Consider the following 57,671-nt stretch of genomic DNA (forward strand, 5'->3'; position numbering starts at 1 on the left):
AGGAACGGACGCTTCCTTCGAGCCGCCTTCCAGCAGGCCCTCCGGGCTTCGTTCTTTCGTGTTTCCAGCTTATCAGACGTTTTCCGCTCCGTTTTCCGGAGTTTCAATTCATCCGATTTACTTTCGCCTTTCGGCGCTCCCGAACTCTAGCAGAGTTCTTCGGTCCGTTTTCCCCGGTCGTTCTCGAATTCGGATTCGAGCCCGTTTCCGAGGGGCCGTCCCGTGGGGCAACCCGGAGAACACTACGCACCGGGTCGCCCCACGTCAAACCGGCCTCAGCCGGTCTCGGGCGAGCGTCAGACCTCGACCACGACCGGCAGGATCATCGGCCGGCGGCGGTAGTTGTCCGCGACCCACTTGCCGATGGTCCGGCGGACCAGCTGCTGCACCTGACGGGGGTCCAGCACGCCGTCGCTCGCCGAGCGGTCCAGTGCCTCCTGGAGCCTGGCGACCACCGGGGCGAACGCGTGGTCGTCGATGCCGGAGCCACGGGCCTGGATGGTCGGACCGCCGACGATCTTGCCGTTGGCGGAGTCGACCGCGACGAAGACCGAGATGAAGCCCTCCTCGCCGAGGATCCTGCGGTCCTTGAGCGAGGCCTCGCTGATGTCGCCGACCGAGGAGCCGTCCACGTAGACGTACCCGGCCTGCACCTTGCCGACGATCCGGGCGACGCCGCCCTCCAGGTCGACGCAGACGCCGTCCTCGGCGATGACCACGCGGTTGCGCGGCACCCCGGTGGCGACGCCCAGCTCGGCGGCCGCGCGCAGGTGGCGCCACTCGCCGTGGACCGGCATCAGGTTGCGCGGCTTGCAGATGTTGAAGAAGTACAGCAGCTCGCCGGCCGAGGCGTGGCCGGAGACGTGCACCTTGGCGTTGCCCTTGTGCACGACCTTGGCGCCCCAGCGGGTCAGGCCGTTGATCACCCGGTAGACGGCGTTCTCGTTGCCCGGGATGAGCGAGGAGGCCAGGACGACGGTGTCGCCCTCGACGATGCGGATCTGGTGGTCGCGGTTGGCCATCCGGGACAGCGCCGCCATCGGCTCGCCCTGCGAACCGGTGCAGATCAGCACGACCTCCTTGTCCGGCAGGTCGTCCAGCTGCTTGACGTCCACGACCATGTTGCCGGGGACCTTCAGATACCCGAGGTCGCGGGCGATGCCCATGTTGCGGACCATCGAGCGGCCGACGAAGGCGACCTTCCGGCCGTACTCGTGGGCGGCGTCCAGCACCTGCTGGATGCGGTGCACGTGGCTCGCGAACGAGGCCACGATGATCCGCCGGTCGGCGTTCGCGAAGACGTTCCGCAGCGCCGCCGAGATGTCCCGCTCGTGCGGGATGAAGCCGGGGACCTCGGCGTTGGTGGAGTCCACCAGCAGCAGGTCCATGCCCTCCTCCGCCAGCTTGGCGAAGGTCGGCAGGTCGGTCAGGCGGCCGTCCAGCGGCAGCTGGTCCATCTTGAAGTCGCCGGTGGCCACGACCATGCCGGCGGGGGTTCGGACCGCCACGGCCAGGGCGTCCGGGATGGAGTGGTTGACCGCGATGAACTCGCAGTCGAAGGGGCCGATGCGCTCGCGCTCCCCCTCCTTGACCTCCAGGACGTACGGCCGGATGCGGTGCTCGGCGAGCTTGGCCTCGATCAGCGCCAGGGTCAGCTTGGAGCCGATCAGCGGGATGTCCGGGTTCTCCCGCAGCAGGAACGGGACGGCGCCGATGTGGTCCTCGTGCCCGTGGGTGAGGACGATGCCGTCGACCTTGTCGAGGCGGTCCCGGATGTAGCTGAAATCCGGGAGGATCAGGTCCACGCCGGGCTGCTCGTCCTCGGGGAAGAGGACGCCGCAGTCGATGATCAGGATGCGGTCGCCGTACTCGAGGACCGTCATGTTGCGGCCGATCTCGCCGAGGCCGCCGAGCGGAGTGATGCGGAGGGCGCCCTCCTTCAGTGCCGGGGGCGCGCCGAGCTCGGGGTGCGGGTGGCTCAAAAGACTCTCCTCACGACGCACGCCATATGCCCGGGGTCCTCCCCCTGGAGACATATGGCGTGCGTACTCAGTGTCGTTTTCCTACTGGGTCTGTGCTCTCGCGCCTTCGATCCGGTCCAGCGGCGGACCCTGGGAGGATCCGGCGAGCCGGGGCGCGCACGTCCGTGTCTGTTAGAGGTGTACCCCGCCGGAGGCGAGATCCTGCCTCAGTCGCCCGATCTCCTCGGGCGTCGCTCCCACCAGCGGCAGCCGCAGCGGGCCGGCCGGCAGTCCCTGGAGCTCCAGTGCCGCCTTGCTCAGGATCACGCCCTGGGTGCGGAACATACCGCTGAACACCGGCAGCAGGCGCTGGTGGATGCTCGTGGCCTTGACCACATCACCCGCCAGGAAGGCCTCGATCATCGCCCGCAGGTCCGCCGCCACCACGTGCCCGACGACACTGACCACGCCGACGGCCCCGACGGACAGCAGCGGCAGGTTGAGGATGTCGTCGCCGGAGTACCAGGCGAGGTCGGCGCGGGCGATCGCCCAGGCCGCGGCGCCGAGGTCGCCCTTGGCGTCCTTGTTGGCGACGATCCGCGGGTGCTCGCCGAGGCGGACCAGCGTCTCGTGGCTCAGCGCGACCCCGCTGCGGCCCGGGATGTCGTACAGCATGACCGGCAGCCCGGTCGCGTCGGCGACGGCGACGTTGTGCCGGTACAGGCCCTCCTGCGGGGGCTTGCTGTAGTACGGCGTGACCACCAGCAGGCCGTGCGCTCCGGCGGCCTCCGCCTGCCGGGCCAGCTCGACGCTGTGGTGGGTGTCGTTGGTCCCGACGCCGGCCACCACGTGGGCGCGGTCCCCGACCGCCTCGACCACGGCGCGGACCAGCTGGGCCTTCTCGGCGTCGCTGGTGGTCGGGGACTCACCGGTGGTGCCGTTGACGACGAGGCCGTCGTTGCCGGAGTCCACGAGGTGCGTGGCGAGGCGCTGGGCGCCGTCGAGGTCGAGCGCGCCGTCGGCGGTGAACGGGGTGACCATCGCGGTCAGGACCCGGCCGAACGGCGTCTGGGGGGTGGAGGTCGGAGCCATGCGTCCAAAGCTACTCGTAGGCGGTGGGGCGTTACCCATGCCGGTCCGGTGTTCGGACAGGTGTAGCGCGTCGGTGGCGCGGACGTGGGATCCCGGTGCTGCCCGCTCGGGGGTTCGGGCAGCACCGGAATCCGTGTTCACGAATGTAGGGAGCGGCTAGAAAAGCCGCAATCCAGACATGCCAGACACTCTGCCCATATGCCTGTCGTCCCAGGTCAGGGGGCGACTCGGCCGTGCTTCTCGAAGGCCGCATGGGTGAGCGGCATGAGCCGGGCCCACTGCTCCTCCATCTGCTCGGCGACCATCTCGATCTCGCGCTGCGGGAAGGACGGCACCGCCGAGTTCTCCCGCCGGGTGCGCAGCGACAGGAAGTGCATCAGCGAGCGCGAGTTGCAGGTCGCGTACATCGAGGAGAACAGGCCCACCGGCAGCACCGCGCGGGCCACCTCGCGGGCCACCCCGGCGGCCAGCATCTCCTGGTAGCGGGCGTAGGACTCGCGGTACGCGGCCTCCATCGCCCCGGTGGTGGTCCGGTGCTGCTCGGGCGTGCCCTCGTGGAACTCGTACTTGCCGGGGCGGCCCTGCTGGACCAGCTTGCGCTCCTCGCCCGGGACGTAGAAGACCGGCTGGAGCTCGCGGTAGCGGCCGGACTCCTCGTTGTACGACCAGCCGCTGCGGTGCCGGTGGAACTCCCGGAACACGAAGATCGGCGCGCTGATGAAGAAGGTCATCGAGTTGTGCTCGAAGGGCGTGCCGTGCCGGTCGCGCATCAGGAAGTTGATCAGGCCCTTGGACTTCTCCGGGTCCTGCTGGAGGGCCTCCAGGGACTGCTCGCCCGCGGTCGAGACCCGGGCCGCCCAGATGACGTCCGAGTCGGCGGCGGCGCTGCGGACCAGCTCCACCGTCACGTCGCTGCGGAAGCTGGGGGCCGTCGGTTCGTCGCTCACGCGTTACTCCTTGCGGGTTCGGTGCTGTGCAGCCTGATGGCGTGCTGCATGGTCTTGCGGGCGCGCGGGGTGTCGCCGGCGTCGGCGTAGGCCACGGCGAGGCAGAACCAGACCCGCCAGTCGCCCGGCGCGTCCTGTGCCTCGGCCTGGCGGCGGGCGAACACCGCGTCGGCCGAGGCCCGGTCGATCCGCCCGCCCTTGCTGCGCTTCAGCTCGTCCACCGGCAGGCCGCCCTCGGCCTCCAGTTCGCGGGCCAACCGCTCGCTGTCCCGGCCGAAGCGGACGGTCTGGCGCAGGAACCAGACGCCGATCACCGGGATCACGAAGGCGCAGACCCCGATGCCGATGCCGAGCGGCTTGCCGGTCGCGATCAGCTGGACGCCCTCGCCCACGCAGACCAGGGCGACCAGCAGCAGCACGCCGGACAGGACGAAGAATCCGGTACGGGAGGTCATGACGCGCTCCTGGGGATCGACACGGTCACAGGTCCAGGAAGTGTTCGAGGCCGAAGGTCAGCCCCGGCGTGCCGACCACCTTGCGCACGCCCAGCAGGATGCCCGGCATGAAGCTGCTGTGGTGCAGCGAGTCGTGCCGGATGGTGAGCGTCTCGCCGGTGTCGCCGAACATCACCTGCTGGTGGGCGAGCAGGCCGCGCAGCCGCACCGCGTGCACCGGCACCCCGTCCACGTCGGCGCCGCGCGCGCCGGGCAGGCTGTGGGTGGTCGGGTCCTGCTGCGGCGGGCGGCCGGCCTCGGCCCGGGCCGCGGCGATCAGCTGGGCGGTGCGGGTGGCGGTGCCGCTGGGGGCGTCCGCCTTGCGGTCGTGGTGCAGCTCGACCACCTCGACCGACTCGAAGTACCGGGCGGCGACCTGCGAGAACTTCATGCCGAGGATGGCGCCGATGGAGAAGTTCGGCGCGATCAGCAGGCCGAGCTCCGGGGCCTCGTCCAGCCAGCCGCGGACGGTGGCGAGCCGCTCGTCCGTCCAACCGGTGGTGCCGGTGACCACGTGGATGCCGTGGTGCAGGCAGTAGTCCAGGTTCCCCATCACCGAGTCCGGGTGGGTCAGCTCGACCGCGACCTGCGCCCCGGCCTCGGTCAGCTCCCGCGGCTCGGACCCGCGGCCGAGGGTGGCGACCAGCTCCAGGTCCGGCGCGGCCTCGACGGCCTTGACCGCCTCGGAGCCGATCCGTCCCCTGGCGCCGATCACGGCGACACGCAGCGTCATAGCAAAATTCCTCTCACCCAAAAACCGGCGGATCAGTCCAGCAGATCGGCGAGCTTGGCGGCCCGCTTGTCGTTGACCGGGCCGATCAGGGCGAGCGACGGCCGGTACGCGCCCAGCACATCACGGGCCACCGCGTGGACGTCCTCCAGGGTCACCGACGCGATCCGCTCCAGCATGTCGTCCACCGACAGGTGGTGCCCGTAGCTCAGCTCGGCCTTGCCGATCCGGTTCATCAGCGAGCCGGTGTCCTCCATGCCGAGCACGGTGGAGCCGGAGATCTGGCCGATCGCCCGCTGCAGCTCCTCCTCGGTGATGCCCTCCTCGACCACCTTGGCCAGCTCGGCGCGGCAGATCCGCAGCACCTCCTCGACCCGCTTGGGCTGGCAGCCGGCGTAGATGCCGAACAGGCCGCTGTCCGCGTAGGACGAGGAGTACGAGTAGACCGAGTACGCCAGGCCGCGCTTCTCGCGGACCTCCTGGAACAGCCGGGAGCTCATCCCGCCGCCGAGGGCCGCGTTGAGCACGCCCATCGCCCAGCGGCGCTCGTCGTGCCGCGGCACGCCGGGCACGCCCAGCACCAGGTGGGCCTGCTCGGTGGAGCGGTTGAGCACCTCGACCCGGCCGGCCGTGCGCAGCGCCTTCACGCCGCGGCGGGCCTCGGCGGGGGCGGCGGTGGAGGCCGCCAGCACCGGCGCGAAGGCCTGCTCGACCTGCTTGACCACCTTCCGGTGGTCGAGGTTGCCGGCCGCGGCGACGACCAGGTGCTCGGGCCGGTAGCGGCGGCGGTAGAAGCCGGCGATCTGGTCCCGGGTGAGCGTCCTGATGGTCTCCTGGGTGCCGAGGATCGGGCGGCCGAGCGGGCCGCTGCCGAAGATCACCTTGGCGAACAGGTCGTGCACCACGTCGCCCGGGTCGTCCTCGGCCATCGCCATCTCCTCGAGGATGACGCCGCGCTCGGCCTCCACGTCCTCGGGGCGGATCAGCGAACCGGTGAGCATGTCGCAGACCACGTCGATGGCCAGCGGCAGGTCGGTGTCCAGGACCCGGGCGTAGTAGCAGGTGTTCTCCTTCGCGGTGAAGGCGTTCATCTCGCCGCCGACCGCGTCCAGGGCGGCCGAGATGTCCAGCGCGCTGCGCCGCTCGGTGCCCTTGAAGAGCAGGTGCTCCAGGTAGTGGGTGGCGCCGTTGAGCTGCGGGGTCTCGTCCCGCGAGCCGACGCCGACCCAGATGCCGAAGGTCGCGGAGCGCACCGTCGGCAGGGTTTCGGTGACGACCCGAAGGCCGCCGGGGAGCACGGTGCGGCGCACCGTGCCGGCGCCGTCGACGCCCTTGAGCAGGGTCCGGGTGGTGCCGGGACGCTGCTTTACCGCCGGGGCCTGCGCCACGGGGGGTACCTCCAGAGGGAACGCACGCGCGGGGGGCACGTGCGGACGAACGCGTGGACAACGGGGTGCGGCCCGCACGCCGGGAGGCGTACGGGCCGCGGGGGTCAGCTAGCGGCGCTTCACTCGGAAGCGGCCTCGCCGCCCTCCTCGCCCTCGATGACCGGGATCAGGGAGAGCTTGCCGCGGGGGTCGATCTCGGCGATCTCGACCTGGACCTTGGCGCCGACGCCGAGGACGTCCTCGACGTTCTCCACGCGCTTGCCGCCGGCCAGCTTGCGGATCTGCGAGATGTGCAGCAGGCCGTCCTTGCCCGGCATCAGCGACACGAACGCGCCGAACGTCGTGGTCTTGACCACGGTGCCCAGGTAGCGCTCGCCGACCTCCGGCATGGTCGGGTTGGCGATCTGGTTGATCGTGGTGCGGGCGGCCTCGGCGGCCGGGCCGTCGGCGGCACCGATGTAGATGGTGCCGTCGTCCTCGATCGTGATCTCGGCGCCGGTGTCCTCCTGGATCTGGTTGATCATCTTGCCCTTGGGGCCGATGACCTCACCGATCTTGTCCACCGGGATCTTGATGGTGATGATGCGCGGCGCGTTCGGGGACATCTCGTCGGGCGAGTCGATGGCCTCGTTCATCACGTCGAGGATGTGCAGGCGGGCGTCCTTGGCCTGCTTCAGCGCGGCGGCGAGCACCGACGCCGGAATGCCGTTCAGCTTGGTGTCCAGCTGGAGGGCGGTGATGAAGTTGCGGGTACCGGCGACCTTGAAGTCCATGTCGCCGTACGCGTCCTCGGCGCCGAGGATGTCGGTCAGCGTGACGTAGTGGGTCTCGCCGTCGATCTCCTGGGAGATCAGGCCCATGGCGATGCCGGCGACGGCGGCCTTCAGCGGCACACCGGCGTTCAGCAGCGACATGGTCGAGGCGCAGACCGAGCCCATCGAGGTGGAGCCGTTGGAGCTCAGCGCCTCGGAGACCTGGCGGATGGCGTAGGGGAACTCCTCGCGGGTCGGCAGCACGGGCAGGATCGCCCGCTCGGCCAGCGCGCCGTGGCCGATCTCGCGGCGCTTGGGCGAGCCCACGCGGCCGGTCTCACCGACGGAGTACGGCGGGAAGTTGTAGTTGTGCATGTAGCGGCGGCGCGTCTCCGGGGAGAGCGTGTCCAGCTGCTGCTCCATGCGCAGCATGTTCAGCGTGGTGACGCCCAGGATCTGGGTCTCGCCGCGCTCGAACAGGGCCGAGCCGTGCACCCGCGGGATGGCCTCGACCTCGGCGGCCAGGGTGCGGATGTCGGTGACGCCGCGGCCGTCGATGCGGACCTTGTCCGTGATGACGCGCTCGCGGACGATCTTCTTGGTCAGCGCGTTGTAGGCGGCGCTGATCTCCTTCTCGCGGCCCTCGAACTCGGGCAGCAGCTTCTCGGCGGCCAGCGCCTTGACGCGGTCCAGCTCGTTGTTGCGCTCCTGCTTGCCCGCGATGGTCAGGGCCTGGGCGAGCTCGTCCTTGACGGCGGCGGTCAGCGCGGCGAGGACGTCGTCCTGGTAGTCCAGGAAGACCGGGAACTCGCCGGTCGGCTTGGCGGCCTGGGCGGCCAGCTGGGACTGCGCGGCGCACAGGACCTTGATGAACGGCTTCGCGGCCTCCAGGCCGGAGGCGACGACCTCCTCGGTCGGCGCCTCGGCGCCGCCCTCGACCAGCTTGACGGTCTTGTCGGTGGCCTCGGCCTCGACCATCATGATCGCGACGTCGCCGTCCGGCAGGACGCGACCGGCGACGACCATGTCGAAGACGGCCGACTCCAGCTCGCTGTGGGTCGGGAAGGCGACCCACTGGCCGTTGATCAGCGCGACGCGCACGCCGCCGATCGGGCCGGAGAACGGCAGGCCCGCCAGCTGGGTGGAGGCGGAGGCGGCGTTGATGGCGACCACGTCGTACAGGTGGTCGGGGTTGAGCGCCATCACGGTGACGACGACCTGGACCTCGTTGCGCAGGCCCTTGACGAAGGACGGGCGCAGCGGGCGGTCGATCAGGCGGCAGGTGAGGATCGCGTCCTCGGACGGCCGGCCCTCGCGACGGAAGAACGAGCCGGGGATGCGGCCCGCGGCGTACATCCGCTCCTCGACGTCCACGGTCAGCGGGAAGAAGTCGAAGTGCTCCTTCGGCTGCTTGGACGCGCTGGTGGCCGACAGCACCATGGTGTCGTCGTCCAGGTAGGCCACGGCGGAGCCGGCGGCCTGACGGGCCAGGCGGCCGGTCTCGAAGCGGATGGTACGGGTGCCGAAGGAACCGTTGTCGATCACGGCCTCGGCGTAGAACACGTTCTCTTCCACCTGGAAGATCTCCTCTTTCGTACGTTCTCCGGGAGAGCGTCCCCGCGCACTGCTGCGGTGGGCCCCGGGCCCTCCTCGGGGAGGGCGGCAGTCGGGCCGGTCTTCGATCGAAGCCTCCGGAATGCCCCGCTCGGTCTGCGGGGGTTCCGACGGCCACTACCGAGGACCGGCGCCTCACGGCTGCCGGTCCGGGAAGGGCGGTCCGCGTCTGGACGCTCTCTCGGATGCGGGCGGCTTCCGTTTGAAGCCTTCGTCCCGCGGGGGGTTCGGGTCCTGCTGCCCGGGTGGCGCGCTGGTGCGCCATCACCCGGCATGCCCACAACCCTACGGTGCAATCCTCGGCCACCTGGGGAGGTGCGCGCGAGTTGTTATCTCCGGGCGCCGCGGTTCAACCACCGCGGCATACGCGCGAGGGGCGGCTCCCCGGTGTGGGGAGCCGCCCCGAGCGGCGGTCTTAGCGGGCGCCGCCGGCGGCACCGCGGCGGATGCCCAGGCGGTCGACGAGCGTACGGAAGCGCTCGATGTCCTTCTTGGCCAGGTACTGGAGCAGGCGACGGCGCTGGCCGACCAGGATCAGCAGGCCACGACGCGAGTGGTGGTCGTGCTTGTGGGCCTTGAGGTGCTCGGTCAGGTCCGAGATGCGACGGGAGAGCATGGCCACCTGGACCTCGGGGGAGCCGGTGTCGCCCTCCTTCTGGCCGAACTCGGCGATGATCTGCTTCTTGACGTCAGAGGCGAGAGCCACTGCAACTCCTTCGGGGTCTACCGAGCGGTCCTGGTCGACAACACAGGACTCATCGAGAACTCGGTGTCGCGAGCGCGGCCCGCACTCCGCGGCCCACGGAGGGGCGGCGGACAGACGGCTGCGCTCGGAGGCCAAGCGTACCAGTGCCGCCCACCCGGCCGTTCGGCGGGCCGGGCGGGCGGCACGGGGGCGGGCCGTCCGGGTCAGCTGGTGGCGCCGCGGACCAGCCGGTAGATGTCCAGCACGGCGAGCGCCAGCGGGACCAGCGAGATCAGGGTGAGGCTGTCCACCAGGTCCAGGATGCGCCCCCAGAACGGGGAGACCCCGAGCCGCGGCACCACCAGGGCGATCGCGGTGAGCAGCGCGGCGCCGAAGGCGATCGAGCCGGTCAGCCAGATCGTCCGCAGGTCGAGCTCGGTGGTGGAGCCGGCCGCCCGCAGGAAGAACTGCGGGGTGTGCAGGGAGAGCCCGACGATCAGCAGGCTCAGGCCGAGCAGGCCGGCCACGGTGAGGCTGAGCACCTGCGCGGTGTAGCGGAACAGCCGGGCGCGCAGCATGGTGGTCAGGCCCAGGGCGAGCGCGAGCAGCTCGGGGAAGGTCTCGTCGGTGAAGCCGAGGACGGCGCAGGCGCCGACCACGACCGCGGCGCAGCCGCCGACCAGGCCGACCAGCACCTCGTGGCCGCGGCGGGCCTGGTGCGCGATCTTCTCGTACTGGACGGCCTCGGCGCGCTCGGCCTCCTCGTCGTAGTCGCGGCTGCGGGTGCGGGTCTGGCCGGGGGCGCTGAAGCCGACCGGCAGCCGGGCGAAGCGGGCGGAGAGGCTGGGCAGGAAGCCGATCACGGCGACGGCGGCGACCCCGGTGACGGCGGCGATGTGCCCGGCCGGGGTCTCCGGCAGCAGGACGGCCGCGAAGGTGGCGAGCGCGCCGGCGGTGGAGACCAGGGCGGCGGCGACGAACACCGCGTCCCGCTCCGGCAGCAGGCCGGCCAGCAGCACGGCGACCACCAGGACGGCGACGCAGCCGGCCAGGAACTGGAGCCGGCCGGGGCCGTCCCACGGGTGGGCGACGGCGATCAGGCCGCTGCCGCCGATCATGGCGTGCGGCAGCGCGCCGAGGCCGAGCGCGACGGCCGCGTGGGCGTCCTGGTAGACCCGGGCGCGCACCCCGGCGAGCGCGGTCAGCACGACGGCGGTGACGCCGGCCAGGACGCCCGGCAGGCCGTGCATGTCGTGGCGCAGGTCGGAGAACCAGAGCGCGAAGCCGAGCAGGGTGAGCAGCACCCCGGCGCCGATCAGGCCGAAGCCGCGCATCAGCTCGGCGGTCCAGAACCGGCGGTCGGCCTCGACGGCGCTGGCGATCGCGTCGGCGACGTCGTCGTAGACGGCCGGCGGCAGCGACTCGGCGAAGGGGCGCAGCGCCAGCAGGTCGCCGTCGCGGACCTGCTGGGCGGCCAGCGGCAGCCCGCTGTCGAGCACCGTGCCGTCGCGGCGGACCAGGTGGAAGCCGGTGGGGGTACCGTCGGGCTGGCTCTGGTTGGCCAGCCGCAGCACCTCGGGATAGACGTCCGCGAGCGGGACGTCCTCGGGCAGGGCGACGTCGATCCGGCGGTCCGGGGCGACGACGGTCACCCGGCAGTAGCCCGTCGCGGCGGCGCTCATGCGCCCACCTCGCAGCGCTCGCCCATGAGGGCCCCCACCTCGATCCTTCGACGCACTTGGCGCTCCCCCTTGTTGACGGTGCCGAGGCACGGCGGCGCTCGGTGTTGCTGTGGAACCGGCCCGACCGGGCCGCGAGTTGGCGCGGCGTTACCCTACCCGTTCGGTTCGTGTCCGGTGCCGGTGCGTACCGGGCCCTGGCAGGCGGTGCGGGAGCGACCGTTAGGATCGGCGCCTGCGCAAAGGTACGGGGGCTGCGCTGGGTGGGGCGTCCTCAGCCACCGGATTCCCGTACGGACCGTACGCATATCGCAGAGGGCTGATGCCGAAGTGATCGATCGACGCCACGGGGTGGATGACACATGGGTGTGATCACGGTCAAGCGACCGGCCAGGGCGTACCCGCCCACCGTGCCGGACGAACCGGTGGAGCTGGTGAGCCCGCCCGAACTGCCCCGGCAGGGCGGCGAGGACTGGCTGATGAGCCTCCTGCCCATGATGGGCATGGGCGGCTCGGCGGTCTTCTTCTTCTCGCCGGGCGCCGCGGCGCCGATGAAGATCATGGGCGGTCTGATGATCGCCTCGACGCTCGGCATGGCGCTGGCGCAGATCGTCCGGGCCCGCAAGGGCGGTTCGACCGCGATGGCCGACGAGCGGCGCGACTACCTGAAGTACCTCCAGCAGACCCGCCGCCAGGTGCGCCGCACGGCCGAGCGCCAGCGCGGTGCGCTGCTGTTCCTGAACCCGGCGCCGGACCAGCTCTGGTCGATCGTCGAGGACGGCCGGCGGCTGTGGGAACGGCGCACCGGGGACGGCGACTTCGCCCAGATCCGGGTGGGCCTCGGGCCGGTGCAGCTGTCCACGCCGCTGGTGGCGCCGCAGACCGCGCCGATGGACGAGCTGGAGCCGCTGTCGGCGGCCGCGATGCACTCCTTCCTGAAGGCGCACGGCACCCTCCAGGACCTGCCGCTGGCGGTCTCGCTGCGGGCCTTCTACCACATCACGGTGTGCGGGGACCCGGACTCGGTGTACGGGAACGTGCGCGCGATGATCGCCCAGCTGACCACCCTGCACTCGCCGGACGACCTGATGGTGGCGGTCGCGGCCGCGCCCGGTGCGGCCGAGGAGTGGGAGTGGACCAAGTGGCTCCCGCACAACCAGCACCGCAAGGAGGCCGACGGCGCGGGCTCGCGCCGGCTGTTCGCGAGCGACCTGGGCGACCTGGAGTACCTGCTCCAGGACGAACTGGCCGGCCGCCAGCGCTTCGTGCGGGAGGTGGCCCCGCCGGCCGACCAGCCGCACCTGGTGGTCGTCATGGACGGCGCCGGGGTGCCCCACGACTCGCTGCTGGCGAGCCCGGAGGGCGTGCAGGGCGTGACGGTCATCGAGGTGGTCCCGGGGGAGGTCGACGAGCCCAGCGGGCACCTGATGATCACGGTCGGCGCCGAGGAGCTGGTGCTGCGCTCGGCCTCCGGCGCGACGTACACCGGCAAGCCGGACCTGCTCTCGGTGTGGCAGTCCGAGGCGCTGGCGCGGCAGTTGGCGCCGTACCGGATCTCGGCCGGCGGCGACGACGAACCGCTGCTGTCCAACCTCGACTTCACCGACATGATGGGCTCGGGCGACCCGGGCTCCTTCGACGTGGCCCGCAGCTGGCGCCCGCGCGCCCAGCACGAGCGGATGCGGGTGCCGATCGGCGTCGGCGCCAACGGCGAGCACGTCTACCTGGACATCAAGGAGGCCGCGCTGGAGGGCATGGGCCCGCACGGCCTGTGCGTGGGCGCGACCGGTTCCGGCAAGTCGGAGCTGCTGCGCACGCTGGTGCTGGCGCTGGCGATGACCCACTCCTCGGAGATCCTGAACTTCGTCCTCGCCGACTTCAAGGGCGGCGCGACCTTCTCCGGCATGGCGGACATGCCGCACACCTCCGCGGTGATCACCAACCTGGAGGGCGAGCTCACCCTGGTCGACCGCATGCGCGACGCGATCGAGGGCGAGCTGCACCGCCGCCAGGAGCTGCTGCGCTCGGCGGGCAACTACGCCAACATCCACGAGTACGAGCGGGCCCGGGCGGCCGGCGCGGCGCTGGACCCGCTGCCGTCGCTGGTGCTGATCATCGACGAGTTCTCCGAGCTCCTCACCGCCAAGCCCGACTTCATCGAGATGTTCATCCAGATCGGCCGGATCGGCCGTTCGCTGGGCGTTCACCTGTTGCTGGCCTCGCAGCGCCTGGAGGAGGGCAAGCTGCGCGGCCTGGACACCTACCTGTCGTACCGGATCGGTCTGCGCACCTTCTCGGCCGCGGAGTCCCGGGCCGCGATCGGCGTGCCGGACGCCTACCACCTGCCGCCGGTGCCGGGTGTCGGCTACCTCAAGTTCGGCGAGGACGTGATGGACCGGTTCAAGGCCGCCTACGTCTCGGGGCCCTACCGGGCGCCGGGGCAGCAGCGGTCGACCGGCGGGCGACGGGTCAACGCGCGCCCGGTGGAGTTCACCGCGGCCTTCGTGGACCTGCCGGACCCGGTGGAGGAGGAGGTCGCGCCGCAGGCCCCGGAGCAGGACGACGCGCTGGTGGACACCGTGCTGGACGTGTTCGTCCAGCGGATGTCCGGCCAGGGCCCGGCCGCGCACCAGGTGTGGCTGCCGCCGCTGGAGGAGGCGCCGACCATGGACCACCTGCTGCCGCCGCTGCAGGTCGTGCCGGAGCGCGGGCTGACCGCGCCCGGCTACCCGGCGGGCCGGCTGCGGGTGCCGATCGGCATCGTGGACAAGCCGCGCGAGCAGAAGACGGACATCCTGGAGGTCGACTACGCGGGGGCGGCCGGCCACGGCCTGATCGTGGGCGGCCCGCGCTCCGGCAAGTCGACCGTGGTGCGCACCACGGTGGCCTCGTTCGGCCTCACCCACACCCCGCTGGAGGTGCAGTTCTACCTGCTCGACTTCGGTGCGGGCAGCTTCCAGTCGCTGGCCGGGCTGCCGCACGTCGGCGGGGTGGCCGGGCGCCTGGACGTGGACAAGGTCCGCCGGATGGTCTCCGAGGTGCACGGCGTGCTCAACCGGCGCGAGGAGCTGTTCCGGGTCGCCGGGATCGACACCATCGCCACCTACCGGGCCCGCCGGGCGGCCGGCCAGCTGCCGGACGAGGCCTTCGGCGACGTCTTCCTGGTGATCGACGGCTGGAACACCTTCAAGCAGGAGTTCGAGGGCCTGGAGCCGGTCATCGGCGACATCGCCCAGCGCGGCCTCGGCTACGGCGTGCACCTGGTCATCACCGCGGCCCGGTACGCCGAGGTGCGCCCGGCGCTGAAGGACCTGCTGCAGAACCGGACCGAGCTGAAGCTCGGTGACGCGATGGAGTCCGAGGTCGACCGCCGGGTGGCGCAGAACGTCCCGCCGCTGGCCGGGCGCGGCATCACCCCGGAGCGGCTGCACTTCCTGTCCGGCCTGCCCCGGCTGGACGGCTCCTCCACGGTGGACGACCTCCAGAACGGCGTGGCCGGCCTGGTCAGCGCCATCGACGGGGCCTGGAGCGGCCCGCGCGCCCCGCAGGTCCGGATGCTGCCGGCCGTCCTGGACGGCCACTCGCTGCCGAAGGGCTTCGAGCACCCCGAGCGCGGCGTCGCCTTCGGCGTGGACGAGGCGGAGCTGGCACCGGTCTTCGTCAACTTCGAGACCGACCCGCTGTTCATCGTCTTCGGCGACACCGAGTCCGGGAAGTCGGCGGTGCTGCGGATGCTGATCAAGCAGATCACCGAGCGCTACACCCCGGACCAGGCGGGCATCGTGGTCGGCGACTACCGGCGCGCGCTGCTCGGCACCGTGCCGCCGGAGTACCTGGTGGAGTACGCGGCCGCGCAGCCGGCCATGGCGGCCATCGTCGACATGCTGCGCGGCGCCTGCTCGCGCCGTCTGCCGGGCCCGGACGTGACCGCCGAGCAGCTGCGCAACCGCAGCTGGTACAGCGGCAAGGACATGTTCGTGATCGTCGACGACTACGAGCTGGTCTCGACGAGCTCGGGCAATCCGCTGGCCCCGCTGGCCGAGTTCCTGCCGTTCGCCCGCGACATCGGCCTGCGGGTGATCGTGGCCCGCAGCGCGGGCGGCGCCGGCCGCTCGCTGTACGAGCCGGTGCTGCAGCGGATGCGCGAGCTCGGCGGCCAGGGCGTGATCCTCTCCGGCAACCGGGACGAGGGCGCGCTGCTGGGAGCGGTCAAGCCGCAGGCGCTGCCGCCGGGCCGGGGGATCTTCGTGTCACGCCGCGTGACCAGCGGGCAGATGGTCCAGACGGGCTGGCTGCCGGTGGCGTGACCGCGCCGGCCGTCACGGACGGTGGTCGAAGGGGTCGGACTCACGGAGTCCGACCCCTTCGGCGTCCCAGGTTCCGAAACGTTACCTAGATCTTTCCGGACGGGGGCTGCGGTTCCCGTACCCGGCCAGGGAGTTCTCGGGCGTTTCGGGGGCGCCTGGCGTGTCACCGTCCACCTGGAGCACCACCTTTGAATCCCCGACCCTTCCCGTTTGTTCACCTTCGATTCATTCGCCATGTGGCCCAGGTAACAAGTCGGACAAAGCTCGCAATGACCGAACGTGATCATCGGATCGCATGCTTATGCGGTTTTCCGCAACGGATTCCGAAGCACTTCCGGCGTTGACTCGATCAATACGCCCACGGTTCCATTGCGGCCCGGGAGCGACTGGAACCGGACACCGAGCAACCAGCCAGCGGAGGCGATACCGCTCCCACTCCAGCACCGCACAGAGCCGATCGGAAGCCACATGACCGACACGCTTCGTCCGCCACAGAACGTAGCCGCCCCGGCGGCCGAGGCGGCCGCGTCCCAACAGCTCAAGCGCTCGATCGGCGTGGTGGGCGGCACCCTGCTCACGCTGTCCTGCGTCACCCCCGCCTCGACGCTCTTCGTGATCGTGCCGGAGCTGTTCTCCAGCATCGGCAGCGCCACCGCCCTGGCCATCGCGATCGGCACCGTGCTCTGCGTCGCGGTCGCGTTCTGCTACTCCGAGCTCGGCACCCTGATCCCCAGCGCCGGCGGCGAGTACGCGATGGTCGGCACCCTCGCCGGACGGCTGATGGGCTGGCTCGTCTTCGTGCTCTCGCTGATCGTGGTGATGATCGTCCCCTCGGTCATCGCCCTCGGCACCGCCGACTACCTCGCCCCCGTCCTGCACCTGGACAAGGCCATGACCGGCGCCGCCGTGATGCTGGCCGCCACCCTGGCCGGCCTGCTCGACCTGCGCGCCAACGCCTGGATCACCGGCGTCTTCCTGGTCCTGGAGGTGGTCGCGGCCGGCGTGGTGTCGGTGCTCGGCTTCGCCCACGCCAACAGCGACGCCCCCAGCCTGCTGCACGGCGTGGTCGCCGGGGACGGCGGCACCACCACCACGGTGAGCGTGGGCGCCATCGTCGGCGCGCTCGGCATCGCCCTGTTCATCACCCAGGGCTTCTCCACCGCCGTCTACCTCTCCGAGGAGCTGGAGAACCCCCGCCGCACCGTCTCGCGCACCGTGCTGTGGACGCTCGGCATCTCCTCCGCCGTCATCCTGGTCCCGGTCGTCGCCATCACGATGGGCGCCCCCGACCTCCAGACCCTGGCCTCCGGCGACATCTCCGGCATGGTCACCGCCTGGAGCAACTCCGCGGTCGGCACCTTCATCAGCCTCTGCGTCGCGCTGGCCATCATCAACGCCGGCATCGTCATGGTCATCCAGAACTCCCGGGTGCTGTTCGCCTCCGCCCGTGACAAGGCCTGGCCGGAGCCGGTCAACAAGGCCTTCGGCACCCTCGGCCGGTTCGGCTCACCGTGGGTCGCCACCCTGGCGGTCGGCCTGCCCGGCGCCGCGCTCTGCTTCGTCAAGGGCGAGCTGCTGAGCAACATCACCGGCGTCGCCGTCACCGGGATGTACCTGCTGGTCGCGATCGCCGCGCTGCTCTCCCGCCGCGCCCACCACAAGCACGCCGCCGCCTGGCGGATGCCGCTGTGGCCCGCCGTCCCGGTCGTGCTGATCGCCGTCCTGGTCTACGTGATCACCCAGCTGGACACCGAGCCCCTGCTGTGGACCGGCGGCATCACCGCCGCCGGCACCCTCTACTGGCTGTTCTACCTGCGCCCCCGGCAGGACACCCACTGGGTGATCAGCCTCCCCGAGGACCAGCAGGACTGACCCCCACCCTCCCCCACACCTCCCCCACACAGCGGTGCCCCGGGCCTCCCCAGCCCGGGGCACCGCCATGTGCGCCTGCTACTTCGCCGTCTTCCAGACCGGGTCGGCGGCGATCGCCCTCAGCTGGTCCGGGGTGAGCAGCTGCTCACCCGGGCCCTGGGAGACCATGACCGCCATGCCGTCGGGGCGCAGGACGTTCACCACCGGCGGCTTGCCCTTGCCGTCCGGGGCGCCGCCGGTGCCGCCGGTGCCGCTGGTGAGCACCCGGCTCCCGTCCGGCAGGGTGACCGCGTCCTTGAACGCCCGCTCAGCCGGGTTGTCCCCGGACTTCGCCCAGTTCTCCACCCGCAGCACCACCGAGCCGGTGGTCCCGCCCCGGGCCAGCTGGAAGGTGGCCGCCAGCGGACCGCCGGTGCGGCCGGTCACCGTCACCCCCGGGGGCAGCAGCCGTGCCAGGGCGGCCTCCCGGTCCGCCAGGGACAGGCCGGGGTCGACCGCTTCGACGTCGACGCCGTCGAACCCGACCGCCGCGACGACCCGGTCCCAGGACCTGTCGGTGACGACCACCCTCAGCTGGTCGAGGGTGAGCGGCGGGTTGGGGCGGCTGTCCGGCGCGCCCTTCTCCTGGGGCGCGTTCCACTCGCTCAGGGAGATGCTCCGGCCGTCCGGGCCGTTCAGCGTGGCGTGCCACTCCTTGGTGTCGGCCCGGCCGTCCGGGTACTCGTGGCCCTGCTGCAGCAGGAGCTCGGAGCCGTCCGGCAGCGTGGTGACGGCACAGGAGTCGACCCGGGCGAGCTTCGGGTCCGGCGGGCAGCCGGGGGCCTGCGCCTGCCGGGGCCGGTGCTTCTGGACGCCGATCTGGATCAGCGACTTGCCCTGGCCGTCGTCGAAGACCAGGTCCGCCCCGGCGAAGGTGCCGTTCATCCGCTCGTCGTCGGTGCCGCGGCCCCTGGCCTCGGTGATCTCGCCCTTGGGGAGCAGGGCCCGGAAGGTCGCCAGGACCTCCTCGCCGGTGACCACGGCCGCGGTCGGGGCCGAGGACCGCGCCGCCGTCGGCGTGGCCGCGGGGCTGCCGCCACCGCCGGCCGCCGCCGGGGCGGAGGCCGCGCGCACCGTGCCCGTGTCCTTCGCCCCCGGCGCGCTCAGGTACACCGCTCCGGTGCCCACCAGGGCCAGCGCGGCCGCGCCGCCCACCACCGCGGCGGCCGAGCGGCGGCGCCAGCGGCTCCGGCCGCGCCGGTAGCCGCCCGCGGCCAGGTCCGCCTGTGCGGTCTGCTCGGTGCGGAAGCCCTCGCCCGTACGAGTGAGGGCATAGAGAAGATCGTCCTCGAACTTGTCCGGTTCGGACATGGGTGTTCACCGTCTCCTTGCGTCGGGGGTTGCGGGAAGTGCCGTACGGGCGGGGCGGCGCGCCGGCCTCAGCGGGCGGCGAGCTCGGTCAGCGAGTCGCCGAGCAGGGTGCGCAGCCGGGCCAGGGCCCGGGTGGTGCGGGTGCGGACGGCGCCGGAGGAGACCCGCATGGCCTCGGCGGTCTCCTCGACGCTGCGGTCCTCCCAGTAGCGCAGCACCAGGACCGCGCGGTCCTTGGGCGGCATCCGGCCGAGCGCGTCGAGGAGGGTCAGCCGCAGGGTGCTGTCGGACTCCCGCCCCTCCGGCTCCGGCAGGGCGTCGCTGGGGCGCTCGCCGCTGGAGCGGCGGCGCTGCTGGGCGAGGAAGGTGCGCACCATGACGGTGTGGGTGTAGGCCGCCGGGTTGTCGATCCGGCCGCGGCCCGTGAAGGCGCTGCGCCGCCACAGCACGTACATCCGGCTGAGGGCCTCCTGGACGAGGTCCTCGGCGTAGTGGGTGTCGCCGCTGGTGAGCAGGCAGGCCGACCGGTACAGGTGGCCGGTCCGGCCGGAGACGAGTTCCAGGAACTCCGCGTCCTTGGCCTCCCGGCCCGCCCCGTTCCACCTCATGCGCCCTGCTCCCCCGCGGTCCGCCCACCCTGACACCTCATCGATGCGGCGGGCGGGCGGCGGTGTTACAGGGTTCCAGCGGATCCCCGGGTGAGCCGGTCTCCGCCGGGCGGACGACGGGCGAACGCCGAACGGTCTCCGGACGGGCGACGGGCGACGGGCGACGCACCGTGGACCGGACGTCGGCCGGGCGTCGGCCGGGTGTCGGGCCCGCGGGTCAGCCGGCGGACTTGCGCCGGTGGTCGCGCAGCACCACGCCGCCGCCGATCAGCAGGGCGACCAGCAACGCGCCGATGCCGACGACGTACGTCGCGGTGCGGCCGTCGCGGTCGGCCTGGGTCTCGCCGAGGCCCACCGGGCGCGGCACGATCGGCGCGGCGGCGAGCTGCACCGGGGCGTCCGGGGTGGGCGCGAGGGGCGCGTCGACGGGGGCCTTGGTGACGGCCTTGACCGGGTCCACCACGCCCCAGCCGATGAAGGTGTCCGGGTCCCGCTGGGTGCGCTGCGCGGTCTGCTCGATCCAGGCCCGCACCTGGGCCGCCTTCCAGTCCGGATGGGCGCCGACCAGCAGCGCGGCGAGCCCGGAGACGTACGGGGCGGCGAAGCTGGTGCCGTTGTCCACGCACTGGCCGCTCCCGGGCACAGTGGACAGCATGTCGACACCGGGCGCGGCGACCTTCACGAACGCGCCGTACTGGGAGAACGGCGCGCGCTCGTTGTTGCGGTCGGAGGCGCCGACGGCCAGCACGGTCGGGAAGGCGCCCGGATAGGTGTCGCCCTCCTTGCCGTCGTTCCCGGTGGAGGCCACGACGACGGCCTTGTTCTCCTCGGCGTACTCGACGGCGGCCTTCAGCTCCGCGTAGCCGCCGAAGCGGGCGTCGCCCGCGCCGCGCACGTCCTGGGAGATGTTGATGACCCGGGCGCCGGCCTTGACCGCCTCCCTGATCGCCACGGCGAGGGTGGAGACGTCGCCGTTGCCGTCGCTGTCGTTCTGCCGGATCGCCAGGATCCTGGCGTCGGGGGCCAGGCCGACGAAGCCGGTCTGCTTGCTGACGCGGGCGGCGATGATGCCGGCCACCTTGGTGCCGTGGCCGACCGGGTCCTCGACGGACCTGCCCTTGACCGGCTCCTTGGTCTCCCGGTTGACCAGCAGGTTGGGACCCTCGATCACCTTGCCGTCGGCCAGCTGCGGGTTCCGGTCGTCCACCCCGGTGTCGATGACCGCGACCGTCACGCCCGCGCCGGTGGTCCTCCCGTCCTGCCACAGCTCGTTCAGCAGCAGGCGCTGCAGCGACCACGGCACGGTCTTCACGTCGGGAGCGTTCTTGGGGCAGTCGCCGGCCGCGGCCAGCCCGGTCCCGTCGCCGGCGTACGCCGGGGCGGCGAGCGGTCCGCCCAGCACCGCGAGCGCGGCCAGCGCCGCGGCCGCCTTCCGGTACCCGTGTCGGGACACCCTGCCACCCCTCATGTCGTCCACCCGTGCCGCGCGTCGGGGGCGGGTGCCCGGAATCCGGGTACCCGCCCCCTTGTCGTTCCTCAAGGAACCCGAACGTCAGCCCCAGAGCTTGGCGTTGGCGTCCTCGGTCGTCTTGTAGCTCTGCGCGGCGTTGTCCAGCGAGGTCGCGATCTGCGAGCAGACCTGCTGGAGGTCGGCGGCGCGGGAGTCCCACTGGGCCTGGTGGGCCTGGTAGCCCTGCTGGGCGGCACCCTGCCAGCTGGCGGCGATGCGGGTGACCTGGGACTTGAGGTCGTTCAGCAGGTGGTCGATGCGGCCCGCCGAGGCGCGCACCTCCTCGGCCGCGTGGTGAACGGTCTGGAAATTGACGAGGATGTGGTCGGTCACGTTGTCTCCCTAGGCGAGGGTGCGGAGCGCCGCGCGGTCAGCGGCGGGCGCCCCGCAGAGCGGTGGATCGGACAGAACGGCGGTCGGCGCGGGTGCGGCGATCAGCGCGGGTGCGGTGATCAGCCCTGGGCCGAGGAGAACATCGCCTTCTGCTCCTCTTCGGTGCTCGCGTAGTGCTTGGTGGTCAGCTCGATCGCGTGCTTGATCGCGGTCAGCGACTCCTTGAGCTTCGCGATGTCCTCGTTGACCTTGTTCTGCAGGTTCGTGTAGGCCGTCGCGGCCTGGCCCTGCCAGCCGCTGGTGATGCCGGACACCGTGCTGATCAGCTTGGTCCGCTCGGCCTCGATCTTGCCGATGGCCTCTTCGATCTGCTTGGCGAAAGCCAGCATCTCCTGCGCGGTCATCGTGAACTGACCCTGAGCCATGCTCCACCGTCCCCCATGAGACAACATTCGCGTGCACGGACGGCCCTGCGGGCCGGCCGCCACATCACCGGTGTGATGTCCAGCAGCACTGTAGTCGGCACACGCAGCTCGCCCAACACCGATCACCGACTAGTTACCAGACCATGACACTGGTGCCAATTCGGTTACGGCGCTTGGCCCGTCAGGCGTTCTGCGGCTGGACGGCGCTCTTCGCCGTCAACGGCGGTCCGGCCGGAACCAGGTTCGACCACTCCTTCGGGACCGGCAGCGGCTGGACGCCCTGGTAACCCAACCGGGCCTGGTTGGCGCCGGGTTCCTCCTGCTGCTGACCGGGCTCCTGGGACGCCCCGGGGGCCGGCGTCGCACCGGGCTGCGGGGCCGACGGCTTCGGGGTGCCGCTCTGGCCGGGCTGCGGCGTGGCGGCGGGCCGCCGACCGCCGTCACCGTTGGACGGGACGGAGTAGCGCAACCCGGTCTCGGTGATCAGGAAGTCGGTTCCGGAGCCGGCCGCCGAGTTGTCGAGCGAGCGGTAGAACAGTCCGTGACCGGGGGTCACGTACGCGGCCCCGGCGCCGTTGTTGTACGGCGCGGGGTACGTGGTCCCGGCCCACACGCTCCGCTTGGCCGTGGCACCGTCCTCGGCGACACCGTCGTAGGTGCTGCACACGACCATCCGCGCGTCCTGGCGGTCCTGCCAGTTGTTCACCGGCGCACCGGCCTTCAGCGGCCAGTCCGGCGCGGTGCCCTTCAGCCGGACGTCGCCGCCCCACTGGGCGTTGTCGGCCGGGTTCATCTCGTCGCTGCGCGGCTTCTTGTCCTGGTCGTACTTGTAGAGCATCTGGTACGCCGGGTTCTGCCGGATCAGCTCCGCCTGGAACGGGGTGACCAGGAAGAGCTGGTCCCTGCCGACCACGTAGTGGCGGTCCTGGTAGTGCACCAGGCGGCCGATCCGGCGGTCGGCCGGATTGCTCAGCTCCACCTTTGAGTTGGCGCCCTGGCTGTCGGCGACCCCCTCGACCTGCGGGAAGGTGATCGGGGTGGCGGTCACCAGGGTCTCCAGCCAGTCCCGCTTGACCCGCTGCGGCACCGCGTTGGGCCCGAACACCGCGGTGATCAGCGCCTTGCGCTCCTTGTCGTCCGACTGCGGGGTGCCGATCTGGTGCTTGCGGCCCTGCGCGTCGACCAGGTACACCGCCGCGGCCGCGACGGCCGGCTGACCCGGCGCCGGCGCGGCCGAGACCTGCTGCTCGTCGGCCTGCTGCACCAGCATCAGCTGGTCCGGCCCGAGCATCCGGTCCTTCGCCGCCAGCGCCGCCGCGTCCGCGCCGGCCGCCACGAACACCGCCTGGTTGACGGTCTCCTGCTTGTCGTCCGAGCCCGGGCGGTCGCACACCGCCCACTTCATCGGCTTGCTCGCGTTGTCCGTGGTCGGCAGCTTGTCCGGCGCGTACGGGATGCCGATCGTCGGCCCGTGGTTGGGGTACCGGTCGAGCACCCCGTCGTCCACCACCACGACCTTGGCGCCCGCGGGCAGCACCAGCCGCGCCGAGGACATGTTGAGCACCTGGTGCAGCCGCTTGGTCTTGTTGTCCTGGTCGAGGAGCACCACGTAACGGGTGGTCGACTGCTTGCCCTGGATGATGTTCTTGCCGTCGTCCCACTTCACCGGCGCGCTCGGCTTGAAGACCCCCCAGAGCCCGAACCCGGCCACGACCACCGCCCCGGCCAGCACACTCGGCAGCACCGCCTTCACCGGACGCGGCGCGTCCTCGTCGCTGCCGCCACCGGCGGGCAGCAGGAAGGCTCCCACCGTGCGCTTGCGGGCGAAGGTGTACGCGTTCAGCTCGTCCCGGCGCGATGCCATACCTCGTCGTCCCCCTTGTCAGACGTCGTCGGGCGTTGTCAGACCGACCGTCCCCGTGGTCACCCGCCGGGCACGAACCGGCGCGAACCCTCTACGATGCGGCAGCAGACGGTGAGTACGGTACGGGTACGGTCCGCGACACAGCCAGCCGGGCCGCGACAACGGATCAGAGAGGGCCACCGGGGGATGCCAAGCCAGACCGCTCCAGGACGCCGCCGCAGCGCGGGCGGCGGGAGGTCGCGACGGGCCGGCCGGGCTCAGCGCGGCGCGCCGACGACCGAGACCGGCACCGGGACCGCCCGGCCGGAGCCCACCGGCGGCGGGGGCGGCGAAGCCGTCCAGGTCCGGGTCAACCCCCGACCGGGGCTGCTCGGCGGGCGGCTGAAGCTCCAGCAGCTCGTCCTGGTCGAGGTCGCGGCGGCCCTGGTCGCCGTCGGCTGGACGATCAGCCGCCCGGTCGCGGCCGGATTCGGCGCGGTCGCGCTGGTGCTGCTCGTGCTCGCGCTCGTCCCGGTGCGCGGCCGCACCGTCCCGGAGCTGCTGCGGGTCCGCGCCGCCCTCAGGTCCCGCCGCAAGCAGGCCAGGACGCTGCTGCCGCCGGCCGGCACCGACCCGGCGCTGGCGCCGGCGCTGGAGCTCGAACCGGGGCTGCGCACCTGCACCCACGCCACCGAGGCCGAGTTCGGCGGCCGCCCGGTCCGCCGGGAGACCGGCATGGTCGGCGACGGCACCTTCCTCAGCTCGGTGCTGCTCGTCCAGGCCAAGGACCAGCCGCTGCGCCCCGTGCGCACCGCGCTGCCGCTGCCGCTGGACGTGATCTGCTCGGCGCTCACGGTGGACGACATCACCCTGGAGTCGGTGCAGCTGGTCCAGCACACCCAGCCCGCCCCGGCCCCGCACCTGCCCGAGCAGTCGCTGGCCGCCCGCGCCTACCGCGAGCTGCCGGACGGCACCTCCACCCCCGGGCTGCGGCTGACCTGGATCGCGCTCAAGCTCGACCCGGAGCGCGCCGCGACCGCCGTCCGGGCCCGCGGCGGCGGCGAGGAGGGCGCCCGCAAGGCGCTGCAGCGGGTCACCGACCAGCTGGCCGGCCGGCTCAACAGCGCCGGCTTCAACGCGACCGTGCTGGACGAGCGCGAGCTGATCGCCGCGCTGGCCATCTCCACCTGCGCCAACCCGATCGCGGTGGCCGGCCGGCAGGGCACCGGCAGCGGCGGCGGCACCACCCGCCGCACCCAGGAGGGCAACCGGTTCTGGCGGATCGACGACCGCTGGCACACCACGTACGGGATCTCCCGCTGGCCGCAGCTGAGCCGCCCCGGCGGCGCCCCCGGCCGGATCGCCGCGCCGGACCTGGTCAACCTGATCACCGGCTCCCCGGCCCTCGCCAGCACCTTCAGCCTGACCGCCGGGCGCGGCACCGGCGGCTCGGTGACGGTCAGCGGGCACCTGCGGGTGACCGGCCGCAGCGAGAGCGAGGTCGGCCAGGTCGGCCGCCAGGTGGAGACCCGGGCCCAGAGCACCGGGCTCGGCCTCGTCCGGCTCGACCTGGAGCAGGCCCCCGGCATGCTCGCCACCCTGCCGCTCGGAGGGGCTTCCTGATGGCGTACCAGACCTACCCCACCGTCGGCCCGCAGCCCGGCGCCGAGCAGCGCCGGGCCCGGCCGCGGATCCTGCCCGGCTTCGGCCTGCGCGGCCCGCGCCGGGAGAAGCACGTGCTGGAGCCGGCCGACCTCGCCGCCCTGGCCTTCCCGGTCGGCGACGACGGCGTGGTGATCGGCGTCGACCCGCAGGGGCTGCCCGCGGTGCTCGGCCTGTTCCGCCCGACCTCGTACGACCTGGTCCTCGTCGGCGGCATGTGGACGGCGCAGGTCATCGCCCTGCGGGCGGCCGCGATCGGCGCCCGGGTCGCGGTGGAGACCGCCCGCGGACAGCTGTGGGGCCCGATGGCCCAGGCGGCCGGCGGCGGGCAGCCCTGCGTGACGATCCACCAGGTCGGCCGGCTCGGGCCGCAGGGCGCCTCGGTGGCCTCGCCGGTGCTGGTGGTGCGCGACCTCGGCGCCCGCCCGCCGCGCAGCCGGCTGTCCGCCGCGCCCTGGCAGACCACCCTGACGCTGCTGCCGTACCTGGGCCCGAACGCCTCCCGGGTGCTGAACGCCGCCGACCTGGTCGGCGTGCAGCGGATCTCGCCGCAGGAGGCCGAGCTGACCGGCCGGGTGCTGTCGCTGCCGCCGGAGGACGTGGCCGCGCTGCCCACCCTCGGCGACGACCTCACCCTGTGGGCGACCCGGATGCGGCGCCAGTACGTACGGGCCGTGGCGGGGCAGGCCGAACAGCAGGTGCTCGGCGGGCCGCGCCGGATGGACTGAGCGTCGGCTCGCCGCACCGGGCGGGCCGACGGGGATCCGTAGCCGCCTTCAACGGGGGTTGCCGTAGCGCCTAGTCTTTGATGCGGCAACGGCACCGCTGAACAAGCGGCGGCGAACACGAGGGAGCCAGAGTGAGCAGCGATCGGGACGGCGTCTACGTCGGCGACAACGCGGCGGAGGACGACGACGACTGGTCGGACGCGCCTGACTACACTCCCCCGTCCTGGTACGTGCAGACCGAGCCGGCGGCTCCGGGCGCGGCCGGTGCGGCCGGTGCGGCTCCGGGCGCGGCCGCGGCTCCGGCGCAGGCCCAGCAGGCTCCGGCCCAGCAGCCCGCCGCCGGGGCCGCACCGGCGCAGCAGCAGGGCCCGGCCCAGGCTCCGGCCCCGACCGCGGCCCAGGCTCCGGTGCCCGCCCAGGGCGCGGCACCGGCGGCCGAGGCCGTGCCGGGCGCCGCCCCTGCTCCGGCGCCTGCTCCCGCGCCCGCCGCGCCGGTCCCGCCGGTGCAGGCCGAGGCGCAGCACGTCCCGTTCCCGGCGGCCTCCGCGACCCCGCCGGCCGCCGAGCAGCCGCAGGCCGGTGCCCCGGCCTGGGCGGCGCCGGAGGCCGCGGCGCAGCAGCAGCCCGGACAGCCCCAGGCCGTCCAGCCGTACCCGGCGCCGGCGCCCGCCCCGACCGCCGCGGCCGCGCAGCCCGGGCCGGCCGCCCAGGCGGTCCAGCCGGGGCAGCCGGTCCAGCCCCAGAACTTCGCGCAGCCGCCGGTGCAGCAGGCACCGCCGCAGCACCCCCAGGACCCGCAGGGCCCGTCGGCGGCCTGGGACCCGCAGGCCGCGTGGGCGGCCCAGCAGGCCCAGCAAGCCCAGGCCCAGCAAGCCCAGGCCCAACAAGCCCAGGCCCAGCAGGCCGCCGCCCCGCAGCAGACCGGCCCGGTGCCGCAGCCCGGCCCGGTGGACCCGCGCCAGGGCGGCTGGCCGCAGCCCGCCGCCTACCAGCAGCCGCCCCAGCCGCAGCCCGGCCCGCAGGCCCAGCCGCCCCAGCCGCAGCCCGGCCCGCAGGCCCAGCCGGCGCAGCCCCAGCCCGGTCCGCCGCAGCCGGGGCCAGGACAGCCGTGGCAGCAGCCGCAGTCCCCGCAGCCCAGCGCGTTCCAGCAGGCCGCCGCCCCGCAGCAGACCGCGCACGGCGCGCCGCTCGGCTACACCGCCGCCGTCGAGCTGTCCTCGGACCGGCTGCTGCGCAGCCAGCCCAAGCAGCAGCGCCAGCAGCCGCGCTTCCAGTTCGGCGGCAAGGCCGCGGCGGCCGAGAAGGCCCGCAAGCTGGAGATCATCCGCACCCCGGTGCTGAGCTGCTACCGGATCGCGGTGATCAGCCTCAAGGGCGGCGTCGGCAAGACCACGACCACCACCGCGCTCGGCGCGACCCTGGCCAGCGAGCGCCAGGACAAGGTGATCGCGATCGACGCCAACCCGGACGCCGGCACCCTGGGCCGCCGGGTCAAGCGCCAGACCGGCGCGACCATCCGCGACCTGGTGACGGCCATCCCGCACCTGCGCAGCTACATGGACATCCGTCAGTTCACCTCGCAGGACCTGAACTCGGGCCTGGAGATCCTGGCGAACGACGTCGACCCGGCGGTCTCGACCACCTTCAACGACTCGGACTACCGCCAGGTGATCGACGTGCTGGGCCGCCAGTACCCGATCATCCTGACCGACTCCGGCACCGGCCTGCTGTACAGCGCGATGCGCGGGGTGCTGGACCTGGCCGACCAGCTGATCATCGTCTCCACCCCCAGCGTGGACGGCGCCTCCAGCGCCTCGACCACCCTGGACTGGCTCTCCGCGCACGGTTACGCGGACCTGGTGCAGCGCAGCATCACGGTGGTCTCCGGGGTCCGCGAGACCAGCAAGATGATCAAGATCGAGGACATCGTCGCGCACTTCCAGACCCGCTGCCGCGGCGTGATCGTGGTGCCGTTCGACGAGAGCCTGGCGGCCGGCGCCGAGGTCAACCTCGACATGATGCGGCCCAAGGTCCGGGAGGCCTACTTCGAGCTGGCCACCCTGGTCGGCGAGGACATCGTCCGGGCCCAGCAGGCCGCCGCCCAGCAGGCCGGCTGGCAGCAGCAGGCCCAGGCGCAGCCGGGCTACCCCGGCGGCCGGCCGCAGCCGTACGCCGACCCGCAGCAGCAGTCCTACCCGCAGCAGGCCGGCCAGCCCGCCCCCGGGGCGCCGTGGGCCCCGCAGCCCGGCCAGGCCCCGCCGCCCCCGCCCGGCTACGGCTACCCCCAGCAGCCCGCTCCCGGGGCGCCCTGGCCGCAGCAGCCGGGGCCGGGCTACGGCTACCCGCCGCAGGCCCCCCAGCAGTGAGACGACGGAAGGGGCCCACCGACCTGGTGTCGGTGGGCCCCTTCCGTCGTCCCGGCGCCCGGAACCCGTCGGTCGGCCGCCGCCGGTCGGACCCGGTCGCTCAGACGCCGTCGGTCAGACCCCGTCGGTCAGCTCGCGGGCCCGCTTGACGTCGTCGGCCATCCGGTCCAGCAGCGCGTCGATGGAGTCGAACTTCTCCATCCCGCGCAGGTAGGCCAGGAAGTCCACGGCCACGTGCAGCCCGTACAGGTCCAGGCCGACCCGGTCGATGGCGTACGCCTCCACGGTGCGGGCGGTGCCGTCGAAGGTCGGGTTGGTGCCGACCGAGATCGCCGCCGGCATCCGCTCGCCGTCCGCGGTCAGCCAGCCCGCGTACACGCCGTCGGCCGGGACCGCGCTGTGCGGCACGGTCTCGACGTTGGCGGTCGGGTAGCCCAGCTCGCGGCCGCGCTGCGCGCCGCGCACCACCACGCCCTCGACCCGGTGCGGGCGGCCCAGCACCTCGTTGGCGCCGGCCATGTCCCCGGTCTCCACCAGCCGGCGGGTCAGGCTGGAGGAGAACGGCTGGCCGTCCCCGGCCGTGCCGCACACCTGGAGGTCGACGACCTCGACCTCGAAGTCGTCCGCCCGGCCCAGCTCGCCGAGCAGCGCGACGTCCCCCGCGGCCCGGTGCCCGAAGCGGAAGTTGGGGCCCTCGATGACGACCCGCGCGTGCAGCGCGTCCACCAGCACCTGCCGCACGAAGGTCTCCGGGGACTCCTTGGAGAACTCGGTGGTGAACGGCAGCACCAGCACCGCGTCCACGCCCAGCTCCGCGATCAGCTCGGCGCGGCGCGGGTGCGGCGCGAGCAGCGGCGGGTGGCTTCCCGGGCGGATGACCTCGCGCGGGTGCGGGTCGAAGGTCACCACGACCGACGGGATGCCGAGTTCGCGGGCCCGCTCGACCGCCCGCCCGATGATCAGCTGATGCCCGCGGTGCACCCCGTCGAACGAGCCGATGGTGACGACGCTGCGTCCCCAGTCACCGGGGATCTCCTCCAGGCCACGCCAGCGCTGCACCTGACCGCTCCTTGTTCCGTACGGCGCGTACCCTCTGTACGCTCAAACGCTCAAAACCCGAACCCCTATAGCGTGCCATGCGCCTGCCCCGGCTCAGGCACCGGAATGCGGGTTGAGCGCACCGAGGCCCCCGCGGGCCGCCCGGACACCGTCCGATCGGCCTCGGCGGCGGCGTACCGCGGATCCCGTCCGGCCGCCGCCAGGGCCCGCATCCGGGCCGGCCGGGAGCCGTCCGGAGCGGTCGGCGCGGCCCCGGACGGCCACCGGGCGAGCAGCCGGGCGAAGGCCGCCGACCGTCCGGCGAAGCGCACCAGCAGCTCGTCCGCGTCCGGCAGTCCCGGGGTGGCCCGGGCCAGCACCGCCCGGGCCCGGGCCGGGTTCTCGGCCGCGCAGTGCTCGGCCAGCCGCTCCACCACGGCGGTCAGCACCACCGGGTCGGCCTCGGCGGCGAGCAGGGCGTCCAGCAGCTCGCAGCGCAGCGCGTCCGCCGCCGGGTGGGCCACCGGGACGGACAGCACCTCGGCGAACGGCCGCCGGACGGCCGCGCTGCGGGTGGCCAGCGCGGCGTCGAGCAGCGCCCGCAGCTCCGTCCGGTCGGCCGGGTGGACGCCGGCGGCGCGGCCCAGCCGGCGGCCGAGGTAGTCGACGGCGACCGGACCGGCCGGCACCGGGTGGCTGCGCAGCAGCCGGGCGGCCAGCTCGGCGCCCCGCCGGACGGCCACCGGGGCGGTGGCGTCGGCGAGCACCCGCAGCGTCTCGGCGGGGGCCGCGCCGGGGGCGGCCGACCGGTCGGCGAGCGCGGCCAGGACGGCCTCCGGGTCGCTCTCCAGGGCCGGGGCGAGCGCCCGCGGGGTGAGGAAGGCGTCGCCGCCCGCCCGGAGCCGGGCGAGCGCGGCCGGCAGGTGCTCGGCCCTGGTCTCCGGATCGGCGACCAGCAGCGCCAGCGCGGCCCCGTGCAGGCCGGGCTCGTCCTCGCGGGCGAGCAGGGTCAGCGCGGTGTACCGCAGCAGCTCGGCCCCGGCACCGGAGGCGTACGGGGCGGTCCGCAGCGCGTGCACGGCGGCCGCGACGTGCCGTTCGGGCCGCCGGTCGTGGCTCCAGCGGTCCACCGCCCGGCAGAGCGCGGACGGCTCCTCGGCGGCGAGCACGGTGAGCAGCGCGTCCGCCGCCGGGTGCGCGGCGGCGGCCAGCGCGTCGGCCAACTCGTCCAGGGCGAGCCGCCGGTGGGCGTACAGCAGGTCGTGGGCGAGGCCGGCCACGGTGCGTCCGGGGCGGCCCGGCAGGCCGCGCGGGTCCTCGAACCAGGCGCAGAGCAGCGGGAAGACCGCGACGGGGTCGGCGCGCAGCCGCTCGGCCACCACGGCGAGGAAGCGCTGCCCCGGGCCGTCGGCGACCACCAGGCGGCGCAGCAGGGCGAGTTCGGCCTCGACGGGCAGGCCCAGGCCGGTCCAGAAGGCCGGGCCGAAGCGGCCGAGCCCGACCGCCGGAAGCGCCACCGCGCCCGCCGCGCCGGCCCGTTCGGCGATCCGGTCGGCCAACTGGTCGAGCAGCGCCAGGTGTTCGGCCGGGTCCGGGCTGGCGGTGAGGCCCGCGGCGAGCAGCCGGGCCGCCCACCAGGCGGGTTCGCTGCCCGGCGGGCGCAGGTCCAGGGCGCGCCGGATCCGGTGCAGCCACGGGTCCAGGGCGCCGGCGCCACAGGTCTCGGCCACCCGGCGCAGCGCGGCGGCGACCGGGCCGACCCGGTGCCGGGCGACGGCGTTCGCTCCGGCGGCCGGCTCCCCCGCCCGATGGCCGCCCGGCTCCTCGACCTCGTCGGCGGGCCGGGGCGGGGTGTCCTCGGCCTCGCCGAGCAGCTGCCGCAGCGCCGCGTCCAGGTCCAGGTGCCGGCCCTGCAGCCAGTCCGCGAACTCCCCGTGCGCGAAGCGGAATCCGGGCCCGGCCGGGACGAACAGGCCCTCGGCGAGCACCGCCGCGGCCCAGCCGCCCCCGGCCGGGAACAGCTCCTCGAAGACCGTCCGGTCCAGCCCGCCGCCCGACGGGCCGCCGAGCATCCGCCGGGCCGCCTCGTGCACCCGCCCGGCGACCGCCGCCGCGAGCCGGCGCACCCGCCGGTGCTCGGGCCCGCCCGGCCGCGCCGCGCCCCTCCGGTGGGCACCGGGCCGGCGCGGCCGGGCGTCCTCCAGTCGCTGGGCCACCCGCAGGCAGCGCAGGTCCAGGAAGGCCTCGAACAGGTCGCCCCGGCGCACCTGCCCGTCGTGCGGCCCCCCGGCCCACAGCCCCTCCACCCACAGCTCCCCGGCCAGCCGGACGGCCAGCGGGTGCCGGGCGTCCTCGGCGGCGAGCGGGCGCCCCGGGGGCAGGCCGTACCGGCGGCACACCCGCTCGGCCGCCTCGGGGGGCAACGGGCCGAGCCGGTGCCCGGCCAGGCTCGGCCCGCCCGGGCCGCGGCCGTCCATCCGCACGGTGGGCGCGCTGCTCAGGTCGCCGTCCGGGTGCGGCTCGGCCGTCCGGCGGGGGCCGGGGGCGCCGCCGCCCCAGGTCTCGGCCGCGAGCCGCTCCCAGAGCTCCTCCCCGCAGGCGGTCACCAGCCGGGCCCCGCAGCCGGTCAGCCACTGGCCGGCGCCGCGCAGCCAGCGCGCGTCCACCGGCAGCGGGGCCTCCTCGGGGCCGTCCAGGACCACCAGCAGCGGACGGCCGGCCGCCGCGCACAGCGCCGCCACCGGTCCGGCCGCGGGCGCCGGGGTGCCGAGGCCGGCCGCCGCGGCGGCCAGTGCCCGCTCCACCGGCTCGGCGAGCGAGCGGTCCCCGGCGCGCAGGTCGGCGCCGCGCAGCCAGAGGGTGGGCAGCGGCCGGGCACCGCCGTGCCGACGGACGGCCAGCGCGGCCAGTTCGGTGGTGCGCCCGCTGCCGGGGGCGCCGACCAGCACGGTGACGGTCGCGGCCGGCTCCTCCCCGGTCAGGCCGTCCGGCCGGTCCACCCGGTCGGCGGCCAGCCGGGCCACCCGGCCCGGTCCGGCGCCGGCGGCCGTCACCTGGGCGGCGGCCAGCCGCAGCACCCCGGCCAGGTCGAGCGCCGGGCCGTGGCCGGGCACCGCCGCCGCGTCGCGCGCCGGCAGCCCGACCAGCGCCTCGGCGGCCTGCGTCCCGTCCGCGGGGCCCGTTCCGGCCGCTGCGGCCCCCACGGCCACGGCCGGCAGCGCCCCGTCGTGCCAGGGCCCGCGCACGGCGGGCGCGGCCAGCGCGACCACCGCCCCGCTGCGGGCGTCCAGCACCGGCGAGCCGGCCGGCACCGTGACCCCGCCGACCACCGGCACGTCCAGCAGCAGCACCCCGCCCAGCCGGTGCCCGCCGTACGCCGCGCCGGTGACCCCGAGCAGCCCGCAGCGCAGCGCGACCACCCGCTCGTCCTCCGCGGCCAGCGCGGGCAGCAGCACCTCCGGCCCGGCCGGGACGGCGGCCAGCGGCAGCGGCGGCACCGGCAGCCCGCCGGCCGCCCCGGTGCGCAGCAGCGCGAGCCCGTGCCCGGGCAGCGGCAGCACGGCGTCCGGGCCGAGCACCGTGCTCTGCCCGCCGGGGGTGTGCAGGACGATCCGGTCCAGCCCGGCGACGCTCTCGTGGGCCGTCAGCACGGCCCCCTGCGGGTCGGCGACGAAGCCCAGGCCGTGCAGCTGCCCGTCGAGGCCGCGGATCCGCAGCAGGTACCGCCCCGGATCGCCCTCCGGAAACCCCGGCATCTCGCGCCCCTTCGGCCGTCGCTCGCCCGCCGCCGGGAACCTGCCCGTCGAGGCGGCGCCCCGACCGCGCCCGCGCCGCTCACCACGGGCGTTCACTCCGCGCGCTCCCTCGCACGGGTGAAACGCTTCCGGGAACGGCGGAGCCCCCGTCGGGATGACTCCCGACGGGGGCTCCGGACAGCTGCGGGGCCGTCAGCCGACGAAGACCGCGACCGGCTTCGCCTGCCCGCCCTTCTCCTCGACCAGCGCGAGGAAGCGCCCGTCCGGCCCGAACACCGCGATCGGCCCGTCCACGCCCATCCCGGGCGCCTTCAGCCGTGAGCCGTGCGACAGCTTCTGCGCCGAGGCCTCGTCCAGGTCCCAGCGCGGGAAGGCGGCCGCCGCGGCCTGCCCGATCGGCAGCACCTGCAGCCCCTCCGGGGACTCGCCGGTGACCGCGGCCTCCAGCTGCTCCAGGGTGTGCGCCGACTCCACCCCGTACGGCCCGACCTTGGTGCGGCGCAGCGCGGTCAGGTGCCCGCCGACGCCCAGTGAGGCGCCCAGGTCCCGGGCCAGCGCCCGGATGTAGGTGCCGGAGGAGCACTCGACGGTGACGTCCAGGTCGAGCACCGGCGTGCCGTCCTCGGCGACCGCCGCGCGCTGCCCGTGCACGGTGAAGGAGTGGATCGTGGTCGGCCGGGCGGCGAGCTCGAACTCCTCGCCCTCGCGCACCCGCGCGTACGAGCGCTTGCCGTCGATCTTGATCGCGCTGACCTTGGACGGCACCTGCATGATCTCGCCGGTGAGCGCCGCGATCCCGGCGTCGACGGCCTCCCGGGTGACGGCGTCGGCCGGGGCCGAGGAGGTGACCTCGCCCTCGCGGTCGTCGGTGACGGTGGTCTGGCCGAGCCGGATGGTCGCCTCGTAGGTCTTGGCGGTGAGCATCAGGTGGCCGAGCAGCCGGGTGGCCCGCTCGACGCCGATCACCAGCACGCCGGTGGCCATCGGGTCCAGGGTGCCGGCGTGCCCGACCTTCCGGGTCCCGGCCAGCCACCGCAGCTTGGCGACGACCCCGTGCGAGGTGATGCCCTCGGGCTTGTCGACGATCACCAGGCCGTCCGGGCCGGTGCCTTTGCGCTTCATCGGGTTCTTTCTCTCAACAACATCAGCAGAGACGATCAACGTACCGGGCGCAGGGCACTCCGGAACCGCTCGACCACCGCGGCCACCTCCTCGCGGACGCTGAATCCGGCCGCGAAGACGTGCCCCCCGCCGCCCAGCTCGGCGCAGGCCGCGGCGACGTCCACCGCACCCTTGGACCGCGAGGAGCCGCGCAGCGTGCCGTCCGGGTCCTGCTTGAGCACCAGCGCCACCTCGGCCTCGGCCGGGCGGCGCAGGACGTCGATCAGTCCCTCGATCTCCTCGACCGTGACGCTGAACAGCGCGAGGTCCTGGTACGGCACCCACGTCCACACCAGGCCCAGCCCGTCCGCCGCCTCCGGCTCGTAGACGGCCCGGTCGAGCGCGCCCGCGAGCACCTTGAGGTAGCCGAACGAGGAGGTGTCCCACAGCTGCCGGGAGATCAGGTCGTGCCGGATGCCGGTGGCCAGCAGCCGGCCCGCCAGCTCGTGGGTGGCGGGCGTGGTGGCCCGGTACTTGAACGACCCGGTGTCGGTGGCGACACCGGTGTAGAGGCAGGTGGCCAGCTCCTGGTCGAGCTCGACGCCGAGCCGGCGCAGCAGTTCGTCGACCAGCACCGCGGTGGCCGGCGCGCTCGGGTCGATCAACTGGTGGGTGCCGAAGCCCGGGTTGGAGGCGTGGTGGTCGAACACCACCAGCACGGGCGCGGCGAAGGCCTTGTCGTGCAGCAGGCCGAGCCGGCTCTCCGCGGCCACGTCGAAGCAGAGCACCAGCTCGGGCCGGTCCGGCACCTCGGCGGCCGGCACGATCAGCTCCTGGCCGGGCAGGAAGGCCAGCGACTCCGGGACGATCTGCGGGTCGTCGCCGAAGGACACCCGCACCTGCTTGCCGAGCGCGCGCAGCGCCAGCGCGGCCGCCAGCGAGGAGCCCAGGGCGTCGCCGTCCGGGCAGATGTGGCAGATCAGGTCGATCGAACGGGCCCGCCCGATCTCCGCCACCACCCGCTGCCAGACCAGCTCGAACCCGCTCTCCTCGCTGCGCGGGGCCGGGAGCGCCGCGAGGGCACCCTCCACCGTGCTGGTGGAGGACGCCCCCGTGGTCGATCCGGCTCGCGAGGCGGCCCGCGCCGGCTCACCCGCCATGACTACTCGTCCTCGTCGTCACGCTCGGACGCCGGAACCCGGTACGGGTCCGCGTCGCCGGCGTAGCTCGCCCCCGCGGCCTGGGTGCGCACGGCGGCGTCCGAGGTGCGGGCCCGGTCGAGCAGGTCGTCGATGTTCCGGGCGTTGTCCGGCAGCGCGTCCGCGACGAAGGTCAGCGTCGGGGTGAAGCGCACCCCGATCTTGCCGACCTCGGAGCGGATCACGCCCTTGGCGCTCTCCAGCGCGGCCGCGGTGGCCTCGCGCTCGGTCTCGTCACCGAAGACGGTGTAGAAGACGGTGGCCTCGCGCAGGTCTCCGGTCACCCGGGTGTCGGTGATGGTCACGAACCCCAGCCGGGGGTCCTTGATCCGCCGCTCCAGGGTCTGGGCGACGACCACCTGGATGCGGTCGGCGAGCTTGCGCGCCCTTGCGGTGTCGGTCACGTTGCCTCCTCGTGCAGTGGGCCCGGTACCCGGGCGAGCTGCGCACCCGTCGGGGCCCACGCCCCAAAGTACCGGCCCGCGCCCGGCCTTGCGGGCGCTCTCGGTCCTGATCCGTGTGAGAACGGCGACTTCCGTCGGCCGGCTCCACGGTCCTCATTCGTCGTCGTCGTTGTGGTACCGCCTCCTCGCGGAGAGGAGCTGCACCTCGGGGCGGCCGGCGACCAACCGCTCACAGCTGTCCAGGACCTCGGTGACGTACCCGGCTTCGCCGGCCACCACCGCGAGGCCGATCTCGGCCCGGCGGTGCAGGTCCTGGTTCCCGGTCTCGGCAGCGCACACGCTGTACTTGCGCTGCAGTTCGGCCACGATGGGCCGCACGATCGAACGCTTCTCCTTGAGCGAGTGGACGTCGCCCAGCAGCAGGTCGAAGGTGAGTGTTCCCACGAACATGATGGACAGGTCTCGCCGACCTGGAAGGCCTCGGGGAGCAGCCCGGAACCGGGCTGACGCCGTTGTGTCTGACTACTCCCGGACCCTACACAGCGAGACCGGGGCCGGTCGACGGAAATACCACCCGTCGACCGGCCCCGGCTGACACCGACTAGGCGCGCGGCTTCTCGCGCATCTCGTAGGTCTCGATGATGTCGTCGACCTTGATGTCGTTGAACGACCCCAGGGTGACACCGGCCTCGAAGCCCTCGCGGACCTCGGTCGCGTCGTCCTTGAAGCGGCGCAGACCCTCGATGGAGAGGTTCTCCGCCACGACCTTGCCGTCGCGCAGCAGGCGGGCCTTGGCGTTGCGGCGGATGATGCCGTCGCGGACCAGGACACCGGCGATGTTGCCGAACTTGGAGGAGCGGAAGACCTCGCGGATCTCCGCGGCGCCGAGGCGCACCTCCTCGTACTCCGGCTTGAGCATGCCCTTGAGGGCGTTCTCGATCTCCTCGATCGCCTGGTAGATGACCGAGTAGTACCGGACGTCCACGCCTTCCTTCTCGGCCGCGGTACGCGCACGGCCTTCGGCGCGCACGTTGAAGCCGATGATGATGGCGTCCGAGCCCATCGCCAGGTCCACGTCGGACTCGGTGATGGCACCCACACCGCGGTGCAGGACCCGGAGCTCGACCTCCTCGCCCACGTCCAGCTTGACGAGGGCGTCCTCGAGGGCCTCGACCGAACCGGAGACGTCACCCTTGATGATGAGGTTGAGCTGCTCGATGGAGCCGGCGGCGATGGCCTTGTCCAGGTCCTCCAGGGACACCCGGACCCGACGCTGCGCGAAGGCGGCGTTGCGGTCGCGGGCCGAGCGCTTCTCGGCGATCTGACGGGCGGTGCGGTCCTCGTCGACGACGATGAAGCTGTCGCCGGCGCGGGGCACCGAGGTCAGACCGAGCAGCAGCACCGGACGGGACGGGCCGGCCTCGGAGAGGTTGTTGCCGTTCTCGTCCAGCATCGCGCGGACGCGGCCGTAGGCGTCGCCCACGACGATCGAGTCGCCGACGCGGAGGGTACCGCGCTGCACGAGCACGGTCGCCATGGCGCCGCGGCCCTTGTCCAGGTGCGCCTCGATGGCGATACCCTGCGCGTCCTGCTCGGGGTTGGCCCGCAGGTCCAGCGAGGCGTCCGCGGTCAGGACCACGGCCTCCAGCAGCTGGTCGATGTGCAGGCCCTGGCGCGCGGAGATGTCGACGAACATGGTGTCGCCGCCGTACTCCTCGGCCACCAGGCCGAACTCGGTCAGCTGACCGCGGACCTTGGTCGGGTCGGCGCCCTCGACGTCGATCTTGTTGACGGCGACCACGATCGGCACACCGGCGGCCTTGGCGTGGTTCAGCGCCTCGACCGTCTGCGGCATGACACCGTCGTTGGCCGCGACCACCAGGATCGCGATGTCGGTGGACTTGGCACCACGGGCACGCATGGCGGAGAACGCCTCGTGACCCGGGGTGTCGAGGAAGGTGATCGGGCGCTGCTCGCCGTTCACCTCGGTGACGACCTGGTAGGCACCGATGTGCTGGGTGATGCCACCGGCCTCGCCGGCCACCACGTTGGACTTGCGGATCGCGTCCAGCAGTCGGGTCTTACCGTGGTCGACGTGACCCATGACGGTGACGACCGGCGGGCGCGGGGCCAGCTGGTCCTCGTCGCCCTCGTTGGCACCGAAGTCGATGTCGAACGACTCCAGCAGCTCGCGGTCCTCGTCGTCCCGGCTGACGATCTCCAGCTGGAAGCCCATCTCGCCGGCCAGCAGCTCGAGGGTCGCGTCGGAGACCGACTGGGTCGCGGTGACCATCTCACCGAGGTTGAACATGACGGAGACGAGCGCGGCCGGGTTGGCGTTGATCTTCTCCGCGAAGTCCATCAGCGAGGCGCCGCTCGACAGGCGAACGGTCTGGCCGTTGCCGCGAGGCAGCATCACACCGCCGACGGACGGGGCCTGCATGGCCTCGTACTCCTGGCGCTTCGCCCGCTTCGACTTGCGGCCGCGCGCCGGGCGACCGCCCGGGCCACGACCGAAGGCGCCCTGCGTACCACCACGGGCACCCGGGCCGCCGGGACGACCGCCGAAGCCGCCGGGACGCGGGCCGAAGCCGCCGCCACCACCGGGGGCACCGCCACCGGGACGCGGGCCGCCGAAGCCGCCGCCACCGGCCGGACGCGAGCCCGGACCGGCCGGACGACCCTGGAAGCCGGGACGGGCGCCACCGGCACCCGGACCACCCGGACGGCCGCCGGGGCCACCCGGACCACGGCCACCCGGACCCGGACGCGGGCCGGCCGGACGCTGCGGCATCATGCCCGGGTTCGGGCGCGGCATGCCGGACGGGGTCGGACCGCCGGGACGCGGCGCGGCCGGACGGGGCATGCCGTCGGGACGCGGGGCACCACCCGGACGGGGGGCACCGGCACCCGGGGCACCGGCGGGACGCGGACGGTCGCCACCGGGACGCGGCGCACCGGCACCCGGGGCACCGGCGGGACGCGGACGGTCGCCACCGGGACGCGGGGCACCGGCACCCGGGGCACCGGCCGGACGCGGACGGTCGCCGCCCGGACGCGGAGCGCCGCCGCCCTGGGCACCGCCCGGACGCGGGGCACCGCCCTGACCGCCCTGACGGCGGTCGCCGGGACGGCCCATGCCGGTGGCGCTACCCGAGGTGAACGGGTTGTTGCCCGGACGCGGGCCGGCCGGACGCGGGCCCGGACGGGCGCCGCCGGAGGCCTGGCCACCCGGGCGCGGGGCCTGGGTGGACGGACGCGGGGCGTCGCCGGCCGGAGCCGGCGAGGAGAACTCGGCCGCGGGCGCGGCCGGGGCCGCCTGGGCGGCGGGACGCGCGGCCGGGCGCGGGCCCGGGGTCGGCGCGCCCGGCTTCGGGGCGGCGGGGGCGGCCGGCGCGGAAGGCGCGGCGGCAGCCGGGGTCGGACGGGGACCAGGCGCCGCGGCGGGGCGCGGACCCGGAGTCGGAGCCCCCGGCTTCGGGGCACCCGAGCCGGCGGCGGGGGAGGGCGCCGCGGTCTTCCGCGGGCCCGGCTTGGCAGCGGAGCCACCAGTGGGGGCCACACCAAGCGCGTCAGTCAACTTGCGCACGACCGGCGCCTCGATCGTCGAGGACGCCGAACGAACGAACTCACCGAGCTCGGTGAGCTTGGCCATGACGGCCTTGCTCTCCAAGCCAAGCTCCTTGGCGAGTTCATAAACCCGGACCTTAGCCACTTCACTCCTGTCTATGAGTCCGGGGGTCTCGTCCGCCGGACTGTCGCTACTTCATGGGCGTACCCATCGCGTACTCATCGCGTACTCATCGAGTGCTCATCGCAATCTCGACCTACTTCCACATCGCGAGGTACCTGACTGGTGGCACGGCGCGCGGCTGCCCGAACGCCGTGCTTGTTGCGGTGGTTCTCCGCCGCGCGAGCGGCGGCCGTCGCGGGAGGCGGCCCTGCTAGGGGGCTTCACCCGCCCGCTCCCCGATGAACCCGCGGAGCCGCTCGGTGTCGAGCGTGCCCTGGAGCCGGAAGGCCCGGGGGAACGCCCGACGGCGGACCGCGAGGTCGAGGCAGGCCGGATCGGGGTGCAGGTGAGCGCCCCGGCCCGGGAGTGCGCCACGGGGATCAGGGACGCACTCGCCCTCGACCGCCGTGACACGCAACAGCTGGTGCTTGGCCGCGCGCTTGCGGCAGCCCACGCAGGTGCGCTCCGGGCGTGCTCGGACATGCGTCCGGCCAGACGAAGGCAAGTCTACCCCTCCGAGGCGACATGGCGCCGCCCGTCGATCCCGGAGGGCCGACGGGGACACCCACGACAACACTGATTACCGGGCCTGCGATTCCTCGGACTGGCCCTCGGTGTCCGGCCGGATGTCGATCCGCCAACCGGTCAGACGCGCGGCCAGGCGGGCGTTCTGCCCCTCCTTGCCGATCGCCAGCGACAGCTGGTAGTCCGGCACGATCACCCGGGCGGAGCGCTGGGCGGCGTCCACGATCTCCACGCTGGTCACCCGTGCGGGGGACAGGGCGGCGGCCACCATCTCCCGCGGGTCCTCCGACCAGTCGACGATGTCGATCTTCTCGCCGTGCAGCTCGCCCATCACCGCGCGCACCCGGGAGCCCATCGGGCCGATGCAGGCGCCCTTGGCGTTCAGGCCCTGGCGGCGCGACCAGACCGCGATCTTGGTGCGGTGGCCGGCCTCACGGGCGATCGCCGCGATCTCCACGCTGCCGTCCGCGATCTCCGGGACCTCCAGCGCGAACAGCTTCTTCACCAGGCTCGGGTGGGTGCGCGACAGCGTCACCGAAGCGCCGCGCACACCCCGGCGCACGGCCACCACGTAGCACTTCAGCCGGGTGCCGTGCCGGTAGTCCTCGCCCGGGACCTGCTCCTGCGGCGGCAGGATGGCCTCCAGCTTGCCGATGTCGACCAGCACGTTCTTCGGGTCGTTGCCCTGCTGGACGACACCGGTGACGATGTCGCCCTCCTTGCCCGCGTACTCGCCGAAGGTCTGGTCGTCGGCGGCGTCGCGCAGGCGCTGCATCATCACCTGGATGCCGATGCTGGACGCGATCCGGCCGAAGCCGTTCGGGGTGTCGTCGAACTCCTTCGGCTCGACGCCCTCCTCCAGCTCCGCCGGGTCCTCCATGGCCCACACGGTGACGTGGCCGCTCTTGCGGTCCAGGTGCACCCGGGCCCGGCGGCGCGAGCCCTCGGTGCGGTGGTACGCGGTGAGGAGGGCGGACTCGATGGACTCGACCAGCAGGTCGAAGGGGATGTTCTTCTCGTTGACCAGCGTGCGCAGGGCACTCATGTCGATGTCCACGGCTACGCCTCCTCGTCTTTCGTCACGTTCGTCATGGTCGTACGGCACCCGGGGGTCACTCGGCGCCGTCCTCCCCCTCGTCGAAGTCCGCGGCCTCGTCCAAGAGCTCGTCGTCCTTGCGGTTGAACTCGACCTGGACGCGCGCCCGGTCGACCTCCGCGTACGCCAGACGGCGCTCCTTCGGGCGGCCGCGGCCCTTCACCGGCTGCACCTCGACCAGGGCGCCGTCCTCGTCCGCCTCCAGCACCCGGGCGACGATCTCCCCGCCGTCCACCAGGTGGATCCTGGCCAGCCGGCCCTCGGCGCGCTGCCAGTGCCGGGGCAGGACCAGCGGACGCTCCGCACCCGGCGAGCCGACCTCCAGCAGGTACGCGTCGTCCCCCATCAGGTCCGACTCGTCCAGGGCCGCACCGACCACCCGGCTGAACTCGGCGATGGCGTCCATGTCCACACCGCCGTCGGTGTCGACGTCGATCTGCACCTGTCGGCGGCTGCCCGCCCTGGTGACCCTGACGTCCTCCAGGTCCAGGCCGGCCTGCTCGGCCAGCGGCTCCAGCAACGCTCGCAGCCGGTCGGTGTGGGTGGTGCTCATCCGGGTGGACTCCTCGGCCGCGTCTGCTGTTGTCAGAAGGTCGCCCCGCGCCCCCGGTGCCACACCGGATCACGGCAGCTCGGCCCAAAGCCTATCCGGTCAGGCCCCCAACCACCGATTCCGGACCGCCGCCCACCGCCCGCACGCCACCCACTGCGAGCAAGCTCACACCCGGCACGGCATCCCCGAACCGGGCCCGGGAACGTGGGGATTCTGTAATCATTCACGCCAACGAGGGCAGCGGGGAGGCCGTCCTCCCGTACCCGCCCGGAGTGACCCCGATGCAGCCGCCCAGCCGACGGACCTTCCTGGCCCTCGGACTGCTCACCGCCCTCACCGCCTGCACCGCCGACCCCCGCGGCGCCCGCCCGGCCGGCCCCGCCCCGACCCGCGACCCGGACGCCCCCGCCCGGCTCCGCGCGATCGCCGACACCGACCTGCTGCTCGGCGCCTACGACAACCTGCTCACCGTCCCGGGCGCCCAGACCGCCATCCTCCAGCCCCTGCGCGACGACACCGCCCAGCACCGCGCCGCCCTCGCCCAGGGCCTGCCGACGGCGAGCCCCTCGCCCACCGGCACCCCGGTCCGCTCCCTGCCCACCCTCCCCGAGCTGGCCCTGATGGAGCGCCGGACCGCCGAGTCCCGCCTCAACGGCCTCGACGAGGTCAGCCCGCCCCTCGCCCGGCTGCTCGCCGCCGTCTCCGCCTCCAACGCCCTGCACGCCGCGGCCCTCGGCGACCCGACCCCCGTCAGGACGCCCGACGGCCGCACCGAGGCCACCCCGGCCGCCAGGACCGCCGCCGTCCCCGCCCTGCAGACCGCCCTCGGCGCCGAACACGCCGCCGTCTACGGCTACGGCGTGGTCGGCGCCCACCTCCCCGACGACCCCCAGCGCGCCGACGCCCGCTCCACCCACGCCGCCCACCAGGCCCAACGCGACGCCTGGCAGCGCCTCCTCACCTCCTCCACCGCCGCCCCCACCCCCGCCGCCGGCGGCTACCAGCTCCCGTTCCCGGTCGCCTCGCCCGCCGACGCCGCGAAGCTCGCCGTCCACCTGGAGACCCGACTGACCACCGCCTACGCCGACCTGGTCACCGCGCTCCCCGCCCCTTACCGCCCCTCCGCCGCCACCGCCCTGCGCGAAGCCGCCCTCCGGGCCCACCGCTGGGGCGCTCCGGCCACTCCCTTCCCGGGCCTCCCCGGCTGACCCCGGGCCCTCCCGGTTGACCGCAGGGCCTCGCCGGCTGACGGCGGGCCCGCACCGGCTGACCCCGGGCCCCGGCGGACGCGCGGGGCGAAGCCCGCACGCCCGCCCCGCCCCAAACCCCGACAATGGACCCATGTCGGAAGCCGAACCCACCATCACCGTCCCCAGCCGGCTGACGAACACCGTCACCGCCACCCACGGCGACGTCGCCCGCCGGTGGCTGGCCACCCTCGCCGCCCGGGCCGCCACCCACCTCGCCGCCTGGAACCTCACCCTGGAACGGGTCCTCGACCCCGGCGGCAGCCTGAGCCTCGTCGCGTACGTCCACCGCGACGACCTCTCCCCCGCCGTCCTCAAGATCGGCCTGCCCACCCCCGAGACCGCCCACGAGCACACCGCCCTCGCCCACTGGGCGGGCCGGGGCGCCGTCCTGCTCCTCGACGCCGTCCCCGCCGAGGGCGTCCTGCTGCTCGAACGCCTCCACGGCGAGATCCCGCTGCGCTCCCTCGCCGAGCCCAAGGCCATGCTGGAGGCCACCAGCCTGCTGCACCGCCTCTGGACGGAGCTCCCCGAGGGCCACCCCTTCCCGGCCCCCGCCCAGCGGATCGCCACCACCGCCCGCCTCGCGGAACGCTCCCACCCGGCGGCCGCCGAAGCGCGGCACCTGGTCGCCGAGGCCCTGGACACCGCCCGCGACCTGGCCGGCTCCGCCACCGAGTCCTTCCTGCTGCACGGCGACTTCCACCACGGCAACGTCCTGGCCGCCGACCGCGCCCCCTGGCTGGCCATCGACCCGCGCCCGCTCGCCGGCGAACGCGCCTACGACCTGGCCCGCCTGGCCCTGGACCGCGCCGACACCCTGCTCGGGTCCCCCGGCGCCCCCGCCGCCGTCCGCCGCCGGCTGGGCCGGCTCTCCGAGGCCCTGGAGGTCGACCAGGACCGCCTCCGCGGCTGGACCCTCTTCCGCGCCGTCGACCTCGCCCTCCGGGCCCTCGGCACCGACCGCCGCGAGGACGCCGAGCTGTACCTCGAGTTCGCGAACTCCCTCTAGCCCGAAGCCCCTTGGCCCTCGCCCGCAGGCGCGCTCCAGGCCCCGGCCCCCCGCAGGGGCAGCCGGGCCCCCATCACCGCGTACAGCCGGTCCGTCGCCGGAAACCGCACCGCCCGCGCCAGGTCCCGGTACCCCAGCCCCCGGTACAGCCGCCGCGCCGGCGTCTCCGCGTCGATCGCCGACAGGATGCTCCGGTCGAGTCCCGACCGCTCGCACAGCGTCCGGATGAGCCGCGAACCGACCCCCTGCCCCTGGAACTGCGGCAGCACGTGCAGCTCGGTGACGGCGAACACCCCGTCCAGCCAGTCCCCGTGCCCCTCCGCGGCCAGGTAGGGCTCGATCACCGTGCTCCACCAGTGCTCCCGCTGGTTGGGCATCCCGTACCCGAACCCGACCAGCCGCCCGCCGCTCATCGCCCCGAACGCGATCACCCCCGGCTGCTGGGCGTGCCGCCCCACGATGTGCAGCCGCACCGCGACCTCCTCGGGCGTCAGCCCGAACGCCACCGCCTGGACCTCCAGCGCCTGCGGCGCCCAGGCCGCAAGGTCGATGGCCTCGATCGTCACCCCGGTCAGCTGATCCATGCTCCGGACGTTACTACCAGCGGCCCCGCGGCGCGGCCGAAGATCCCAACAGCGCTTCGCGCAGCTTGCCGGACCCGCGCGGAACAGCGCCGCGACCCGCTGCGGCAGCACGCTCAGAACAGCACGCTCATGAACGCCCCGACCTCCTGGAAGCCCACCCGCCGGTACGCGGCCCGGGCCCGCAGGTTGAAGTCGTTGACGTACAGCGACACCACCGGCGCCACCTCCCGCAACGCGACGTCCAGGACCGCCGCCATCCCCGTCTCGGAGAGCCCCCGCCCCCGGTGCTCCGGAGCGACCCAGACCCCCTGGATCTGGCAGGCCCCCTCCGTCACCGCCCCGATCTCCGCCTTGAAGACGACCTGCCCGTCCTCGTCGAACCGCGCGAACGACCGCCCGGTGGAGACGAGTTCGGCCACCCGGGCCTGGTAGAGCAGCCCGCCGTCCCCCGCCAGCGGCGACACCCCCACCTCCTCGGTGAACATCGCCACGCACGCCGGCATCAGCGCCTCGACCTCGTCCCGCCGCACCCTGCGCACCAGCGGGTCCGGCGCGATCTCCGCCGACGGCGCCGAGGTCGCCAACAGCGGCTGGTGCGCCCGCACTTCCCGGGCCGGCCCCCAACTGCGCTCCAGCAGCGCCCAGAAGGCCGCGGTGGCCGCCGCCGGCCCGACGATCGAGGAGCACCGCCGTCCCTGCCGGCGGGCCCGCTCGGCGAACGCCGCGACCGCCACCGGCCCGGCGTTGACCAGGACCAGGTTCGCCCCGGCGTAGCAGAGCGCGTCCAGCACCCCGTCCGCGTCGTACCAGCCCCACAGCTCCCCGCCGAGCCGCCACGGGTCCAGCCCGACGGCCTCGACCCTGGTCGCGACGAACGCGTTGGCGACCGGGTCGCGGTGGAGGATCTCCAGGGCGCCCGGGAGGTCCGGCGGCTCCAGCACGCGGGTGGTGGCCAGGGCCCGGGCGGCCTGGAAGGAGCTCGGGAGCATCACACCTCGATCGAGCATCGAGACAGCACCTCACTGAGACGACTCTGGCCGCACCCTACTCCGTGGCCCCACCCGGCTACGGCCGCGGGGCCGTCCGCGAACGGACGGCCCCGCTTCCGGAAATCACCGCGCGGGTGTTCCGCACGGTCAGGACAACCCACGGCTGTCGGAACACGCTACGCGGGGGTTCGCTCCCCGCGACCGGTCACTCCCCCGCGACCACGGTAGGCGAGCCCGCCTCGACGCCCGCCTCCTGCATCTGCTCGGCGAGCTTGAGCGCCTCCTCGATCAGGGTCTCGACGATCTTCGACTCCGGGACGGTCTTGATGACCTCGCCCTTGACGAAGATCTGACCCTTGCCGTTGCCGGAGGCGACCCCGAGGTCGGCCTCGCGGGCCTCGCCCGGACCGTTCACGACGCAGCCCATGACGGCCACCCGCAGCGGCACCTCCATGCCCTCCAGCCCGGCGGTGACCTCCTCCGCGAGCTTGTAGACGTCCACCTGGGCGCGCCCGCAGGACGGGCAGGAGACGATCTCCAGGCCGCGCTCGCGCAGCCCGAGCGACTCCAGGATCTGGTTGCCGACCTTGATCTCCTCGGCCGGCGGGGCGGAGAGCGAGACCCGGATGGTGTCGCCGATGCCCTCGGCCAGCAGCGCGCCGAAGGCGACCGCCGACTTGATGGTGCCCTGGAAGGCCGGCCCGGCCTCGGTCACGCCGAGGTGCAGCGGGTAGTCGCACGCGGCGGCGAGCTGGCGGTAGGCGTTGATCATCACGACCGGGTCGTTGTGCTTGACCGAGATCTTGATGTCGCGGAAGTCGTGCTCCTCGAACAGCGAGCACTCCCACAGCGCCGACTCGACCAGCGCCTCCGGGGTGGCCCGGCCGTACTTCTCCATCAGGCGCTTGTCCAGCGAGCCGGCGTTGACGCCGATCCGGATCGGCACGCCCGCGTCCTTGGCGGCCTTGGCGATCTCGCCGACCTTGTCGTCGAAGGCCTTGATGTTGCCCGGGTTCACGCGCACCGCCGCACAGCCGGCGTCGATCGCCGCGAAGACGTACTTCGGCTGGAAGTGGATGTCCGCGATGACCGGGATCTGCGACTTCTTGGCGATGATCGGCAGCGCGTCGGCGTCGTCCTGCGAGGGCACGGCGACCCGGACGATCTGGCAGCCGGACGCGGTGAGCTGGGCGATCTGCTGGAGGGTGGCGTTGATGTCCGAGGTCACGGTGGTGGTCATCGACTGCACCGAGACCGGGGCGTCGCCGCCGACCGGCACGTTGCCGACCATGATCTGCCGGGAGTAACGGCGCTTGGCCAGCGGCTTGAGCGGCAGGGACGGAATACCGAGCGAGATCGCGGTCATGTGCGCAGGGTTCCCCGGGGTTGAGGTGTGGTCGACCGCCCGGCCGTGACACGGCCGAGGCCGGGCGCGCTGTGATCGCGCACCCGGCCTCCACGGTACGGCACCGCAACGGCGCCCAGCACACCCGCCGTACCCGAACGTCCTAGCCGATCTTCACCGGGTTCACCAGGTCGGCGACCATCACCAGCAGTGTGAAGCCGATGAAGACGCTGGCCACCACGTACGCCACCGGCATCAGCCTCGCGACGTCGAACGGGCCCGGGTCGGGCCGCCGGAACAGTTGTGCGAAGCGGCGGCGGACCGCCTCCCAGGCGGCGCCGGCGATGTGCCCGCCGTCCAGCGGGAGCAGCGGCAGCATGTTGAAGAGGAAGAGCGACAGGTTGATCCCGGCGAGCAGGTTCACGAAGACCGCGATCCGCTGGGTGGCCGGGATGTCGAGCGAGATGACCTCGCCGCTGACCCGGGCGGCGCCGACCATGCCGATCGGCGAGTCCGGGTCGCGCGGGGCGTCGCCGACGACCGCGTTCCACAGCCCGGGGATCTTGCCGGGCAGGGCGATCAGCGACTTCACCCCGTTCTCGGCCATGTCGTACATCCGGTCGAGCGACTGCCCGAAACCGAGCTGGACCACACCACTCGCCGGAGTGAATCCGAGGAACCCGGCCTGGACGGTCTGGCCCTTGAGCGGGACGTTGTCGCCGTCGTACTTCTGGACGTCGTTGACCGCGATGGTCGGGGTGAGGGTCTGCTGCTGCCCGTCCCGCTCGACCACCACCGGCACCGTCCGGCCGGCCGACCTGCGGATGTCCTCCTGGAGCTGGTCGTAGGTGCGGATCCGGTCGCCGTCGAAGGAGAGGATCCGGTCGCCCGCCTTCAGCCCGGCCTGGGCGGCCGGCGTCTGCGGGGCGCCCTCCGGGCAGCTGTCGGTCGGCTGCCCCGCCTTGACCACGCACTGGGCGACGGTCTTGACCGTCGGCACGCTCATCTGGACGCCGAAGCCCATCATGACGGTCAGGAAGAGCCCGAACGCCAGGACCAGGTTCATGAACGGCCCGGCGAACATGACGATCATGCGCTTCCACGGCTTGCGGGTGTAGAAGAGCCGGCTCTCGTCACCCTCCTGGAGCTCCTCGTAGGAGGCCTCGCGGGCGTCCTCGATCATGGTGCGCCAGGGCGAACTACTGCGCTTGGTGATCCGGCCGTCATCGCCCGGCGGGAACATCCCGATCATCCGGATGTACCCGCCGAACGGGATCGCCTTGATGCCGTACTCGGTCTCGCCCTTCCGGCGCGACCAGAGGGTCGGGCCGAAGCCGACCATGTACTGCGGCACCCGGATGCCGAACAGCTTGGCCGTGGAGAGGTGGCCGAGCTCGTGCCAGGCGATCGAGATCAGCAGCCCGATGACGAAGACCAGGATGCCGACCACCGTCAAAACCGTTGCCACCGCTGGTCCTCCGTCATGCCGCTCCGCTCATCGTCTCGTCCTACCGCAATCATGGCCGTCGCCCGGCCGTCGCCCGGTGGTCAACCGGCCGCCAGCTCGCGGGCCCGGGCGCGCGCCCAGTCCTCCGCGTGCAGGACGTCCTCCACCGTCAGGGAAGTTCCCGACGCCGGACCGCCGTCCCGCCCGCCGTGCTCGGCCACGACCTTGGCAACAGTGTCCACGATTCCGGTGAAGGCGAGACGGCCCTTCAGGAACGCCTCCACGCACTCCTCGTTGGCCGCGTTGAAGACCGCCGGGTTGGTGCCGCCCAGGGTGCCCACCTCGCGGGCCAGCTCGACCGCCGGGAAGGCCTCGTCGTCCAGCGGGAAGAACTCCCAGGTGGCGGCCTTGGTCCAGTCGCAGGCGGGGGCGGCGTCCGACACCCGGTCCGGCCAGCCCAGGCCCAGCGCGATCGGCATCCGCATGTCCGGCGGGCTGGCCTGGGCCAGGGTCGAACCGTCGGTGAACTCGACCATCGAGTGCACCACCGACTGCGGATGGACCACGACCTCGATCCGGTCGAACGGCACGTCGTACAGCAGGTGCGCCTCGATCACCTCCAGGCCCTTGTTCACCAGGGTGGCCGAGTTGATCGTGACGACCGGGCCCATCGCCCAGGTCGGGTGCGCCAGCGCGTCCTGCGGGGTCACCCCGGCCAGCTGCGCACGGGTGCGGTCGCGGAACGGGCCGCCGCTGGCGGTCACCACCAGCTTGCGCACCTCCGCCCGGGTGCCGCCGGCCAGCGCCTGGAACAGCGCGGCGTGCTCGGAGTCCACCGGCACGATCTGGCCCGGCTTCGCCACCGCCTTCACCAGCGGACCGCCGACGATCAGCGACTCCTTGTTGGCCAGCACCAGCACCCGGCCCGCCGCCAGCGCGGCCAGCGTCGGCCGCAGGCCGATCGAACCGGTGATGCCGTTCAGCACCGAGTGGCACTCCAGCGCGGCCAGCTCGGTCGCCGCGTCCGGGCCCACCAGCACGGTCGGCAGCGGACGGCCCGCCGCCTTCGCGGCCAGCGCCTCGCGCAGCGCCGGCTCGGCCGCCGGATCCGCCACCGCCACGGTGTGCACGCCCAGCCGCACCGCCTGCTCGGCGAGCAGCTCCACCCGGCCGCCGGCCGCCGACAGGGCGACCACCCGGAAGCGGTCCGGGTTGCGGAGCACCACGTCGACGGCCTGGGTGCCGATCGAACCGGTGGAACCCAGGATCACCAGCTCCCGGGGGCCGGAGGGGTCCGCCACGGTGGGCGTGAAGCGCAGCTGCGGGTGGGCGAGCGAAGTCATGCGCCCATTGTGTCCTGTTCGCGGCGCTCCCCAGGACGACCTCCAGCCCTTCGGACTACCGTCGGAACCATGCGTACCGTCATCGCCGGGGGCCACGGACAGATCGCGCTCCAGCTGGAACGGCTGCTCGCCGCCCGCGGCGAGCGGCCCGCCGGGATCATCCGCCGCCCCGAGCAGGCCCAGGACCTCGTCGACGCCGGCGCCGAGCCGCTGCTGCTCGACCTGGAGGCCGCCACCGCCCCGCAGCTCGCCGGGCTGCTGACCGGTGCCGACGCGGTGGTCTTCGCCGCCGGCGCCGGACCGGGCAGCGGCGCCGCCCGCAAGAACACCGTCGACCGGGACGCCGCCGTCCTGCTCGCCGACGCCGCCGAACTCGCCGGGGTCCGCCGGTACCTGATGGTCTCGGCGATGGCCGCCGACGCCGAGGCGCGCCACCCCGCCGACGAGGTCTTCGAGACCTACCTGCGGGCCAAGGGCGCCGCCGACGACGCCGTCCGCGCCCGGACCGCTCTGGACTGGACGGTGCTGCGCCCCGGGCGGCTCACCGACGGCCCCGGCACCGGCCTGGTCCGGCTGGCCCCCTCGGTCGACCGCGGCGCGGTGGACCGGGCCGACGTGGCCGCCGTCCTGGCCGCACTGCTGCACGAACCCGGCACGGCCGGACTGACGCTGGAGCTGGTCGCCGGGAACGCCACCGTCGAGGAGGCGGTCGCCGCGGCCGCCGGGCACGACGGCTGAACCGGCGCGGGCGCGCGTGGGGGGTGCGGGGAGCGCTCGGACGCGAGGAGGGCCCGGTTCGGTGAACCGGGCCCTCCCGCTACCGCCGTAGCGCTGCCATGGCACCGCTACGGCGTCACTACGGTGCCGCTCAGAGGTCGAGGCCGGTCAGGACCATGACCTTCTCGACGGTGTAGTCGTCCATCGCGTACTTGACGCCCTCACGGCCGACACCGGAGTCCTTGACGCCGCCGTACGGCATCTGGTCGGCGCGGTAGGACGGCGCGTCACCGATGATCACACCGCCGACCTCCAGCTCCCGGTGGGCGCGGAAGGCGGTCTGGAGGTCGTGGGTGAACACGCCCGCCTGGAGGCCGAACGCCGAGTCGTTGACGGCCGCGAAGGCCTCGTCCACGCCGTCCACCTTGTGCAGCGACAGCACCGGGCCGAACACCTCGGCCTTGGCCAGGATGGCGTCCCCGGGCAGGTCGGCCAGCACGGTCGGGGCGTAGGTCGCGCCCTCGCGGGTACCGCCGGCGAGCACCTTGGCGCCCTTGGCGACCGCGTCCTCGACCCAGGACTCGACGCGCTTCGCGGCGTTCTCGTCGATCAGCGGGCCGACGTCGGTCGCGTCGTCGCTCGGGTCACCGGTGACCTGCGCCTTGACCTTGGCGACGACCTTCTCCGCCAGCGCGTCGTACACCGAGGCGTCGGCGATGACCCGCTGCACCGAGATGCAGGACTGGCCGCCCTGGTAGTTGGCGAACATCGCGATCCGGGTGGCCGCCCAGTCCAGGTCGGCCTCCGAGGACCAGTCGGCGAGCACCACGGCCGCGGCGTTGCCGCCGAGCTCCAGGGTGCAGTGCTTGCGCGGCACCGAGTCCATGATCTGGTAGCCGACCTTGTCCGAACCGGTGAAGGAGATCACCGGCAGGCGCTCGTCCTGCACCAGGGCCGGCATCCGGTCGTTCGGCACGGTCAGGATCGACCAGGAGCCGACCGGCAGGTCGGTCTCGGCCAGGATCTCGCCCAGCACCATCGCCGACAGCGGCGTCGCCGGCGCCGGCTTCAGGATGATCGGGGCGCCGACCGCGATCGCCGGGGCGACCTTGTGGGCGACCAGGTTCAGCGGGAAGTTGAACGGGGCGATCCCCAGCACCACACCGCGCGGGAAGCGGCGCACCACCGCGAAACGGCCCACGCCGCCCGGGTCGGTGTCCAGCCGCATGGTCTCGCCGTTGGTGCGGCGCGCCTCCTCGGCGGCCCAGCGGAAGACCGACACCGCGCGGCCGATCTCACCGCGGGCCCACTTGATCGGCTTGCCGTTCTCGGCGCTGACCAGCTGGGCGAGCTCCTCGGTGCGCTCGGCCAGCCGCTTGGCCACGTGGTCCAGGGCGCCGGCACGCTGGTGCGCCGGGGTGGCGGCGAACACCGGCAGCGCCGCGACGGCGGCGTCCAGCGCCTCCTCGACCTGGGCCTCGGTCGGGATGCTCACCTTGCCGACCAGACGGCCGTCCCAGCTGTTGTGCACCTCGAAGTCGGCGTCGCCGCTCGCCCGGCGGCCGGCGAGCCAGAAATCGTACGTGGTGGTCACCGTGGTACCGGCCCTCTCCTCGTCTGTCCTACGGCCCACGGACGTGGGACCCGGATTTGAGGGTAGGCGGGGCGGCGCGCGGACCGGATTGGCCGACTAGGAGCGTTCGCCCCCGAGGCCACTCCACCGCGTCCTACGGGAGCCGCCCCCGGGGCGCCGCTTCCCGACTGCGCTGAGCCTCCCGGGGCCTCACACTCCCCCCGGGAGCGTCGCTCCTCGCCGGGCCCACTCCTCGCCGGGGCGCCCTGTCCTCGCCCGGTCTCACTCCTCACCGGGGCGCCCTGTCCTCGCCGGGTCTCACTCCTCGCCGGAACGGAGCGCCAGCCACAGCTCCATCCGCACGTCCGTGTCGTCCAGCGAGCGGCCCAGCAGCTCCTCTACCCGGCGCATCCGGTAGCGCAGCGTGTGCCGGTGCACGCCCAGGTCGGCCGCCGCCGCGTCCCACTGGCCGTGCCGGGACAGCCACGCCCGCAGCGAGGCCACCAGGTCCCCGCGGGCCGTCCGGTCGTGCTCCCGCAACGGCCGCAGCAGCCCCTCCGCGAAGGCCGTCACCGCGTCCTCGCCGAGCAGCGGCAGCAGCGACCCCGCGCCGACCTCCTCGTGGTCCACCGACCGGCGGCCACCGCGCAGCGCCACCGCCAGCGCCCGCTCGGCCTGCGCGTGCGCCGTCCCGGCGTCCTCCAACGCGGCCGGCGCCGAGACGCCCAACGACAGGCCCTCGTGCTCCTCCACCGCGCCCAGACAGGCCCGGTGCACCGCGCCGTTGTCCAGCGCCAGCACCATCAGCCGCGGCCCGTGCGCACCGTCCTCCCGTGCCACCAGCAGCTTCTCGCCCACCCGCGAACCCGCCTGCTCGGCCCGGTCGCCCAGCTCCCCGAGCGCCTCCGCGGCATCCGCGGAGGCCGGCCCGGCCCCGGCCACCAGAACCCGTATCGTCCCCTCCGGCAGACCCCCGAACAGCCCCACCGCCACCTGCCGGGCCGTCGCCACCTCGCCCGCCAGCACCATCCGCAGCAGCGCCGCGCCCATCCGCTCCTCGGCCTGCCGCAGCTCCCGCGAACGCTCCAGGGTGAGGGTCAGCAGCGCCACCGCCGCGTTCAGCACGTACCGCTCGGTCGGCGTGATCCGGTCCTCGGTCCCGACCGCCAGGAAGCCCCGGGCCCGCCGGTCCGCCCCCAGCGACTGGACCACCACGTAGTCCTCGTCCGCCGTGTCTATCCCCGGCGCGCGGCCCTGCAGCGCCGCGCTCGACGGCGCCGGCCGCCGACGCAGCCGGTCCACCTCCGCCGCCAACCGCCCCGCCCGGCGCGCCGCCCAGTCCGGAGCCACCACCGACAGCGCGCCCGACCCGTCGTACAACGCCGCCCAGCCCCCCAGCCGGGCCGCCAGCCGGCGCACCACCGCCGTCGTGCCGTCCTTGCCGAGCGCCGCCCGGGTCAGCTCCTCCTGCGCCTCGAAGCTGGTCGTCACCGCCTCGTACTGCTCCGCGGCCAGCGCCGCCGACACCACCTTGCTGATCGCGATGAACGGCGTCGGCTCCGGCACCCGCAGCAGCGGCAGCCCGCGCTGCGCCGCCGCGTCCACCAGCGGCTGCGGCACCTCGGTGTGCGACAGCCCCACCCCGAGCCCCAGCCCGACCACGCCCGCGTCGGCCAACCGGTGCACGTACGCCTGCAGCTGCGCCGCCGTACGGCCCAGCTTGATACCGGTGGTGAGCAGCAGCTCACCACCCTCCAGGAACGGCGTCGGGTCGTCCAGCTCACTGGTGTGCACCCAGCGGACCGGCCGCTCCAGGTGGTCCGCACCGGCGAGGACCGTCAGATGGAGCGACGTGTTGCGGACGACGGAGGCGAGTGTGGGGGGCATGGCACCTTCGGAGGATCGACCTGACCGCGCCGTTGCGGCCGGGCGAGGAGAGGGACGTGGGACTGGTGAGGGTCTCTCCCCTTCATTATGGACGCTCCGGACAACCCGCACTGCCGAATCCACCTCGAAGGCGACTTCCCGGCGGCCCCGCCGTCAGTTCCTGAGATCCACCAGCAACGGCGGCACCTGCTCCCCCGACACCGCCGTCAACGACACCACCGCGTGCCCCGCCGGCAACGCGTGCGCCAGATCCGACGGCGACCACCGCAACCGCTCCACGTCCCGCGTCGTCACCGACTCCGTCTGCGCCGTCGTCCCCGACAACGCCTTCCGCCCGACCCGCCCGGCCCGCCGGATCACCCCACCGGAGGTGTCGGGGGTGTGGGTGACCGCGGTCTCCTGCACCAGGTGCGTCCCCCAGGCCTCCGAGAACAGCTTGCCGTCCCACGGCGCGATCCCCGGGAACGCCATCCGGCAGCCGACCGCGCCGAACAGCGGCGCCCGCAGCGCCTCCGGCAGGTCCACCAGCGTGCGCAGCAGCAGCACCGCGCCCGCGTTCGCCCCGCGCATCCGCTGCAGGCCGCGCACCGCGGTGGCGTCCAGCGCCGCCGAGGCGTCGTCCACCACCAGGCCGGCGAACAGCGAACGGTCCTCGCGGGCGCCGGCCGCCTGCACGAACTGCCCCACCACCAGGCGGGACAGCATCCGCGCCGCCTCCGGGTGGCTCCGCTCGGGCAGCTTCACCCGCACCCGCAGCGGGTGGTCCAGCACCCGCATCGCGAACGGGGGCCGACCGGTGCCGTCGGTCGCGAAGGCCCCCTCGAAGGCGGGCCGCTCCAGCAGCGCCAGCCGGTCCGCCAGCAGCGCCCCGGGATCGTCCGCCCGGTCGCGCTGCCGCTCCCGGTGCTCCAGGTCCCGCTCGTGGACGGCCAGCCGACCGGCCGCGCCGAGCGCCTTCACCAGGGCGGCCAGCACGTCCGGATCACCGGCCAGCAGCGCCCGCAGCTCCCGCACCCCCGGGTAGCGGCCGTACGCCGCGTGGAAGGGGCCCACCACCTGCTGCAGCGCGGTACGGGCGTGCTCGGCGCGGGCGGTCAGCTCGTCCGGCAGCAGCGCCTCGGCCAGCCGGGCGGCCGCCTCGTCCGGGTCCCGCGCGGCGCCGTAGAGGTCCAGCCCGTACAGCGAGGACGGGTCGCCGGGCGCGATCACCACGTCGTACCAGGAGTCCGGACCGAGCTCGGCGTCCGCCGCCCCGACCACCACCGCGCAGGCGGTGCCGGACAGCGCCTGCAGGCACAACGCCTCGGCCACCGGCCGGGCCAGCCGCGCCGTCTTCCCCGTCCCGGCGGGGCCCACCGCGAGCAGCGAGGTGCCCAGCACCGCCGGGTCCAGTGCGAAACCGGCCGCCCGGTGGCCCAGCGGGTTCTTCGGGACGTCCTGCGCGGTGCCGAGCCGGACCTGACCGAGCAGCAGATCGTGCCGCTCGGCGCGATCGGGCAGCTCACGCGCCTCGGAGGGGTGGGCGAAGGCCGCCGCACCGCGGGTGGCCACCTGGTCGGCGAAGGCGGGCACGAACACCGGGTCCGCCTGGGCGGACTCCCACGCGCGCCGGATCCGCACGTAGTCGACGTCCCCCACGGCCTCGCCGTCCAGCCGGGCCGCTGCCTCGGCCGCGCCGCCCTGGCGCAGCCCGGCCCACGGATCCTGCCCCCGCACGGCCTCGGCCACCCCCGGGACATCCTCCTCGGCGGGCCGCTCCTGCGTCACGGTGCGCGACACCAGCGGCGCGACGTAACGGCGCCACACCTCGGGCCAGCGGCCCATCCGGCCGAAGACCTTGATGACGATGCCCATCACCAGGACGTTCAGAGTGAGGACCACCGATGTCGCGACGAAGGCCGACTGTGACGGAAGGACGCCGACCAGCGTCGCCCCGTCCGTAGCGAACTCGACGCCGTAGACAAAGGCCAGCCACCCCACCACCGCGTTCAACCCCGCCCGCAGCAGCAGCGGCCAGGTGGCGACCTTGGCCGCCTCCGCCCGCTCCGGGTCGATGCGGCGGTAGCCGAGCCGGTAGATGCCCGGGTCGGCGTCCGGGCGCGGGGCGCAGGCCCAGGCCGCGAGGTCGAAGGCGGGGGTACCCGCGCCGGGGCGTGGCGAGGGGACCGGCGTCGGGGGTCTGGTGGTGGTGTGCTCGCCGTGGTGGTGTGCCCCGTCGTGTGCCATGTACGGCCCCGCTCCCTCGCCCGCCCGGCCCGACCGCCGTCGGTGCCGCCATACCCATGCCGCCGTACCGGCGACACGCCCGCGCTCAGGGTAGTGGAGCGTGGCCTGCGGGTAGTCGTACCGCCCGTGCTGGCCGTGCCGGACAAGTCGGGCGGCGCACTGCTACCGAGTGGCGCGTGCCCGGGTGGGGAGGGCGGCCGTAGCCTGCGAAGCACCGAGCCGAGAAGTCTGGAGAAACCCCATGAGCGCCGCAACGCCGCTCCCGCAGGAGCGCCGCCTGGTCACCGCGATCCCCGGTCCGAAGTCGCAGGAGCTGCACGCCCGCAAGCTGGGTGCGGTGGCGGCCGGTGTCGGCACCACCCTGCCGGTGTACGTGTCCCGTGCCAACGGTGGCGTGCTGGAGGACGTGGACGGCAACTCGCTGATCGACTTCGGCTCCGGCATCGCCGTGACCAACGTCGGCAACAGCGCCGAGGCCGTGGTGGCCCGGACGACCGAGCAGCTGGCCAACTTCACCCACACCTGTTTCATGGTGACCCCGTACGAGGGTTACGTGGCCGTCGCCGAGCAGCTGAACGAGCTGACCCCGGGTGACCACGAGAAGCGCACCGCGCTGTTCAACTCGGGTTCCGAGGCCGTCGAGAACGCGGTGAAGATCGCCCGCGCCTACACCAAGCGCCAGGCCGTCGTGGTGTTCGACCACGGCTACCACGGCCGCACCAACCTGACCCTGGCGCTGACGGCGAAGAACATGCCGTACAAGCAGGGCTTCGGTCCGTTCGCCCCCGAGGTCTACCGGGTGCCGGTCGCCTACCCGTACCGCTGGCTGACCGGTGCGGAGAACGCCGCCACCGAGGCCGCCGCCCAGGCGATCGACGCCATCAACAAGCAGATCGGCGCGGAGAACGTCGCCGCGATCATCATCGAGCCGATCCAGGGCGAGGGCGGCTTCATCGAGCCGGCCAAGGGCTTCCTGCCGGCGATCGTGGAGTTCGCGAAGGCGAACGGCATCGTGTTCGTCGCGGACGAGATCCAGACCGGCTTCTGCCGCACCGGCCAGTGGTTCGCGTGCGAGGACGAGGGCATCGTCCCGGACCTGATCACCACCGCCAAGGGCATCGCGGGCGGTCTGCCGCTGTCGGCGCTGACCGGCCGCGCCGAGATCATGGACGCCGCGCAGACCGGCGGCCTGGGCGGCACCTACGGCGGCAACCCGGTGGCCTGCGCCGCCGCGCTGGGCGCCATCGAGACCATGAAGGAGCAGGACCTCAACGGCAAGGCGCAGCGGATCGGCGAGATCATGCTGGGCCGCCTGCGGGCGATGCAGGAGAAGTACGAGATCATCGGCGAGGTCCGCGGCCGCGGCGCGATGATCGCCATCGAGCTGGTGCTGCCGGGCGGCAAGGAGCCGAACGCGGAGGCCACCGCGGCCATCGCCAAGGCGTGCCACGCGGAGGGCCTGGTCGTGCTGACCGCCGGCACCTACGGCAACGTGCTGCGCTTCCTGCCGCCGCTGGTCATGCCGGAGCACCTGCTGAACGAGGGCCTGGA

At 73.7% G+C, this 57,671-nt stretch carries 42 protein-coding genes (1 of these 42 cut by a window edge); 9 read left to right on the forward strand and 33 right to left on the reverse strand.

Annotation, left to right across the window (positions count from 1 at the left end; genetic code table 11):
* Window positions 1-296: 296 nt before the first annotated feature.
* From ACZ5GH_RS12735 to eccD, 9 genes are all read right to left on the reverse strand, one after another.
* On the reverse strand, window positions 297-1,982 hold the full coding sequence (locus ACZ5GH_RS12735) for a ribonuclease J (RefSeq protein ID WP_387760308.1): 1,686 nt from the start codon (window positions 1,980-1,982) through the stop codon (window positions 297-299).
* 171 nt (window positions 1,983-2,153) lie between these two features.
* Complete coding sequence (gene dapA, locus ACZ5GH_RS12740; RefSeq protein WP_387760306.1) at window positions 2,154-3,053, reverse strand: 4-hydroxy-tetrahydrodipicolinate synthase; 900 nt, start codon at window positions 3,051-3,053, stop codon at window positions 2,154-2,156.
* A gap of 215 nt (window positions 3,054-3,268) precedes the next feature.
* Window positions 3,269-4,000 carry an FAD-dependent thymidylate synthase gene (thyX, locus tag ACZ5GH_RS12745; protein ID WP_387760304.1) on the reverse strand — a complete coding sequence of 244 codons (732 nt, stop codon included), beginning with the start codon at window positions 3,998-4,000 and terminating at the stop codon, window positions 3,269-3,271.
* On the reverse strand, window positions 3,997-4,455 hold the full coding sequence (locus ACZ5GH_RS12750; protein ID WP_464334302.1) for a tetratricopeptide repeat protein: 459 nt from the start codon (window positions 4,453-4,455) through the stop codon (window positions 3,997-3,999). Before ACZ5GH_RS12750 ends, thyX begins: the two co-directional genes overlap by 4 nt.
* A gap of 25 nt (window positions 4,456-4,480) precedes the next feature.
* Complete coding sequence (dapB, locus tag ACZ5GH_RS12755; protein WP_387760302.1) at window positions 4,481-5,227, reverse strand: 4-hydroxy-tetrahydrodipicolinate reductase; 747 nt, start codon at window positions 5,225-5,227, stop codon at window positions 4,481-4,483.
* 32 nt (window positions 5,228-5,259) lie between these two features.
* Window positions 5,260-6,612 (reverse strand): M16 family metallopeptidase, encoded by a 1,353-nt coding sequence (locus ACZ5GH_RS12760; protein ID WP_464334303.1) that lies wholly within the window; start codon window positions 6,610-6,612, stop codon window positions 5,260-5,262.
* Window positions 6,613-6,731: 119 nt separating this feature from the next.
* Window positions 6,732-8,939: a polyribonucleotide nucleotidyltransferase gene (locus ACZ5GH_RS12765; protein WP_387760298.1), complete on the reverse strand. Its 2,208-nt coding sequence runs from the start codon at window positions 8,937-8,939 to the stop codon at window positions 6,732-6,734.
* 454 nt (window positions 8,940-9,393) lie between these two features.
* The gene (gene rpsO, locus ACZ5GH_RS12770; protein ID WP_148645116.1) at window positions 9,394-9,684 is read right to left on the reverse strand and encodes a 30S ribosomal protein S15; all 291 of its coding nucleotides are present in this window, start codon (window positions 9,682-9,684) and stop codon (window positions 9,394-9,396) included.
* A gap of 203 nt (window positions 9,685-9,887) precedes the next feature.
* Window positions 9,888-11,345 carry a type VII secretion integral membrane protein EccD gene (gene eccD / locus ACZ5GH_RS12775; RefSeq protein WP_464334304.1) on the reverse strand — a complete coding sequence of 486 codons (1,458 nt, stop codon included), beginning with the start codon at window positions 11,343-11,345 and terminating at the stop codon, window positions 9,888-9,890.
* Between the two features lie 359 nt (window positions 11,346-11,704).
* Between eccD and eccCa the strand changes: the two genes are divergently transcribed.
* Together eccCa and ACZ5GH_RS12785 are read left to right on the forward strand one after the other, a co-directional pair.
* Window positions 11,705-15,649 (forward strand): type VII secretion protein EccCa, encoded by a 3,945-nt coding sequence (gene eccCa / locus ACZ5GH_RS12780; RefSeq protein ID WP_387760294.1) that lies wholly within the window; start codon window positions 11,705-11,707, stop codon window positions 15,647-15,649.
* Window positions 15,650-16,117: 468 nt separating this feature from the next.
* Entirely contained in the window at window positions 16,118-17,521 is a 1,404-nt protein-coding gene (locus ACZ5GH_RS12785; RefSeq protein ID WP_387760293.1) for an APC family permease, read from the forward strand.
* 78 nt (window positions 17,522-17,599) lie between these two features.
* Here the strand turns inward: ACZ5GH_RS12785 and ACZ5GH_RS12790 are convergent, their stop codons facing one another.
* From ACZ5GH_RS12790 to ACZ5GH_RS12815, 6 genes are all read right to left on the reverse strand, one after another.
* Complete coding sequence (locus tag ACZ5GH_RS12790) at window positions 17,600-18,871, reverse strand: hypothetical protein (RefSeq protein WP_387760291.1); 1,272 nt, start codon at window positions 18,869-18,871, stop codon at window positions 17,600-17,602.
* A 68-nt stretch (window positions 18,872-18,939) separates the two neighbouring features.
* Complete coding sequence (locus ACZ5GH_RS12795) at window positions 18,940-19,479, reverse strand: SigE family RNA polymerase sigma factor (RefSeq protein WP_464334305.1); 540 nt, start codon at window positions 19,477-19,479, stop codon at window positions 18,940-18,942.
* Window positions 19,480-19,696: 217 nt separating this feature from the next.
* Entirely contained in the window at window positions 19,697-20,947 is a 1,251-nt protein-coding gene (mycP, locus tag ACZ5GH_RS12800) for a type VII secretion-associated serine protease mycosin (RefSeq protein ID WP_387760288.1), read from the reverse strand.
* Between the two features lie 84 nt (window positions 20,948-21,031).
* Window positions 21,032-21,322, reverse strand: a complete 291-nt coding sequence (locus ACZ5GH_RS12805) for a WXG100 family type VII secretion target (RefSeq protein ID WP_387760287.1) — start codon at window positions 21,320-21,322, stop codon at window positions 21,032-21,034.
* A gap of 119 nt (window positions 21,323-21,441) precedes the next feature.
* Window positions 21,442-21,747, reverse strand: coding sequence for a WXG100 family type VII secretion target (locus ACZ5GH_RS12810; RefSeq protein WP_387760285.1), 306 nt, complete (start codon window positions 21,745-21,747; stop codon window positions 21,442-21,444).
* A gap of 181 nt (window positions 21,748-21,928) precedes the next feature.
* Entirely contained in the window at window positions 21,929-23,611 is a 1,683-nt protein-coding gene (locus ACZ5GH_RS12815) for a type VII secretion protein EccB (protein WP_387760283.1), read from the reverse strand.
* A 186-nt stretch (window positions 23,612-23,797) separates the two neighbouring features.
* Here ACZ5GH_RS12815 and eccE point away from each other — a divergent pair, with 186 nt between their 5' ends.
* From eccE to ACZ5GH_RS12830, 3 genes are all read left to right on the forward strand, one after another.
* A complete protein-coding gene (gene eccE / locus ACZ5GH_RS12820; RefSeq protein WP_464334306.1) occupies window positions 23,798-25,213 on the forward strand; it encodes a type VII secretion protein EccE in 1,416 nt (471 codons plus the stop codon).
* A complete protein-coding gene (locus ACZ5GH_RS12825) occupies window positions 25,213-25,980 on the forward strand; it encodes a hypothetical protein (RefSeq protein WP_401118605.1) in 768 nt (255 codons plus the stop codon). Before eccE ends, ACZ5GH_RS12825 begins: the two co-directional genes overlap by 1 nt.
* Before the next feature lie 230 nt (window positions 25,981-26,210).
* Window positions 26,211-28,346, forward strand: a complete 2,136-nt coding sequence (locus ACZ5GH_RS12830; RefSeq protein ID WP_464336818.1) for a MinD/ParA family ATP-binding protein — start codon at window positions 26,211-26,213, stop codon at window positions 28,344-28,346.
* 114 nt (window positions 28,347-28,460) lie between these two features.
* Here ACZ5GH_RS12830 and ACZ5GH_RS12835 read toward each other — a convergent pair whose 3' ends face one another.
* From ACZ5GH_RS12835 to rimP, 10 genes are all read right to left on the reverse strand, one after another.
* Window positions 28,461-29,405: a bifunctional riboflavin kinase/FAD synthetase gene (locus tag ACZ5GH_RS12835; RefSeq protein WP_387760277.1), complete on the reverse strand. Its 945-nt coding sequence runs from the start codon at window positions 29,403-29,405 to the stop codon at window positions 28,461-28,463.
* A 65-nt stretch (window positions 29,406-29,470) separates the two neighbouring features.
* Window positions 29,471-33,139 (reverse strand): serine protease, encoded by a 3,669-nt coding sequence (locus tag ACZ5GH_RS12840; RefSeq protein WP_464334307.1) that lies wholly within the window; start codon window positions 33,137-33,139, stop codon window positions 29,471-29,473.
* A 192-nt stretch (window positions 33,140-33,331) separates the two neighbouring features.
* Window positions 33,332-34,261 carry a tRNA pseudouridine(55) synthase TruB gene (gene truB / locus ACZ5GH_RS12845; protein ID WP_387760274.1) on the reverse strand — a complete coding sequence of 310 codons (930 nt, stop codon included), beginning with the start codon at window positions 34,259-34,261 and terminating at the stop codon, window positions 33,332-33,334.
* Between the two features lie 35 nt (window positions 34,262-34,296).
* Window positions 34,297-35,400 carry a DHH family phosphoesterase gene (locus ACZ5GH_RS12850; RefSeq protein ID WP_464334308.1) on the reverse strand — a complete coding sequence of 368 codons (1,104 nt, stop codon included), beginning with the start codon at window positions 35,398-35,400 and terminating at the stop codon, window positions 34,297-34,299.
* A gap of 2 nt (window positions 35,401-35,402) precedes the next feature.
* Complete coding sequence (rbfA, locus tag ACZ5GH_RS12855; RefSeq protein ID WP_207812580.1) at window positions 35,403-35,843, reverse strand: 30S ribosome-binding factor RbfA; 441 nt, start codon at window positions 35,841-35,843, stop codon at window positions 35,403-35,405.
* Window positions 35,844-35,996: 153 nt separating this feature from the next.
* Window positions 35,997-36,293, reverse strand: a complete 297-nt coding sequence (locus tag ACZ5GH_RS12860) for a DUF503 domain-containing protein (RefSeq protein WP_030311386.1) — start codon at window positions 36,291-36,293, stop codon at window positions 35,997-35,999.
* Window positions 36,294-36,444: 151 nt separating this feature from the next.
* Entirely contained in the window at window positions 36,445-39,558 is a 3,114-nt protein-coding gene (gene infB / locus ACZ5GH_RS12865) for a translation initiation factor IF-2 (protein ID WP_387760272.1), read from the reverse strand.
* A gap of 229 nt (window positions 39,559-39,787) precedes the next feature.
* Complete coding sequence (locus ACZ5GH_RS12870; protein WP_464334309.1) at window positions 39,788-40,030, reverse strand: YlxR family protein; 243 nt, start codon at window positions 40,028-40,030, stop codon at window positions 39,788-39,790.
* A gap of 126 nt (window positions 40,031-40,156) precedes the next feature.
* Window positions 40,157-41,158: a transcription termination factor NusA gene (nusA, locus tag ACZ5GH_RS12875; RefSeq protein ID WP_387760269.1), complete on the reverse strand. Its 1,002-nt coding sequence runs from the start codon at window positions 41,156-41,158 to the stop codon at window positions 40,157-40,159.
* Window positions 41,159-41,213: 55 nt separating this feature from the next.
* Window positions 41,214-41,750, reverse strand: coding sequence for a ribosome maturation factor RimP (rimP, locus tag ACZ5GH_RS12880; protein WP_401118581.1), 537 nt, complete (start codon window positions 41,748-41,750; stop codon window positions 41,214-41,216).
* A gap of 281 nt (window positions 41,751-42,031) precedes the next feature.
* Between rimP and ACZ5GH_RS12885 the strand changes: the two genes are divergently transcribed.
* Window positions 42,032-42,958 (forward strand): ferritin-like domain-containing protein, encoded by a 927-nt coding sequence (locus tag ACZ5GH_RS12885; protein ID WP_387760313.1) that lies wholly within the window; start codon window positions 42,032-42,034, stop codon window positions 42,956-42,958.
* Between the two features lie 133 nt (window positions 42,959-43,091).
* Window positions 43,092-44,009: an aminoglycoside phosphotransferase family protein gene (locus tag ACZ5GH_RS12890; protein WP_464334310.1), complete on the forward strand. Its 918-nt coding sequence runs from the start codon at window positions 43,092-43,094 to the stop codon at window positions 44,007-44,009.
* Here the strand turns inward: ACZ5GH_RS12890 and ACZ5GH_RS12895 are convergent.
* The 5 genes from ACZ5GH_RS12895 to dxr form a co-directional block, all read right to left on the reverse strand.
* Window positions 44,006-44,593 carry a GNAT family N-acetyltransferase gene (locus ACZ5GH_RS12895; RefSeq protein WP_387760264.1) on the reverse strand — a complete coding sequence of 196 codons (588 nt, stop codon included), beginning with the start codon at window positions 44,591-44,593 and terminating at the stop codon, window positions 44,006-44,008. The genes ACZ5GH_RS12890 and ACZ5GH_RS12895 overlap by 4 nt on opposite strands.
* Before the next feature lie 113 nt (window positions 44,594-44,706).
* Window positions 44,707-45,582, reverse strand: coding sequence for a GNAT family N-acetyltransferase (locus ACZ5GH_RS12900; protein WP_387760311.1), 876 nt, complete (start codon window positions 45,580-45,582; stop codon window positions 44,707-44,709).
* A 205-nt stretch (window positions 45,583-45,787) separates the two neighbouring features.
* Window positions 45,788-46,948, reverse strand: coding sequence for a flavodoxin-dependent (E)-4-hydroxy-3-methylbut-2-enyl-diphosphate synthase (gene ispG, locus ACZ5GH_RS12905; protein ID WP_387760262.1), 1,161 nt, complete (start codon window positions 46,946-46,948; stop codon window positions 45,788-45,790).
* Between the two features lie 142 nt (window positions 46,949-47,090).
* Window positions 47,091-48,395, reverse strand: a complete 1,305-nt coding sequence (locus ACZ5GH_RS12910; RefSeq protein ID WP_387760260.1) for a M50 family metallopeptidase — start codon at window positions 48,393-48,395, stop codon at window positions 47,091-47,093.
* Window positions 48,396-48,475: 80 nt separating this feature from the next.
* Entirely contained in the window at window positions 48,476-49,717 is a 1,242-nt protein-coding gene (gene dxr, locus ACZ5GH_RS12915; protein ID WP_387760258.1) for a 1-deoxy-D-xylulose-5-phosphate reductoisomerase, read from the reverse strand.
* Window positions 49,718-49,786: 69 nt separating this feature from the next.
* On the opposite strand from dxr, the gene ACZ5GH_RS12920 reads away from it, so the two are divergent.
* Entirely contained in the window at window positions 49,787-50,455 is a 669-nt protein-coding gene (locus ACZ5GH_RS12920) for an NAD(P)-binding oxidoreductase (RefSeq protein WP_387760256.1), read from the forward strand.
* A gap of 130 nt (window positions 50,456-50,585) precedes the next feature.
* Here ACZ5GH_RS12920 and ACZ5GH_RS12925 read toward each other — a convergent pair whose 3' ends face one another.
* From ACZ5GH_RS12925 to ACZ5GH_RS12935, 3 genes are all read right to left on the reverse strand, one after another.
* On the reverse strand, window positions 50,586-52,028 hold the full coding sequence (locus ACZ5GH_RS12925; protein ID WP_387760255.1) for an aldehyde dehydrogenase family protein: 1,443 nt from the start codon (window positions 52,026-52,028) through the stop codon (window positions 50,586-50,588).
* 297 nt (window positions 52,029-52,325) lie between these two features.
* Window positions 52,326-53,894 (reverse strand): PucR family transcriptional regulator, encoded by a 1,569-nt coding sequence (locus ACZ5GH_RS12930; protein ID WP_387760253.1) that lies wholly within the window; start codon window positions 53,892-53,894, stop codon window positions 52,326-52,328.
* 153 nt (window positions 53,895-54,047) lie between these two features.
* Window positions 54,048-56,120, reverse strand: a complete 2,073-nt coding sequence (locus tag ACZ5GH_RS12935; RefSeq protein ID WP_464334311.1) for a type IV secretory system conjugative DNA transfer family protein — start codon at window positions 56,118-56,120, stop codon at window positions 54,048-54,050.
* A gap of 241 nt (window positions 56,121-56,361) precedes the next feature.
* Between ACZ5GH_RS12935 and gabT the strand changes: the two genes are divergently transcribed.
* Window positions 56,362-57,671, forward strand: the 5' portion of a protein-coding gene (gene gabT / locus ACZ5GH_RS12940) for a 4-aminobutyrate--2-oxoglutarate transaminase (RefSeq protein WP_401118560.1). The gene runs 31 nt beyond the window's last position; 1,310 of the gene's 1,341 nt are visible here — the first part of the coding sequence; its start codon is at window positions 56,362-56,364; its stop codon lies off the right edge, out of view.

The organism is Kitasatospora sp. Xyl93, assembly GCF_055383135.1.

What these genes read in the sequence shown, in the direction of transcription:
- dapA (WP_387760306.1), bottom strand. Translation starts at nt 3,053, where the DNA reads ATGGCTCCGACCTCCACCCCCCAGACGCCGTTCGGCCGGGTCCTGACC.
- ACZ5GH_RS12750 (WP_464334302.1), bottom strand. Translation starts at nt 4,455, where the DNA reads ATGACCTCCCGTACCGGATTCTTCGTCCTGTCCGGCGTGCTGCTGCTG.
- dapB (WP_387760302.1), bottom strand. Translation starts at nt 5,227, where the DNA reads ATGACGCTGCGTGTCGCCGTGATCGGCGCCAGGGGACGGATCGGCTCC.
- eccD (WP_464334304.1), bottom strand. Translation starts at nt 11,345, where the DNA reads ATGAGCGCCGCCGCGACGGGCTACTGCCGGGTGACCGTCGTCGCCCCG.
- eccCa (WP_387760294.1), top strand. Translation starts at nt 11,705, where the DNA reads ATGGGTGTGATCACGGTCAAGCGACCGGCCAGGGCGTACCCGCCCACC.
- ACZ5GH_RS12785 (WP_387760293.1), top strand. Translation starts at nt 16,118, where the DNA reads ATGACCGACACGCTTCGTCCGCCACAGAACGTAGCCGCCCCGGCGGCC.
- ACZ5GH_RS12790 (WP_387760291.1), bottom strand. Translation starts at nt 18,871, where the DNA reads ATGTCCGAACCGGACAAGTTCGAGGACGATCTTCTCTATGCCCTCACT.
- ACZ5GH_RS12795 (WP_464334305.1), bottom strand. Translation starts at nt 19,479, where the DNA reads ATGAGGTGGAACGGGGCGGGCCGGGAGGCCAAGGACGCGGAGTTCCTG.
- mycP (WP_387760288.1), bottom strand. Translation starts at nt 20,947, where the DNA reads ATGAGGGGTGGCAGGGTGTCCCGACACGGGTACCGGAAGGCGGCCGCG.
- ACZ5GH_RS12810 (WP_387760285.1), bottom strand. Translation starts at nt 21,747, where the DNA reads ATGGCTCAGGGTCAGTTCACGATGACCGCGCAGGAGATGCTGGCTTTC.
- ACZ5GH_RS12815 (WP_387760283.1), bottom strand. Translation starts at nt 23,611, where the DNA reads ATGGCATCGCGCCGGGACGAGCTGAACGCGTACACCTTCGCCCGCAAG.
- eccE (WP_464334306.1), top strand. Translation starts at nt 23,798, where the DNA reads ATGCCAAGCCAGACCGCTCCAGGACGCCGCCGCAGCGCGGGCGGCGGG.
- ACZ5GH_RS12825 (WP_401118605.1), top strand. Translation starts at nt 25,213, where the DNA reads ATGGCGTACCAGACCTACCCCACCGTCGGCCCGCAGCCCGGCGCCGAG.
- ACZ5GH_RS12840 (WP_464334307.1), bottom strand. Translation starts at nt 33,139, where the DNA reads ATGCCGGGGTTTCCGGAGGGCGATCCGGGGCGGTACCTGCTGCGGATC.
- truB (WP_387760274.1), bottom strand. Translation starts at nt 34,261, where the DNA reads ATGAAGCGCAAAGGCACCGGCCCGGACGGCCTGGTGATCGTCGACAAG.
- ACZ5GH_RS12850 (WP_464334308.1), bottom strand. Translation starts at nt 35,400, where the DNA reads ATGGCGGGTGAGCCGGCGCGGGCCGCCTCGCGAGCCGGATCGACCACG.
- ACZ5GH_RS12860 (WP_030311386.1), bottom strand. Translation starts at nt 36,293, where the DNA reads ATGTTCGTGGGAACACTCACCTTCGACCTGCTGCTGGGCGACGTCCAC.
- rimP (WP_401118581.1), bottom strand. Translation starts at nt 41,750, where the DNA reads ATGAGCACCACCCACACCGACCGGCTGCGAGCGTTGCTGGAGCCGCTG.
- ACZ5GH_RS12885 (WP_387760313.1), top strand. Translation starts at nt 42,032, where the DNA reads ATGCAGCCGCCCAGCCGACGGACCTTCCTGGCCCTCGGACTGCTCACC.
- ACZ5GH_RS12890 (WP_464334310.1), top strand. Translation starts at nt 43,092, where the DNA reads ATGTCGGAAGCCGAACCCACCATCACCGTCCCCAGCCGGCTGACGAAC.
- ACZ5GH_RS12895 (WP_387760264.1), bottom strand. Translation starts at nt 44,593, where the DNA reads ATGGATCAGCTGACCGGGGTGACGATCGAGGCCATCGACCTTGCGGCC.
- ACZ5GH_RS12900 (WP_387760311.1), bottom strand. Translation starts at nt 45,582, where the DNA reads ATGCTCCCGAGCTCCTTCCAGGCCGCCCGGGCCCTGGCCACCACCCGC.
- ispG (WP_387760262.1), bottom strand. Translation starts at nt 46,948, where the DNA reads ATGACCGCGATCTCGCTCGGTATTCCGTCCCTGCCGCTCAAGCCGCTG.
- dxr (WP_387760258.1), bottom strand. Translation starts at nt 49,717, where the DNA reads ATGACTTCGCTCGCCCACCCGCAGCTGCGCTTCACGCCCACCGTGGCG.
- ACZ5GH_RS12920 (WP_387760256.1), top strand. Translation starts at nt 49,787, where the DNA reads ATGCGTACCGTCATCGCCGGGGGCCACGGACAGATCGCGCTCCAGCTG.
- ACZ5GH_RS12930 (WP_387760253.1), bottom strand. Translation starts at nt 53,894, where the DNA reads ATGCCCCCCACACTCGCCTCCGTCGTCCGCAACACGTCGCTCCATCTG.
- ACZ5GH_RS12935 (WP_464334311.1), bottom strand. Translation starts at nt 56,120, where the DNA reads ATGGCACACGACGGGGCACACCACCACGGCGAGCACACCACCACCAGA.